Origin of the sequence: Rhizobium sp. 268, from assembly GCF_036571585.1 — a bacterium.
Taxonomy (GTDB): Bacteria; Pseudomonadota; Alphaproteobacteria; order Rhizobiales; family Rhizobiaceae; genus Rhizobium; species Rhizobium redzepovicii.
In genome coordinates, this window is record NZ_JAPPSO010000013.1 from 108,828 (window position 1) to 162,760 (window position 53,933).

Here is a 53,933-nt window from a genome sequence, read left to right on the forward strand (position 1 = left end):
GTTGAAAGTCTGAAGATGCAGATCACGTATCCGGAAACAATGGACGGTATCGGGTATTCCGAAGGCGGTTTCTCCAATCATCCAGCCGACCCCGGTAAGGCCACGATGAAGGGCATCACCCAGGCGGTGTTCGACGAATACCTCGCTGCCGAAGGTCTGGCACCGCGATCGGTCAGGCTGATCACAGACGCTGAGGTCGCTGCCATCTATCGCACCAGGTATGCCAACAAGATCCGGTACGACGATCTGCCGGCCGGGGTCGACTACTCGACCATGGATGCGGCCGTAAACAGCGGTGTCAGCCGCGGGGCAAATTGGTTGCAGCAGGCACTGGGTGTCACTTCCGACGGTGTGGTCGGGAAACAGACCATTGAGGCGGCCGCAAAGGCCGACGCCGTGACAACGATCAAGCGGCTGTGCTCAAAGAGAACATCATTCCTGCATGGGCTGAAGACCTTCGCCGTGTTTGGCAAGGGGTGGTCGTCCCGCGTTGCACGGGTCGAGGCTGCGTCCGTGTCCATGGCGAAGCGCTACGGTGGAGCCACGGTTACCCAGGTAGCCGAATTCGCTCAGCTCGAATCCTCTTCCGCGAAGAAGTCGGCGAAGGCGTCGTCCGGAGCGGCTGGCGGCACGGGCGTCGGAAGCGGCACCGCGGCGACACAACTCGACTGGGCGCACCTGACGACCTTCGAGATCGGCCTTCTCGCCGCCGGAGCCATCGGCATCGCCGTCCTCGTCATTTTCCTCATCCACCGTTCTCGAATCCAGTCATCCCGCGCGGCCGCCTACGCAGCCGTCGCCGCCGAAGGAGCCTCCGCATGAACATGTCCTTGATCGCCCCCTTGATCCCATTGATCGCCGCCTTGCTGCGCGCCGTTTTGATGGCTGGCCCCGGCACCGCGGCGTACCTCGACCCCGACCAGATGTCCGATCTCACCATGCAGACGGCCGGCCTTCTGGTGACCGTGGCCGGGATCGTCTGGCAGCTCCACAGCGACCACCGCGCTGGCAAGTTCCGGCGTCCTTCGAAAGAAGACCGCCCATGCTGACGGCCATCCTTGCGTGGCTGTCGTCGAGGTTCGGCAGAACCGTAGCCACCTGGGCGGCCGCCGTGGCTACGGCGATGGCGATCTACTGGCGCATCTACGAATCCGGCAGATCGGCAGAGAGAGCCGCCGAGGCGCAGCGCGACGCCGAGACCATCACCAAAAGGACGACGATCGATGAAGCGGTTGACCGCATGCCTAATGCTGACGTTCGCAATCAGCTCCGCAAGTGGGTGCGCAACGACGGCTAGCTGGTGCGCGGCCAACCGGCCGATCAGGCCGACGGCCAGCGACGTCGAGACGATGTCCTCCGGAACCGCAAGAGCGATCCTCAGCCATAACGAAATGGGCGCCCAGCAGTGTGGCTGGGCGCCCTAGGCACTCTTATCGAGTGAAGTGAGCGTGGTACTGGTCGAACGAGATGAAGTTGCTCTTGTCGGCATCCTTCACCGCGTCCTTCAGCTCACGAGCCGCGTGATTCCAGAACGCCACCTCGACCTTGAAGCCTTCGCTTTTCAGGTCGGTCACGACCGGGACATAGTCAGAGTCCCCGGCGACGAGAATGATCTCGTCTTTAGCCTTGTCGATGAGGGTGTAGGCGTCCTTCGTCATGCGGTGAGCTATCGCGACGTCGACTTTCTTCTCCTTGTTGGAAAAGTTCTTCTCGTAGACAGTCGGGTTGAAGCCCTTCTTCTCCAGCATGTTCCAGAAGCTGTCGCCCGGAGGCGGAGACCCCCAGAGCCTTGCCACGGCATCCTGACCGCATAGGAAGGTATAAAGTTTCCCGTAGTCGACCTGCCATGTGTGATCGACGACGAACATGTTCATCGCCTCGTAGATGTCCTTCGCGAGGGCTTTCTTGACGGCCGAGATCCGGCAACCTTCGATGAAGAGATTGGAATTATCCACGTATACAAAAGATGTCATTTAATACTCCATTAATCAAAACGGATCTCAGATGGGCGTGCCAATCCGAGTATTCAAGAGGTCTTTTCAAGCAACTTCGAAATTTCTTTCTTGGCATCGAAAACACGAAGGCCGGGCATCGTCCCGGCCTCACGTTGGAAGGATTGCCCGCCGTCCTCAGGCGGCAAGCAGTTCGAAGATGTCGCGCTGCCCTTTGTCTTCAGCTCCGTCCGGATGGGCACCCCGAGCCCGTGGCTCCATTCTCACCGCACCCACCGTTTCGCCTTCGCCATCACGCTGTTTCCGTCGAATAGGCCGCCTCTTCGAGAGCATCGAGCGCGGCGGGCTTGATGCCGACTCTCCACTGCTCATACTCCGCCGCAATCTGACCGATCGAATGCGGCCCGTACCCGTGTGCGAGCGCTATCTCCGTCACGACATGCTCCCGGCCGGCCACGCGAAGCCGGTACCGCGCTCGACGCCAGCGGGATCTTAGCTCGAATTTCGGTGAGCCAACCCGTGCCATGGCTTCTTCCGTCGGGAACCTCTCGTTGTTCCGGTGATGGACGTAGCCGCCGTTGTTCTCCGCCAGCTCGATGACCCTGGGCAGGAAGGAATGGGCGCCTTTTGAGAGGCCATCCCGGCCAAACGGGGTGTACCGCTCCGGCCGGATGTCTTTCGCGACGCCGTAACCCTCGAGCGAGAACCACCTCGAGATGGGTCTGTCGACGAGTTCCCAGTGCAACTTCGTGGCTTCGTCGCGCAGCACCTGGAGGTCTTCGGCTGGAATCAGCCGGTGCTGCGCAGAAGTATGTGCCGTAGCGTATTGCTTGAGCGTCTGCGAAGACTTGTGAGTGAGCGCTGATCGGGTCTTCGGACCGCAGCCCAAATTCGTCAGCGTGGTGACGACGTCGCGAACGTGCGTGACGATCTGTTCAGCAGTGAGATTGATTTGCAGCATTCTCGTCTCCTCACGCAGCCAGTCGTGAGCCGGGACGCGGCACGACCTGAATCCAAGTGGCCAGCTCCGCGCGGTCGTGGAAGTCGGCGGCATCGGTAGCGGGCGAATCCATGACCCATACCTCGAAGACGCCGTCCTGGCCGAAATCGCGGTCGCTCGTCTCGACGAACGTCATGTCAACGTGCTCCTCGTTTGCTGCCTTCTGGGCGGCCTTGAAAACGGCGCGCGCAGCGGACGGCGCTTCGGCCTCCGCGACGACGTCGCCGTGCATGTTCAACGCATAAGCGTACATCTGTCCTCCTCGTTGGGTTGATGGTTCCTGGTTGGGTGGGGTGGGCCACCGCGACCTCCCGCACGGGAGGTTTCGCCGCTTGCCCAAAGCGGCATCGTCAGGCGGCTGTAGGAGAAAAGTCGAACGTCGCGGCAACCGTGGATTCCCGGTGCGTCACGACCTTCTGCGGCTTCGGTACTTTGAAACCTGCATCCTCCATGGCGTCAAAAAGGGCCTCGCTGTCGTTGCTCACGACCCAGTATCGGCACCTCTCCAGCGGCACGACTTCGCCAAGTTCGCTCACGAGATACATCGTCATATTCGTTCTCCTCTTCGGGCATCCCCTGGCGCCCGCCCACTGATGATCGTTGTCTACCTTGATGTAGACAAGACGCCGGACAGCAGTCCGCTCAGTCCTGTAAAAATGCTCTGAGCGATCGCTCGCGGCGTCAACATACTTTTTTGAATCCTTGCCCGGTCGACGTCGATTTCCGCCGGCGGAAGGACACGTTGCCGTTCGCGCCGCCGGCAACGAAGCTCGAATCCTCAACAGGAGGAGGACGAGATGAAGGATTCATGGAAACGGTGGCTTAACCCGTTTTGTTGGGTGGGAGCGCTATGGAGCGCGTTCGGAAGCGTGCTTGGAGGCATTCTTCGATTCCTGGGACTGCCGGTCCCGCAGCCGATGGTGCAGCACGAGAATCTGACGACCGAGGACGTCGACGACGCGTACCGCGACGCTTCTGCAGCGGAAAACGTCCGGGACTTCTCGCCGGAGGTCGATCAGCGAGTGCGTGGATTTCTCCGTTACATCGAGAGCGGCCCGGCGGAGAGAGCGGCGTTCGACCTTTCCGTATTCGACGAGCGCCTGCAGGACTTCGTTCTCGGCTTGACTGAAGACGACATTGAGGAACTGCGGCGCCGCGGCCCGGTCGGTCAACTGCAAGCCGCGCTCATCGGGCGGATCCCGCCGGGGCTGGAAATGCAAATGGCTCCGGAGATTCGTCCGGAGCCATCGAAGGCGGAGCTGGTGCGCGAGCGCTTCTTACGCGCGGTTCGCGGGCTTCCTCAAGACGACGCCGACACGTACGGGCTGGACTACGCGCCCGGCCGGTAGAGACATCCGGACACCAGGGAACATTTGAGGCCGCTCCTTCACCGGGGCGGCCTTCGTCGTCTTTGCCAGGTCGTGCTCGTAAATGGCTTCGGCGAGACCGTCGTATTCCGAGAGCAGGTGGCCGAACCGTTCGTGGAGATCGGCGAGCGCGGCGCGTGGGATCGTGATCATGCGCCGGCCTTCTGACGTGCGTTGAGACGGTCGATGTAACCCTGGCGCTGCTCAAGAGCGGCCTTAAGGCGGCTGACCTCCGCTTCGAGGCTAGCGACATGGCGCACGGCGCGGATGGCTACACGACCCAACTCGTCGGCGCGTCCGCGGGCGGCGTTGAGCTCGTCCGCGTACTGGGCGGCAGCGCGGCGCTCGCGGCCGCGGCGGACGCCCTCCATGCCGCTCTGGTGGCAGTCGTTCAACAGGTTGGCGACGATGGCCGTGCCTAAGAAAAGCTGGCCCGCTGCCATGCCGGCTGGATCGCGTGTTGTGAAGAGATTGGACATACGCTGCACTCCTTTTGTCAATAATTGGAGGCAATCGATCGCACCCGGAATCACTTGTCAACATTATTTTTCAAGCACTTAGGATCTTATAAATGCCGGACGCCGAACGTTAACCAGTTGTCGAAGGCCGACCACAAGACATCGATCGACGCCGAGGCTCGGACGCCGTATTGCGATCGCAATCAGACTTTAGGAGGCGCTCATGAAGCTAAAGGAAATCATTGAGGAAGCGCGGAGGTGGGCTGCGGTCGACTGGTCGCCTAGGGAGCCGGACTACAGGAGCAAGACCGGCTGGAGGCGCGTCATGTGGAGAATCGCGCATAGTATGGAGAACTGGTACCGACTCTAGTCATCGCTTCAATTTACCCAGCCTCAGCGTGTTGCCTTCCCGATTCTGACACCCAGTGCATCTCAAGAGCGGGGCAAGGCTTGACACATATACCCCTCGGCCGCGCTTTCGCTGCTCTTCCCACCGGTCAATCCACCCTTTGTGGCCGCACTTAGCGCACCGGCCTCCAAGGACATACCACTGCTCGAGAGTTCCGAGGGTGACAGTCTCTCGACTGTAGTTCGATGCGGCCGCCGACGTCACCGAGGCGGCCGCGCTGGCTCCGGGAGTGATGGATCCGGCGCTCGTTCACAGGACATCCGGTGACGCCCGTTCAAATGGATGACGATCTTTCCCGGCCGCGCTCGGATAGATGCCCTGTGCGCGGCGCAGCTCACGGAGAAGTCCGTTGCGCGGGAAATCGTTTCCAGCAGCTCGCCACCGGCTTCCGGCTCTTCGCTCCAGACCTCCACGCGGTAGCCCGCTTCCGCCGACGGCGGCGTCGTGCGCGCGGAGCCTTCCCCGACGGTGTAGCCGGTGTCCGACCTGATAAGGTCGATGCCGCGCCTGTGCTTCATCCCACGCGCTCGTATCGTGGCTTCCATCCGCGTCCGATCCCTCGGCTCAGCAAGCAGGACGCCGTGTAAAGCTCTCCGCGCAGGAAGTCGGCATCCGCGAGAAGTTCGCGCACCGCCGCGCGAGGATCCCCGCCGCATGCCTGGATAACCGACTCGACGAGGTCAACTTCCTTCGTGGCCTCGGGCGAGCATTCCACGGCGGCAATCGGAAGGGCGAGCTGCTCAGGCATAACGGACATCTCCGTGAAAAAAGGCAGGAAGGCTTTCCGATGTCAACGGAATTTGTTCCTATTTTGTTCTCTTTCCATTGGGAGTCAAGATCCCTCGATTTCCTTTCGCCTGTACTCCTGAATGATGGGGCCCGGCTCGGCGCCGGAAGGGCCCCATCAACGCTCCGACGTTTCTGACATTCCGCCGGCCGACTGACGATTCCTCTGACCACCAGAGGAGGATGTCATGTACAAGTACCCATCGATCGACCAATTCCGTAACGCTATCGGCATGGTGCAACGCCTCGCGCACCGTAACGGAGCCAGACGCGACGCCGAAGGCGAGATCATCGAAGGACAGCAGCGTACTTGGAAGTTCCCGCCTGTCCGGTTTCGGGGGACCGTAAAGCTTCACGGAACGAATGCTGCTGTCGTCGTCGAAGGCGGCAAGGTGAGCTACCAATCTCGCAATCGCGTCCTGACGGTCGAGGACGACAACGCGGGCTTCGCAGCCTGGGCCGCGCAGCACGAGATCCTATGGGCCGGCGTCGCCGCTCCCTTTGGCGACATCATCCTGTTCGGCGAGTGGTGTGGCCGTGGAATTCAAAAGGGCGTTGCTCTCTCTGAGCTGGCTCCGATGTTCGTAGTCTTCGAGGTACTGACCATCGACAACAGGCAGATCGACGTCGAGGACATCGACTGGCTGCCCGAGGGCGCCTACAAGATCACCGACTTTCCGACCTGGGAAGTTGAGATCGACTTCGAGAACCCGCAGCTCGTCCAGAACCGTCTCGTAGAGATTACGAACTCGGTCGAGGCCGAGTGTCCCGTCGGAAAGGCATTCGGTGTGTCCGGTGTCGGTGAAGGTGTCGTCTGGTCAGCCGACGTCTTCGGCGAGCGGGTCAGATTCAAAGTGAAGGGCGAGAAGCACTCCAGCTATCGTGTCCGGACGCTTGCCATGATCACCACCGAGAGCCCAGAAACTGTCACCCAGTTCATCGATAATGCTCTGACAGATGGGCGTATGCATCAGGGCGTTGAGTTCCTGCGGGAGCACGGCCTGCCCATCGCCCTGCAGTCGACAGGAGACTTCGTGCGCTGGATCGTCGCCGACGTCGTCAAGGAAGAGGCTGACACCATGGCGGCCGCAGGTCTCGATATCGAGGCGGTGAAGAAGCGTCTCGGTTCCACGGCTGCCGTCCGGTACAAGATGGGGCTCGCTCAAGCCGCGTGAGGTCCTTGCACCTAGTTCCGCCGGCGGACATCATCTGGGGGTGGAGTTCATCGCCACCCCAATGAGATTGGCATCTGCTGGCCGCACCTCATTGGCAACATGTGTCCCCCCGCTCACGGCAGACGACAGCCTTCGTTACAGGCACGATGAACGTTGAACCCTGTTTCGCAAGAGGCAGGGTTTCTTCGTTTCAGTCGACTCGAATGTTGCAGACGGCTGGCGCAGTTTAGTTGAGTGATGCAGCTCGTTGGAGGAAGCGAACCCTGGCAATTACCGCCGATGCGGGAGGCGCATCGGTTTAATTCCGATCGTCACGGTTCTCGTGTTCTGCAGCTAGCAGGGCATAGTTTCAGGAGGTGGACGTCGCCCGTCGAACGGTTATCCACAATTCTGTTGACCGAGAACGGAAAAGGAACGGGAAAACAGATACTTACCCTGCGTGATCTAATGGTGATCTAGCAGGGTGGTCGTGTTCCGTCTGCTGACCGAGAACATCAGCGCAACCTATTGATATCATGAGATAAAAGTGGTGGGTGATGTAGGGCTCGAACCTACGACCCGCTGATTAAGAGTCAGCTGCTCTACCAACTGAGCTAATCACCCGTTCGCGCTTGGCTGCGCGGTGTGACGGGGCGTATAAACAGGATCGGCAGGCTTGTCCAGCGCATAGGCGAAAATTCTTTGGTTAATCGCGAAGATTTTTCGGCATAGGTGAAATGCGGGGCATAATCCCGGAAACTGGGATCGATTTTCGGACAGGATTAGACGCAGATTCAAAGCGATAAGGCAGCGCGCGCGCCTTCGGACGCGCGGCACGCCATAAAATTAAAGGTCGAGCGTGCCGCTCGCCAGCCGCACTGCCTGCCCGCCGATCCGCGCGTTGGAGATCGCGCCGCCGTCGACATCGATATGCAAATGGATGAAGGATGGCCGGCCCATCTCGACGCCTTGCTCAATCATGATCGGGTGATGCCCGTCCGTCAGCCGGTCGAAATGGTGGATCGCGCCGGAGAGTGCCGCCGCCGCCGAACCGGTGGCCGGGTCTTCGACGATGCCCATGCCGCTTGCGAACATGCGCGCATGGAACTTTGCCACGTGGTTGACCCCGCCGCGGCAATAGACATAGGCCGAGGCAAGCGCACCCTCGACGAAGGGCACGATCTTTTCCCAGAGCTGCGGATCGAATTCGACCCGCTGCGCGGCTCCGACATCGTGCACCGGAATGAGCAGGAAAGGAACGCCGGCGCTCCAGACCGAGGGCACATGATTTTCAAAGCCGATTTCGGTCACCTTCAGCGACAGCGCATCAGCCATGCCGAGCTTGTCGAGCGGCATGACGGCCGGTTGCGATTTCCGCGGCAGGTCGAATTCGGCAAAGCTCGCCTCGCCCTCCCTCAGCCGCACCGCGCAGCGCACTGGCCCGACGTTTTCCTCAAGCACCGTCACGAGATCGAGCGTCGCCGCGCTATGCGCCCGTTCGGCCAGCGCCACCGCCGTGCCGACTGTGGGATGACCGGCAAACGGCAGCTCACGCCCCGGCGTGAAGATCCTGAGCTTCGCCGCATAGGCGGGATTGCTCGAAGGCTGCACGAACACTGTCTCGGAGAGATTGATCTCCCGGGTGATCGCCTGCATCGCCTCGTCGCTGAGATCGTCTCCGTCGAAGATCACCGCCAGCGGGTTGCCCGCCAGCTTTCGATCGGTGAACACGTCATAGACGCTGTAGCTTCGCGCCACATCGGCCTCCTTGAATCGGTCATCGCGCCGCCAACCTGCCCGACCAAACGGCCGAGTGCAAGGCGCTAAGTCAGATGGATGCAAGGAGCCAAGCCGGAGCGTGTGCTTCGAGGCTTCGGCCTTTGGCCTCTTATGCGCTCGCCTTGCCGAAATACCAGCTAATCACCGGCAGCATGGAGATGTTATAAGGATAGGCCTTGGGATCGGCCGAGCGGATCGCCACTGCACCGGCGATCTCCTTGTCCTCGGCGACCAGCATGTGAGCCTCGATCCGCTTCACCATCTCATCCGCCGTCATGTCGAAGCGGAAGAGCCGCATAAGCGTGACCGTGCGTCTGGAATAGCTGGCGTAGAGTCCCTGCCCTGCCACGGAATCGGAAAGGTCGAGGCCGGTCTCCTCATGGACCTCGCGGCGCATATTGGCCTCGATGTCGCAGCGCCCGTCGACGATATCCTCCTGTTCCAGCGAACCGGCGGCGAAATAGACCTGGCCGGGATTGGCGGTATGCGCGCCCATGCGGATCGCCACCAGCGCGCCGTCTGAGCTTTCCAGCACCGGATAAGCAAAGATATGCAGGCCGCCCTGGCGCTGCGGCTGCCGGCGCCACCACATGAAAGCGGAAAAGGGAGTGACGTAGCCCTCGCCCGCAATCCCGTCTTCACTGAACGACAGCCGCTGCTGGAACACCAGGCGTCCGTCGAACAGCGCCGGGTTGGCGGCGGTTTCCTTGGCCCAGTTCTCGCGGATCGCTGCTTCCTCGGCAAGCACGAAGGGATGGCTGCCGGGCAGGACGCGCAGATCGACGCCGGCGATCGGGAAGACCGTAGCCTCCGGCGGCCAGCCGGCGAAATCATCGGAAAAATCGCTGTTTGCAAAATTCATGTTCAAATTGGTTTTCATGTTCGCTTTCAGGGGAGATCCAGTGTCATGACGACGGGGCAGTGATCGGACGCCTTCGGCCGGTCCCAGCCTGTGCGCGGATAACGCTCCACCTCCTGCCCCGGCGGGAAGATGGTGCGATAGGGCTGACCGCTGCGGATGATGTCAGGCAGGCGGCCGGCATTATGGGCGGCAAGTGCTGGCGAAAGCCAGAGATAGTCGAGCTGGCAGAGCCACTGCTCCTGCGGCCCGCGGGAGTGATAGAGCGTCCAGCGGTCGAGGGCGGCACGGCGGCGCACGACGTTTTCGGCAAAGCCGTCATGGCTGAAAACGTCAAGGGCGCTTTCGGCCTCGTCCTGATGCTCGAAACGATAGCCGGCCCCGCGGCGGCCGATGACATCGACGCGCTCCTGGTAATCGTTCATGTCGCCGCAGATGGCGAAACTCTTCTTGGCCGTGTGCCCGGCGCCGAAACTATCCTCGATGATGCGACGCACGGCGCGCGCCTCGGCGCGACGGATCGGCATCGTCGATTTCCGCCCGTCGAGCTCGTCGCGCGGATTGCCCATCGATTTGAAATGCACGACATAGAGCGAGAATGGCCGACCGCCGATCAGGAGATCGAGCTCCAGGCAGTCGCGTTTGAAGATCTTGTCATCGATGCGGTTGGTGAGCGCCAGCTCCTCGTCGAAGAGATCGAGATCGCGATAGGTCGTCATCGCATGACTGCGGACTTCCTTAAGTTCGATCTTCTGGCCGTCGCGCGTTTCCTCGCGCATCAGCACGGCGACATCGATGCCGCGGCTGTCATTGCCCTCGACCAGATACTTCTGCCGGTAACCGTTTCCGACCATGCGGAAGAGATAGCCGTATTCGAAGGCCTGGAGAGCGGCCATATTGTCGATTTCCTGCAGGCAGAGGATATCGGCATCCGCATCGGCGATCGCCAGCGCCGTCATCTGTCTCGTGTCGTCGGTCGCGGCGATCACCCGCGCCTGCTCCAGTTGCTGATAGACGCCCTCGCTCGACACTTGGAAAAGCTTGATGACGCGATCCTGGCGCAACTGGTTGCGAAAACCGGTGAAATCGAAACGGGTCAGGAGATTTTCGACATTGAAGGTGGCTAGGCGAAGCGACATGGCAAAGGTCCGGTTGCGGGCAGTACCTTATCCGGCAATCGCACGGGGAAAAGATGGCGGGGCCAAGAAATATGCGGACAACCGCCCCTTTTTGAAGCCCCGGATGCAATTGCCTGCCTCCATCAAAGCCGCCAGCCGGCGCGGATGACGACGCGCACCCTTTCACCGGGCACGACAGCCACACGGCTAAAGCCGCGCAACGTCTGGCTGTTGCCGAGCGTGAGCTTGACGGCATAACGCTCGCCCTCGAAAAGCACGGCTTCGACGGTTGCGGGAGCCCCCTCGCCGCCGATCGTCACATCTTCCGGCCGCACCAGAATATCGGCGCCGTCGGTGTTGGCCGCGTGGAGCGCATCCTGCAGGTCGTCCCACTCCAGATGGCGTTCGCTGCCCATCACCGGCAGCGTCAGGATTGCCCCTCGCCCGATCAGCCCCCCGACGACACGTCCCTCCGGCCGGGCATAGATCTCGGCCGGCGGCGCCACCTGCAGCAAGCGCCCTTCCGACATGACGGCAACGTCGGTTGCAAGCACCATCGCCTCGCTCTGATCATGGGTGACGTAGATCATCGTGGCACCCGAGCGCTGGTGGAACTCGCGGAAGGTTTCCTCCATCTCCTGTTTCAGGTGCCGGTCGAGATTGGCGAGCGGCTCATCCAGCAGCACGACGTCGGGCGAGGTCACCAGGCAGCGGGCGAGCGCCACGCGCTGGCGCTGGCCGCCTGAAAGGTCGGCAGGACGCCGCCCGGCATAATCAGCAAGCCGGACGGAAGACAGCGCCTCGCCGACCTTCGCGCGGTAAGCCTCGCCGGAAATGCCGCGCACCTTCAAGGGGTATCCGACATTGTCGGCAACACTCATATGCGGCCAGAGCGCATAGGACTGAAACACCATCGCCATGTTGCGCTTCTCAGGCGGCAGCGCCTGGGCAGCATCGGCAATGACCCGCTCACCGAGATGGATCGAGCCGTCGGAGGGCGTCTCGAAACCGGCGATCATCCTGAGCACCGTCGTCTTGCCGCAGCCGGAAGGCCCGAGCAGCGCCAGGAAGCCGCCCTCCCGCACATCGAGCGAGAAATCGCTGACGGCCGGCCGCCCGGTGCCGAAATCCTTGGCCAGCCGGTTGAGGATCAGCTTCGCCATGGGACTACCCCTTTCGGCAGGCGTTTTGCCAGGAATTCGAGCAGCAGCATCATGACGACCACCATGAGGACGACGAGCACCGAGAGCGCCGAGGCGAGGTCGGAACTGCCGCTGTCGTCGAGATTGTAGGTGGCGACGCCGAGCGTCTGGGTGCCGGCCGACCAGAGAAGCGCGGAGATCGTCAGCTCGTTGCAGGCAATCAGGAAGACGAGGATGACGGAAGCGCCGGCGGCCGGCGCGATCAGCGGCACGATGATATCGAAAAGCCGGCGGAAGAAGCCGGCGCCGGAAAGCCGTGCCGCTTCCTCCAACGCTGGGTCAAGCTGGTGGAAAGCGCTGACGACGGGTTTCAGGCTGACGGCGAAGAAGGAGGAGAGGTAAGCGATCAGGATGATCCAGATCGTGCCGTAGAGCGAAATGTGCAGGAACGGGATGGGTGCCGCGAACACCAGGATGAAGGAGACCGCCATGACGATGCCGGGCAGCGAATAGGGTATCTCGATCAGGCTGGACGCGATGCGGGAAGCAGCATCTCTTCGCCGCGTCAGCGCATAGGCCGCAAGCACGGTCACCGTGAGGAGACAAATAGCGGTAGCGGCGGCGAGCGACAGCGAATTGACAAAGGCGGTGCGCGTCACCGCCTGCCGGAACAGGATTTCCTCGAAGGCATGCAGCGACATGGTCTTGAAGGTGAGCGGCACGCCGTAGGCCGGCACCAGCGCGCCGGCGACGAGCGCGGAGAAGGGTGCTGCCAGCATGAAGAACAGGATCGCCCAGAGAAGCGGCGTGAAGGCGAACCGCCAGGCGCCGAGCTCGAAGGCGGCACTCGCCCCCGACAGGCCGATGATGCGATAATCGCGGCCGCGCAGCGCCCGATCCTGGATCATCAGCCCAGCGACCGAGATCATCGCGATGATCCCCGAGAGCACGGCGACATCGCCGAAGGTGCGGCTGGTGAAAGCGGAAAACTTGGTGAAGATGAGTGTGGGCAGCGTGAAGATCGAGGCCGGAATGCCGAGAATGGCGGGAATGCCGAAATTGCCGGTGCAGGAGACGAAGGAGATCGCCGCCCCGGCGATGATGCCGGGCAGCGACAGCGGCAGGATGATGTCGCGGAACACCCGCAGGCTGGAGGCGCCGGAAAGCCGTGCCGCCTCGACCCCGTCGCGCGGCAGCGTCATCAACCCGGCCCGGAGCGCGAGATAGACCAGCGGCGCATGCTGCACGCCATAAAGCAGCGCGATGCCGCCGACCGAATAGAGCGGCTGCGGCGAGCCAAGCGGTGGGGCGATGGAGAGCGCCTTCAACAGCGGGCTTGATGGCCCCGACATCTGCACCCAGGCCAGCGCCGTCACCTGCGGCGGGATCATCATCGGCAGCACGAAGAAGAAGCTGAGCAGCCCCTTGCCAGTGATATCGGTCAGCGTCAGCAGGAAAGCGAAGAGACAGCCGATGACGAGCGAGATGATCGTGCCGAAAAGCGCCGTGACGATGGTGTAATAGGTCGCCGACCAAACCGACGGGTCGCCGAGCACAGTCAGAACGCCGCCGTTGGCGAAGGCCGCGATCCCGACCATCGCAAGGCGGGCGAGCGGCAGCACGCTGAGGATCAGGACGGTGATGACGACAAAGGGAAACAGCCAGGCGGGCTGGCTGTTTCCGGTTCTGACATAGCCGTGCATGGAAGGATCAGTTCGAGCCGTAGAGACCCGAGAAGGTCTTCAGATCCTGATCGGTATTCTTGAGCGCATCTGCGGCCTTGATCGGCAGGACCTTGATGGTGTCGCGCGACGGAAAACCTTCCGGCAGCTTCATGCCGTTACGGGCCGGGATGTAGCCGAGCTTGAGAAAACCTTCCTGGCCCTTTTCTGAGAGCACGTAATCGACGAACTTCTTGGCGGCATCGGCATTTTTGGTGCTGGCGAGGATGCCGACCGGCTCGGTGACGGCCGAAACGCCTTCCCTCGGGAAGACGAACTCGACCGGAGCGCCCTTGGCCTTCTCGCGGATCGGCAGATAGTCGACGACCATGCCATAGGCCTTTTCGCCCGAAGCGACCGACTTCAAGACGGCGCCGTTGCCGCCGGCGGCAATCGCGCCGTTTTCGGCAAGCGACTTGTAGAAATCCCAGCCGAGGCCGGGAACGGCGGTGAGCGTCTGGGCGTGGATGAGGGCCGCACCCGAAGCGAGCGGGCTCGGCATGGTGACGAGGCCCTTGGCTTCCGGCTTGGTCAGATCCTTCCAACTCGCAGGCTTCATGCCGGCCGAAGTATTGTACATGATGCCGGTCGTGATCAGCTTGGTTGAATAATAATAGCCGTCGGCATCATAGAGCGTGGCGTCGTATTGCCCGGCTTCCGGCGACTTGTAGGCGAGGAGCTTGCCGTCTTCCTTGAGGCGCTCCAGGGTCACCATGTCGGCGATGAGGAGAACGTCGGCAACCGGGTTGCCGGCCTGGATCTCGGCCTGGAGCTTGGCCATGATCTTCGGCGTGCCGTCGCGCACCCAGTCGACGTTGATATCGGGATTGGCAGCCATGAAGCCATCGACCGTCGCCTGCGCGTCTTCGTTCGGCTGGCTGGTGTAGAGAACGAGGTTTGCGGCAAGGGCCGGAACGGCGAGGAAGCTCGCGGCAAGAAGTGCAGCGGCGGAAACGATCGTTTTCATGGGAGGGATCCTCATTGCGGTCACCCCTCCCTTATTGGGGGTCGTTGACAGGGATGTGACAGGCGCCGCCGCTGGACGCCGACAAGCCATCGCTGCAAACCCGGTCGATCGCGGCCTCGCATGCAGGCTCATGCTTGCCAAAAGCCGAGCCACGGCACTTCAGCGCCGTGGCCCTGATCGAATGTTACTTTGCCGCCTCTTCGATGAGGTCTGCCACCTTCTGCGGCTGCGAAACCATCACGACGTGGGAAGCGCCCTCGACCACGACGGTTCGCTTGGACCCGGCCCGTTCGGCCATGAAGGCAAGGGCTGCGGCCGGAATGTTCTTGTCGCCGGTGCCGTAGACGAACCACGACGGCAGCTTCTTCCAGGCAGGCTCGCCCGACTTTTCGTTGAGAGCCGCGTCGGTGACCGGCCGTTGCGCCGCCGCCATCAGGGCAGCCTGTTCAGCCGGCACGTCGCTGGCGAACTGGTCATGGAACTTCGCTTGGTCGATATAAAGATCGACGCCGCCTCCGCTCAGTTTCACCGGCGCCGCAAGCGCAGTACCCAGCGTGCCGCCGGGAAACTTGCCGGCGAGATCGGCAACCGATTCCCCTGCATCAGGTGCGAAGGCCGCGACATAGACCAACGACTTGACATTGTCGTGGCCGTTTGCGGCGCCGAGATCACCTGCCCGCCATAGGAATGGCCGACGAGGACGACCGGGCCGGCGATGCTGGCGACCACATCGGAAACATAGGCGGCGTCATTGGAAACGCTGCGCAGCGGGTTGGCAGCAGCCACGACCGGGAAGCCGTCCTTTCGCAGGATTTCGACGACGCCGTTCCAACTGGAGGAATCGGCAAAGGCGCCATGGACGAGGACGACGGTCGGCTTGACCGTCTCGGCAACGGTAGTACCGGAAAGAAGTGCGCCCGCCAGGGCGACGACAGCAGCAAACTTGAACATTGGCAATTTCCTTTCGTCGGTTGGGTTTGACTAAGATTCGTACCTGGAGGGCAATCACTCGTCTCCGCATCTCCTGACGCGGCAGGCCGCCCATATTCTCGATGATATATAATTTGTAAGCGATTTGTTTGTGCACGATCTATGTAGGCCAGAAAGCTCGAGACGTCAATAGCTTGCAAATAGATCGCGCACAAATTATATTGAGGCCTGAGGAGAAGGTGATGAAAAACGCCACACCAGATGATCTCACCGACGTGCCGAAGGTAGATGAAATGCTCTGCTTTTCAATCTATTCGGCAGGCCATGCCTTTAACCAGCTTTACCGCCCGCTGCTCGATGAGTTGGATCTCACCTATCCTCAGTTCCTGGTGATGACCGCATTATGGGCGCATGACGACCGCACGGTGAAGGATCTGGGCGAGACCCTGTTTCTCGACTCGAGCACCCTCACCCCGCTGTTGAAGCGGCTGGAGAAATCAGGCCTCGTCACCCGCAACCGAAATCCCGCCGATGAGCGCCAGGTCCTCCTGCGCCTGACGAAGGAGGGGCACGCCTTGAAGAGCCGTGCCGCCCCAGTGTTCGACTGCATCGGAAAAGCCGTCGGTCTCGACGCCGCGACCGTCAACACGATTCGGGAAACGATCGCTTCCATCCGCGACGACATTCACAAGAAGAACGAGGAAGAGACCTGACGCGGCGCGTCATCGCTGCGCCCGAACGATTTCCGTCGACAAGCCGATGGCATATTGTACGATCAGTCTGCCGGCGCCCTGCCGCCGGAGACGCGCGTCGACGGCGCCCGGCCCGAAAGATGTAGGCGCTCGAAATCTGGCCTAGCCTCACGCAGGCGTGAATACCCAGCCATTGCCATTCCGCCGCGCTGAGGTACGTCACTCGTGTTTTCGATGAAGGAGGAATTTCAATGGAATATCGTCTGCTCGGCCGTTCAGGCCTCAAAATTTCGACTTTGACCATGGGCACGATGACCTTCGGCGGCATCGGATGGGCCAAGATCGTCGGGGACCTCGGCGTCTCCGAGGCGCGGAAGATGATCGATATCTGCATCGATGCCGGCATCAACCTCATCGACACCGCCAATGCCTATTCCAACGGCGAATGCGAAAACATCATCGGCGACGTGCTCTCTGGCAAGCGGCCGCAAGGCGTGCTGGTTGCCACCAAGGCCCGTTTCGGCATGGGTGACGGCCCGAACGACCAGGGACTGTCGCGCTACCACTTGATCCGGGAATGCGAAGCGAGCCTCAAACGCTTGAAGACCGATGTCATCGACCTGTACCAGGTGCATGAATGGGACGGCCAGACGCCGCTCGAAGAGACGATGGAAGCCCTCGACACGCTGATCAAGCAGGGCAAGGTGCGTTACGTCGGCTGCTCGAACTATTCCGGCTGGCACATCATGAAGGCGCTCGGCATCGCCAACGAGCACCGCTACCAGCGCTTCGTCAGCCAGCAGATCCACTATACGCTGGAAGCCCGCGACGCCGAATACGAGCTGCTGCCGATTTCGATCGACCAGGGCCTCGGCGTGCTGGTCTGGAGCCCGCTTGCCGGCGGCCTGCTCTCCGGCAAACACCGCCGCAACCAGGCCGCTCCTGAAGGCACGCGCCAGTTTGCCGGCTGGACCGAACCGCCGATCCGAGATGAGAACCGCCTCTGGAACATCGTCGAGACCCTGGTCGCGATCGGGCAGGAGCGCGGCGTCTCGGCCGCACAAGTGGCGCTCGCCTGGCTGATCGGCCGCAAGGCGGTCACCTCGGTCATCATCGGCGGCCGCACAGAAGCCCAGTTCCGAGACAACATCGCCGCCGCCGAGCTGAAGCTCACGAACGAGGAGCGCAAGCGCCTCGATGCCGTCAGCCTGCCGCCGGTGATCTATCCCTACTGGCACCAGCTGAACACGGTGAGCGACAGGCTTGGTGAGGCCGATCTCGAGCTTTTCGGCCCGCATCTCCAGCAATAGGCGATGATGAACCCGCCATTGCACGGCGAAAGACAGGCGTCATAAAAGATGCACTTTCGCCGTGTTAGCGTAAGAGCCCGCTACTCCTGCGAGGTTCGGCATGCTAAGGAATTACAAGGTCCTGAAGGGTACGGCCAGCGCACTCGCCCTTGACGACGACAACGATCCGCACATCGAGATCCGCATCGAGGCGAACGGTATCAGCTACCGCATCGCGCTCAACGTCCGCTCGAAGGAATCGCCGCACGACCTGCTCTACGCCAACATCGTCGATTTCAAGCACCCGGCGCTGACGGAAGCGCTCGAAGAGCTGCCGATGGGCCTGACCGACATCCGCAAGGACCGTCCGGGCCCTGCGATCGATTATGTCCGCGGCGGGCTGATCGAACGCGAAGACATGAACGTCGCGCCCTTCCAGCTATCCGGCCCGAAGAACGACCTGCGTGATTTCATCGAGCCGATCGTCCAGGAAGGCATTGCCGATTCCGACGTGCATTTCTACGCCTTCGGCGAGGCCTGGGGGCCTGAAAATAACAAGCCAGACCAATATTTCGATTTCGAGCCGGGCAACGGCATCCACGACATCCACATGAACCAGGGCGATGGCGGCAGCTTCAAGGCCACCAACGGGCCGAACCAGGATGGTGCATTGCTCGTCCATTTCAACGACACCGACGAATGGGCAGCGATCTTTCTCTGCTTCCAGTCGCAGAACTGGAACACCGATGCGGCAACGGGCCATCCCGTCTCCGACGGCCGCGGCGGCCAGGGTCGCGGCGAAGGCACCCGCCGGCCGCAACCGATCGTGGCCTCGTCGCTGCGCATCATCGCCGCGCTGATCAACCCGGTAAACGGCGCAGGCGGCACGGAAGCCGAAACGGTGACGCTGATCAACCGCTCCGACATGGCGGCATCGCTCGACGGCTGGAAGCTGGAGGACGAAAACGACAGGACCCAGACGCTGTCGGGAACGCTTGAGGCCGGCGAACTCCGCACCATAGCGCTCGATGCCGCAAGCGGCCCCCAGCTTGCCAACAGAGGCGGCGACATCATCCTGCGCAATGCCGACGGCGCCGTGGCCGACCGCGTCGGCTACGGCAAGAGCGAAACGGCGAATGAAGGGTGGACGACGATTTTCTGATTGGTGAACGTCCATTGCGAATACGAGAGCAAGCGGTTCTCTCCCTCTTCTCCCCTCGGGGAGAAGGTGGCCCGAAGCGTCGGATGAGGGGGCCGCACCGCACGCCTTTGCTTGCCTTCGCTTGCGCTCAGCGCATTCGCTCCTGACGTCGCGCCCCCTCATCTGCCTGCCGGCATCTTCTCCCCGCTGGGAAGAAGGGACTCGTGGCATCGTCGCACCCACACTCTCTCAATCGACAACAATCAGCCGCCGATCTCGGCCGAGATCAGCGCGCCCAGGCGGCCGATGCCGTCCTCGATCACCTGCTCGTTGGCGCAGGAGAAGCTGACGCGGAAAGTGTTGGCGCCGGAACCGTCGGCGAAGAAGGCCTTGCCGGGTACGAAGGCCACCTTGGCGGTTTCGAGCGATTTCGCCAAGAGCTTGGCGCCGTCCATCCCCTCAGGCAGCGTGATCCAGATGAACATGCCGCCTTCCGGCTTCGTCCAGCTCGAGCCTTCGGGCATGTATTTTTCGAGCGCTGCCAGCATGCAGTCGCGGCGTTGGCTGTAGGCGGTTTTGATCTTGGCGACCTGCGCATCGAAGCCGCGCTCGGCGACATCTGATATCGCCATCTGGTTGATCGTCGAAGAATGCAGGTCGGCCGCCTGCTTCATCAGCACCAGCTTGCGGATAACGGGCGCATTGGCGACGATGAAGCCGACGCGAAGGCCGGGCGCCAGCGTCTTCGAGAAGCTGCCGCAATAGATCGTGCGCGTATCGTTGATATGGCCCTTCTCGGCGATTTCGAGCGCCAGGATCGGCAGGATCGGATCGCCGTCGTAACGCAGCGACTGATAGGCCGCATCCTCGATGACGGCGATGTCGAGATCTTCCGCCAGCGCCAGGACCTTCTTGCGGCCATCAAGATCGACGGTTTCGCCGGTCGGATTGGAGAAGTCGGCGGAGAGATAGGCGAACTTCACTTTGCCGCCGGCAGCGGAAGCGGCCGCGCGGTAGGACTCGGGCGTCCGGTTGCCGTTCGGCGTCAGTTGGTCGTAGGCCGGTTCATAGGCGTTAAAGGCCTGCAGCGCGCCGAGATAGGTCGGCCATGTCACGAGCGCGGTGTCGTTCGGTGACAGGAAGAGCTTGCCGAGATAATCCAGGCCCTGCTGCGAACCGGAGACGATGAAGACATTGTCGAGTTCGCAAGGAATGCCGAGAGCAGCCATCTGCCCGACCAGCCATTCGCGCAGCGGCTTGTAGCCTTCGCTGACCGAATATTGCAGCGCCGAATTGACGGCGGCGCCGTCGAAGATATCGGCATAGGCCTGCTTGAACTCCCGATCCGGAAAGAGCGCCGGATCCGGAATGCCGCCGGCAAAGGAGATGATGTCGGGCCGGTCGAGAAGCTTCAGGAGTTCACGGATTTCGGATGCGCGCATGCGCGACGAGCGCGACGCAAACATGGTGTCCCAGTTCAGCATGGGGTTTCCTCGTATTTTCTATACCGTCGACAAACCATGCGGTGGAAATTATGTCAATAATGCTGACCTATTTTCTTGTTATGGTGACAAGTTGGAAATCTTATATTCCAAAGCTTTGGTGCGAGATTGGCGAACGTCTTTGCGACGGCGCTCGATCCCGAATTTGCTGCTCGACGTCAGCCGCATCAAGTGATTATTCCTCTGGTCAAAGCCGAAACCGGCTGATTCAGACCTTTCCAAGACCAGCTCGGCGGCAGTAGTGTCGCCGCCACTATTCAATTTACTATCAAGGTGCCAGCAATGACCGTGACGTCGGCCTCTCCTGAAATCAAAATCGAACTCCACAAGTCTCCCGTCCCGGAAGCCGATCGCATCCAGGCACTGGAGACGCCCGGCTTCGGCAAGCTCTTCACGGATCACATGGTCCTGGCACGATGGACTGCCGACAAGGGCTGGCACGATGCAAAGGTTACGCCGAGGCGGCCCCTGGAACTCGATCCTGCGAGCGCCGTGCTGCACTACGCTCAGGAGATCTTCGAGGGCATGAAAGCCTACAAGGCGGATGATGGCCGGATTCTGCTCTTTCGGCCTGAGGAGAACGCACGCCGCTTCGCGCAATCGGCAACGCGCATGGCGATGCCTCCCGTGCCCGAAGAACTCTTCCTGAAGGCGGTCGAAGAACTGGTCCGCGTCGACAAGGCCTGGATACCCTCCGGCGACGCCAGCCTCTATCTTCGCCCCTTCATGTTCGCCAACGAGGCGTTTCTCGGCGTTCGTCCGGCGCAGGAATACGTCTTCTGCATCATCGCCTCTCCGGTCGGCGCCTACTTCAAGGGTGGCGCGAAGGCCGTCTCCCTCTGGGTCGAGACCGAATACACCCGTGCGGCCGCCGGCGGCACGGGTGCCGCAAAATGCGGCGGAAACTACGCAGCCAGCCTCGTGGCGCAAGCCGAGGCGACGAAGAAGGGTTGCGATCAGGTCGTCTTCCTTGATGCCGCAGAGCATCGCTGGGTCGAAGAACTCGGCGGCATGAACGTCTTCTTCGTGATGAACGATGGATCGGTGGTGACCCCGCCCCTTGGCGGCACGATCCTGCCGGGCATCACCCGGGGGTCGGTGATCGTGCTCGCCGAAGAAAGGGGCTTGCGCGTCGAGCAGCGCCCCTACTCGTTCGCGGAATGGCAAGACGACGCTGCCAGCGGCAAGCTCGTCGAAGCGTTCGCTTGCGGCACTGCCGCAGTCCTGGCGGGCATCGGCCTGGTTCGACATGCCGGCGGCGAGTTTCTGGTCGGAGACGGACAGACCGGCAAGTTGACCAGCGAACTGCGCCAGCAGCTCGTCAGTCTGCAGAAGGGCGTAACGAACGATGAGCACGGCTGGACGCGCCTCATCCCGACCTGAACGTCGGACATTCCACGCGAACGGCGGCGTCAACACCGACAGGGTGCCGCTCACCGTCGCCCGCAAAGCCGTCGGGTTAGAGATATATTCCGCCCTCGCCGGAGCGAGCATATACCGCGAAATGCATGGTGGCGCCCCTCGACACGAGGCTTGCCCACCATGCCGCGGAGATATCGGCAGCGCTCAACCTTACCACCGCTGATGCCATCACCAGCGCGACGGCCGAGCACCAAGATGCGGATATTCTGACCTGCGACGCCGATTTCAAGGATTTCGAGCGGGTCGTGCATATCGATAAAAAAGACTGACCTTGATGTGACCCAAGTGTTCGACGGCGGCGCATAACGCTTCTATCATAAAGTGGGAAATGGTAATCTGGCATCGGAGACGCCGAAACCGGCATGGACGGACGGCACTGAATTCAATGGCGAAAATGACGATCTCTCTTCCGGATGATCTGGCGGGCTATGTCGCACGCCGTGTTGCAAGCGGTGGATATAGCAGTGCCGGCGCCTATCTGGCGGAACTCGTCCTGAAGGATCAGAACCACCGCAAGCTCGATGACGAAGAAGTGCGCGAGATCCTGAGGCTGGCTGAGGAGAGCGGCATCAGCGACCGACGTATTGCCGACATTCTGATGGAAACCAAGGCGAAGCTGCGTGACCACCTATAGGCTGACACGAACCGCAGACGCCGTTTTGTCGGGCATCGACGAATATGCCAGCCTGCATTTCGGCGAGGCGCAGGCGGATGCCTATCTTCTCGATTGGGATAGGATTTTCGTACTGCTTTCGCGCGTGCCCTCCATGGGAGACGAGTGCGACGAACTCGGCTCCGGCCTCCGCCGCCTCCTCCACATGCGCCACGTCGCCTTCTACCGCGAAATACCGGACGGCATCCTCGTCATCGACATTATCGGCGCCGACCGGCTTCCCGAAAGACATCTTCAATCAAGACGACGCTCCCCAACGGCCGACCCGCATGTCTCGTGACAGCACCTCCGCCTTTTATGAAGAAAACGCCAAGACATACGCCAACCGGGCGCGCAGCTTGCCGAAGCGGCAGCTCGACGTCTTTCTCGCCGGTATCGCACCGGGTGGCGCAATCCTCGAACTCGGCTGCGGCGGCGGCCAGGACAGCGCCTACATGCTGTCGCAGGGTTTCCAAGTGACGGCGACCGATGGCTCGGCCGAGCTTGCCAGACAGGCGGAAGCGCTGATCGGCAGGCCGGTCAAGGTCATGCTGTTTCAGGAACTCGACGCCGACAGCGCCTTCGACGGCGTCTGGGCGCATGCGAGCCTTCTTCATGTCCCCAGGGCTGAACTGCCAGATGTCTTCACCCGCATCCGCCGCGCGCTCAGAACCGGCGGCCTTCTTCACGCCAGCTTCAAGGCGGGAGAAGCGGAAGGCCATGACGGCTTCGGGCGCTACTACAACTACCCCTCACGCGAATGGCTGTCGGCGCTTTTGACCAAAGGCGGCTGGCGCAACCTCGCCATCAAGGAAAGCGACGGCGGCGGCTATGACGGCAAACCGACCCGCTGGCTCGCCGTGAGCGCAGAACGATAGAGGCCAAAGTTTCGCCTCGGCCTTAAGCTGCAGCGGAATTACCTTTCGAAACAATGTCAGCGTGTCCTGGCCGTCAGTTGGCAACAGGCTCCCCGCGATGGGTTTGAGCGGTCATGGGCTGCCGCGCCGCGAGCAAATAGAACGCAACCATATGGGTGATCATCAGCAATGGAACATAGACGATCACGACCACATAGGCTGCGCCTAGTTGCCCAGCCAAGGCAGGCAGGCCGGACTGGGCGCCGTGATAATAGTTGATGACCAGATCACCGGCGCCTACGAGATTGAAGGCTACGACGAATAGCCAGAACAGTGGGCGGATGCGGAACGAAATCAGCGCCAGCATGGCCAGCAGCCCGGCAGCAAGATCGCCATAGGCGGCCGTGACGGCAAAGCCGGACGGCAGATCGGGACCGACGACGCCGGGAAGGATGAAGACGAGGCCGAAAAAGCGGAAGCTATGGAGCGTTGCGACGGCCCGCTGCGCCCCGGCGCGGTCCATCGACTTGAGCCGGGGCAGGCCATAGACGCCGATGCAAAGCAGCCAGGCGACGTAGCCGAGCAGCAGGTGAAGCTGGAAGATGGCGGCGGGGGACATTTTGCCTCCTGTTGGGCTGCGGGTTTCCAGCGCAATATACGGCCGCTTATACCGAGCGACTATTCGGGATAATATGGACAGGGCATGAAGCAGAACTTCACAGTCAGGCAGGGCGCGCTCGACGGGGTGGAGGCGTTCCTCAGCGTTGCGCAGCACCGCAGCTTTCGCCGGGCAGCGGCGGAACTCGGCGTCACTCCCTCCGCGATCAGCCAGGCCGTGCGCACGCTGGAGGCGCGGATCGGCGCAGCCCTGTTCATCCGAACGACGCGTAGCGTAGGGCTGACGGAAGCCGGCGAGCGTTTCTTTTCGCGTGCAAAAACAGCCTTCGAAGAGCTCGTCGCCGCAAGCGCTGACGCGCATGAGCTTGGACAGCGACCGGCCGGACGGCTGCGCCTCTCGGTGCCGCGCGCCGTTGTCCCGGTCTTGATCGAGCCGCTGATTGCGTCCTTTTCCCAAGCTTATCCCGAGATCGAGGTGGAAATCGCCGTCAGCGAGAAGCTGATCGACCTCGCGATCGAAGGCTTTGATGCAGGGATGAGGATGGGCCAGTTCATCGATGCCGACATGATCGCGGTTCGGCTGACGCCGCCATTTCGGTTCATCATCGTCGGGAGCCCGATCTATTTCTACAACCGGGATCTGCCAGCGTGCCCGGACGACCTGCGTCACCATGCATGCCTCAGAATACGCCGCTCCAATGGTGCGCTCGCGCGGTGGTCGCTCGACGACAATGGCCGAGTCATCGAGATCGCCGTCGCGGGGCCGCTTATCACTCACGACTTCCCGACAATGCTCGGCGCAGCCATCGAGGGGATGGGCCTGGCCCAGGTGCCGGAGCCGATCGCCGTCGAAGAGATCAGAACGGGAAAGCTCATCGAGGTGCTTGCATCATTCGCGCCGAAGACGCCCGGCGTATTTCTCTATTATCCCGGCCATCGGCAAATGACACCGAAACTACGCGCCTTCGTCGATCACATGAAGAACCATCCGGATGCGGCTGCCAAGACTCGCATTCGGAACAACGGCGAGTAGATCCTACCTAGGCACCATGTAGCCTTTTGGGAGATGACATGCCTAAAACCAAAAAACCGAGCGCGCCGCACGAACCAATGCTCGTGCGGCGCGCTCGGTAAAACGCTTAGTTCACGCTCTTGTCGACCAGCTTGTTCTTGCCGATCCAGGGCATCATGCCGCGCAGCTTGGCGCCGACTTCTTCGATCTGGTGGCTGTCGTTGTTGCGGCGGATACCCTTGAAGCGGGCTGCACCCGACCGGTATTCCTGCATCCACTCGGAGGTGAATTTGCCGGTCTGGATGTCCTTGAGGACGCGCTTCATCTCGGCCTTGGTCTCGGCGGTGATGATGCGCGGACCGGAGACGTACTCGCCCCACTCGGCCGTGTTGGAGATCGAGTAGTTCATGTTGGCGATGCCGCCTTCATAGATCAGGTCGACGATCAGCTTCACTTCGTGCAGGCATTCGAAATAGGCCATCTCAGGCGCATAACCGGCTTCGGTCAGCGTTTCGAAACCGGCGCGGATGAGCTCGACCAGACCACCGCAGAGAACGACCTGTTCGCCGAAAAGGTCGGTTTCGCACTCTTCGCGGAAGTTGGTTTCGATGATGCCGGAACGGCCGCCGCCGACGCCGCAGGCGTAGGAGAGAGCGAGTTCAAGCGCATTGCCGGAGGCGTTCTGGTGAACGGCCACGAGGCAGGGAACGCCGCCGCCCTTCTGGTATTCGCCGCGAACCGTGTGGCCCGGGCCCTTCGGCGCGATCATGACGACGTCGACCGAAGCCTTCGGCTCGATCAGGCCGAAGTGAACGTTGAGGCCGTGAGCAAAGGCGATGGCAGCGCCGTCGCGGATGTTCGGTGCGATGTCGGCCTTGTAGATGTCGGCCTGCAGCTCGTCCGGGGTTGCCATCATCATCAGATCGGCCCAGCCGGCGGCTTCGGCAACCGTCATGACCTTGAAGCCGTCGGCTTCGGCCTTCTTGACGGTGGGCGAACCGGCCTTGAGAGCGATGACGAGGTTCTGGGCGCCGCTGTCCTTCAGGTTCAGCGCATGGGCGCGGCCCTGCGAGCCGTAGCCGATGACGGCGACCTTCTTGGCCTTGATGAGGTTGAGATCGGCATCACGATCGTAATAGACGCGCATTTGAAGTTCCTTCCCTTGTGCTTGTCTTGTTGACTGTCATTAAAGCGAAATCAGCCGAGAACCGGCATCTCCGCCAGAACCTTGTCCGTGCCATAAAGCCGGAGGAAGGCGGTCACCGCCCTCTCCGCCTGGCGCGCGGTATCCTTGAGGCCCGGTTCGCCGAGCAGCATGCGCACATGCAGGTCGGAAACAACAAGGCCGTAAAGCGTGTGATAAGCCTCATCGGCATCGGAAAAACGCAAGAGCCCTGCCCTCTTTCCCGCATCGATCAGCGCCATGGCGCGGCGGTCGATCTGCCGGCGGCCGCGCTCAAGCAGCAGCTTGCCGAGCTTCGAGCCGTCGCGGTTCGACTGGCCGATGGCGAGCCGGTTCAGCGCCAGCGAGACATCACCGGCCAGCACCTCCAGCAGGTCACGCGCGAAAATGACGACATGGTCATGAAGGCTCGCCGCCGTCAACCGCTCACCATTGCGCTCGAAGGTGCGCACCTTGCTCGCTTGATAGGCAATCATCGCCGACAGCAGACCATCGCGGTCGCCGAACCACTTGTAGAGGCTTTCCTTGGAGCAATTGGCGGCGCGCGCAACCCCCGAGGTCGTCAGCGCCTTCTCGCCGCCATCGACGAGCAACCGCAGCGCCTGCTCCAGAACGGCGTTCTGGCGCGGCGAAAACTCGCTCGGCTCTGCAGTATCGACGGACACGGTCACGGCTCCCATATACGTACCGTACGGTACGGTTCGTGAGCTTTATGCGGCAAACCCATCGGGCCGTCAAGCAGCTCCGGCAGATTTTTATACGGGAAAGACCGGCACGGCACCAGAATTGGATAGGCGGAGACGCCGTGGTGACTGCATAATGCTGCGGAACCCTATTTGCCGGAGCCTCCATGTCGCGCCTTTCTGCTGCCCTTCTCCTGGCCGGAGCGATGCTCCTCGCCGCGACGCCCTTCACCGGTCGCGCCGCCGCGCAGTCGGACAACGAGGTCTATAATCGCATCGAAGAGCTGCATGGCAATGCCCGGGCCTTCGATCAGCCGCTGCGCCAGCTCGTTCTGGCGATGCGCTCCGGCGATGCCGAGACCGTCGCCGGCCTTGCCGAATATCCGCTGACCGTCAAGGCCAATGGTGAGACCTATGATGTCGAGAACGCCGAAGATTTCGTCGAGAATTTCGACGATCTGGTGACGCCGGAGACCCGCCGCGCCGTCGGCCATCAGCAATATCAAGACCTCTTCGTCAACAGCGACGGCGTCATGCTCGCCAACGGCGCCGTCTGGATAGGCGCGGTCTGCGACGACAACGCCTGCGAGGAGAGCCATTGGGCGATCATCGCCATCAATAATTAGCCCCGAAGCGTTTGTCGTGCAGCGATGTCAGGCATCGCTGCGAAGCTTGCGCGCGAGCGTCTGAAGCTCCTTGAAGGCTTCGTAACGCTTGCCGTGGAGATCCGAAATCTCACCCTCAGACGGCTGAAAGCGTGTTTCCACCTTCGTAAGCCTGCTCATCGCTTCGCCGACATCGACAAATAACCGGCCGGCGACGGCGCCGAGGATGGCCGCCCCGAGCAATACCGGCTCCTCGGCCTTCGTGGCGACCACCGGCTTGCCGCTCGCATCGGCAAGCACCTGGCGGACGAAATCGTGCTGGCCGGCGCCGCCGCTGATGACGATGTTTTCGACGGTGACCCCCGCCTCGGCCTGCGTTTCGATGATCTGTCTCAGGCCGTAGCCGATGCCGCAGAGCCCTGCGATGTAGAGAGAGACCAGGCTGTCGACATCCCGCTCCATGCCGAGACCGGCAATGATCGCTCGGGCATGCGGATCGGCAAAGGGCGCACGGTTGCCGAGGAATTCGGGAACGACGTGCAGGCCGGCCGCCAGCGTGACGGCATCGGAAGAACGGCCCGCCTTGCCGGCAGCCATGTCTGCAAGGAGCACCGGCAGCGGAACGCCCGCGCTCTTCGCAAGCTCCCTCGCCTCGCCGGCCGCCGGATGGAAGGAAAGAAGCTGATCAATGGCAGCGCCGGCAGCGCTCTGGCCGCCCTCGTTCAGCCATAAGCCTGGCACCATCGCTGAATAATAGGGTCCCCAGACGCCGGGAACGAAAGACGGTTCTGCCGTCGAGGTCATCGTGCAGGAAGAGGTCCCGAAGACATAGGCAAGATTGGCCTGCGGATCGGCGCCGACAGTCCCGACACCGCCGGCATGAGCGTCGATCAACCCGGCTGCAACGGCCGTTCCGGGCGTCAGGCCAAGCTCCTCTGCCGCAGCAGCAGTCAGTCCCTCGCCGAGCGCTGAACCGGGCTCGACGATAGTTTTGCCGATGCGGACAAAACCTTCGTCTGCCAGCACTCCGAGGCCGATCTGGTGGAAATAACTGTCGTCCCAACGCTTTTCATGGGCGACATAGGTCCACTTGCAGGTGACCGTGCAGGTCGAGCGTGACAGATCGCCGGTCGCCCGCCAGGTCAGAAAATCCGCAAGATCGAAGAATTGCCAGGCGGCATCGAACACCTGACGCCGGTTTTCCCAGAGCCAGAGAAGCTTGGGCGTTTCCATCTCTGGCGAGATGCGGCCGCCGACGTAACGGAGCACGTCATGACCCAACGCATTGATGCGCTCCGCCTGCGGGACGGCGCGGTGGTCCATCCACACGATGATATCCCGGTCCGGATCTTCTGAGGGTCCGACGGCGAGCGGCTTGCCGCCTTCGCCGAGGACGACGAGCGAGCAGGTTGCGTCGAATCCCAGACCGACCACGGAAGCCGGATCGACGCCGGCGGTGGAAACCGCCTCTCGCACGGCCGCGCACACGGCGCGCCAGATTTCGCTGCTCGATTGCTCGACGATGGAACCGGCTTCATGAAACAGGCTGATATTCCGCTTGGCGGAGGCAAGCATGGTGCCGGCCATATCGAACAGGCCGGCCCGGGCGCTGCCGGTGCCGACATCGACGCCGATGACATATTTGGCGCCGGCTTCCGGGGTATGAGATGTGTCGCTCATGGTCTCTCGTTTCAGATCGCCAGGGATCGGGTTGATGGGCAGTTTCAGCCGGATTTCAAACTCTGTGCCTGGAAAGATCGCCTCCAGAGAGGCTGACATTACCCGGTCGCGACGCCATGACAAGGATGCCAACACGCTGGGCAGATGCAGTCACAGCCTTCCTCCGACATTTTCCAGAATGGCAGTGAGCTCCCCTGCCCCTGTCGCGACGGCGGCCGCTCCGGCGGCGTCGAGCACCGCGCGGCGGCCGGGCCTCGGATCGGCCGGATCGACAAATCCGATGGCCGTCATGCCTGCGGCTACGGCTGCCGCCACGCCATGGGCGCTGTCGTCGATCATGACGCATTTGGTCGGACGGGCCCGGAAACGCTCGGCGCAGTGCAGCAGAAGATCCGGCGCCGGCTTCGGCCGGGGGACCAGTTCGGCGCTGAAGACGTCCTCACCGAAGGCGCTCCACAGATCGAGTTTGCCCAGGCTGTTGCGCAGCCGCTGCATCGTGCTGTTCGATGCGACGCATTTCGGCCGGTTGAGGCTGTTGACAACCTCGGCAATGCCGGCAATCGGCGTCAGCGAACGGGCAAATTCGTCGAACAGATGACGATGCCACCTCTCGAACAGCCCGGTGACATCGCTGATCCCGTATTCGCGCCGGCACATCTCGGCAATGATGCTTTCCGAATTGCCGGTGAATTTGACATGAGCCTCCGCCGCGCTGATCGCTATGCCGGCGCCCTGCAGCGTTTCCGCCAAAGTGCGGCTGGCAATCGGCTCGCTGTCGATCAGCACCCCGTCGCAATCGAAGATCACGAGGTCGACGTTATCCATGCGCCCCGGCATACCGGGATAATCGATGCGGCTATCGAGCATGCCTCACCCCCGCGTCTGCAAGGCGAGATCCGGCCGGTCGGTAGTGATCTGCCGGATCGGTTTGGCAAGCCAGTATTCGAGATCGCTCGTTTCGTTCGGAACCCAGACCCCGAGTTGGTCGAGCGGCACAAGTTGGGTAATCTCGTCCCACTTTGCCCGCAGGAGCGATTTCTCGACGGCAATGACATCCGAGTATTGCCTCATCAGGCTGAGGCCGCTTGTCAGACCGAGACGCTCCGCCGATTTGGCGTCGAAGGACGACAGGGTGCGAATCCCGGGAGCGGCCTTGCGAATATCGGCAAGCACATCGGGTTGAAAGCTCGTCAGGATCGAGCGCTCCGCAAGACCAAGCCGCTCGACGGCGGAAAATGCCTTGGCCGCCAGATCCTCGTAAGGCGTCCCATCGGCATGGTTCTTCAGTTCGATATGAAGCTCGAGCGGCGTGTCCTTGAAGACCGCAAGGACCTCTTCCAGCGTCGGGATCGTCTCCCCGTCGCTGTCCTTGAGGCAGATTTCACGATGTTTTCCGGGGCCGAGGTCGGCAACCGGCCCGCGCCCATCCGTGGTGCGCTCCAGCGTCGGGTCATGAATGACGAGCATTTCGCCAGACTGCGTCAGGTGGATGTCGAACTCCACGCCATCGACCGCCATTTGCGCAAGTTTTCGGAAGCCCGAAAGACTGTTTTCAGGCCAGAGATTGCGGCCACCGCGGTGGCCGATGATATGCACCATCGTCTGAATATCCTTGAGATTCGGCGTGTTACTTTCCAGAGTCCACCAGCCCCTTGGTGAACCAGCGTTGCATGAAGAGAATGACGGCGGCAGGCGGAAGCATGACGAGCAGCGCAGCGCTCATCGCGATGTTCCAGGCAGGTGCCGAGTCCGAGACCGGAACGAGTTGCTTCAGCCCGAGGACCGCCGTTCCCATCTCCTTGTCGGTGGTGAACAGCAGCGGCCACAAATACTGGTTCCAGCCATAGAGAAACAGGATGATCGATAACGCCGCTGTATTGGCGCTCGACAGCGGCAGCAGGATATCCTTGAAGAATTTCAGCGGACCGGCGCCATCGAGCTTGGCCGCCTCGCAAAGCTCGTCGGGAACGGAGAGGAAGAACTGCCGGAACAGGAAGGTTGCCGAGGCCGAGGCGATCAGCGGCAGGATCAGGCCGCTATAGCTGTTGACCATGTTCCACTTCAGCGACGCTTCGATGCTGTATCCCGTCAGCCGCTCGACGATACCGGAAAGGCCGATCGTCCCGGCCAGCCAGCGAAGCGGCCCGGCGGCATCGGCGACCGCTTCGTAGGTCGGGATGATGCGGACCTCGACAGGAAGCATCAGCGACACGAAGATCAGCCAGAACGCCGTCATGCGAAATGGGAAGCGGAAATAGGTGACGCCGAATGCGGCGATTAGCGAGATCGCCAGCTTGCCGACGACGATGCCGGCGGTGACGATGATCGAATTCAGGAATAGTCGGGAGAACTCGCCCTGCTGCCAGGCGGCGGCGAGGTTTTCGAGAAATTGCGAGCCCGGCAAGACCGGGAATGGCGCCTGCTGTACCTCCTGCAAGGTGAGCGAGCCGGCGACGAAGGCGAAGTAGAGCGGCAGGCAGACGAAAATCGCGCCGATGAGCAGCACCGCGTGGCAGAAGATCGATAGACCGAGATGGCGTTCGGGCATGGCTACACCTGGTAATTGACCTTGCGCTCGAGGGCGCGGAATTGAACGATGGTGAACAGGATGGCGATCAGCATCAAAAGCACCGACTGGGCGGCCGACGAGCCGAGATCGAGCTGCACGAAACCATCTTGATAGACCTTGTAAACCAGGCTGTTCGTCGCCCCCGCCGGACCGCCGCGGGTGACCGCGTCGATGATGCCGAAGGTTTCAAACAGTCCGTAGACGAAATTCATCACCACGAGGAAGAAGATCGTCGGTGAGATTAGGGGAAGCGAAATGGTGAAGAAGCGCCGCACGGGTCTTGCGCCGTCGAGCTTTGCCGCCTCCAGAAGCGAGACGGGCACAGCCAGCAATGCGGCGACGAGGAAGATGTAGTCGTAGCAGACATTCTTCCAGACCGAGGCGATGGTGACCAGCAACTGCGCATCGAACGGACGCCGGTTCGGATCCCATTCGAGACCGAGCCCATGCAGGAATTGCGCAATAGGCCCAACCGCAGGATTGAACAGGAAGGCCCAGATCACCCCTGAGATCACGGGGGCGATCGCATAAGGCAGCAGGATGATGCTTTTATAGATCCCCCTTCCCTTGATCACGAAATCGGTCGCGAAGGCAAACAGGCCGGCAAGCAGAAGCGTTGCGGCATTCTGCGCGACGGTGAACCACAGCGTGAACAGCGCGCTTCCGCGATATTCCGGACTGGCGAATAGATTGTAGAAATTCTCCAACCCGACGAAAATCTGCGTGCCGCCGAAGGGATCGACCTGAACGAAGGCCAGCGACAGCGCCTTGTAGGATGGGATGAAAAAGAAGAACAGGAGGATCAGCAGTTGCGGCGCGACCAAGCCGAAGGCGAGCCAGGGCTTGTTGAAATGAGCCGACTTCAACCCGGGCTCCGAGGGCTGCGCGCTCCTCCGGCCTGTCGACAGAATATCCGGGATGCGAAGGCGCCTGGCGGCGCCCCCCATCTTTCCGAAGGTTCTACTTTGCTGCATGAAGCTGCTCATACTGGCGAAGGATCAGGTTTCCGCGGGCCGCCGCTGCATCCAGCGCCTGCTGCGGTGTCTTCTGGCCGGTCCACACACCCTGGATCTCTTCCACCAGAAGCGCCATCGACTGGTTATGATTGCCGAAGCGGAAGCCGCGCGAATTGTCGGTCGGCGTGCCCCGGGTGAGCTGGAGAATGGCGATTTCGCGAGTCGGGTGATCCTTGAAATAGCCTTCGGACTTGGCCTGCTCATAGGCGGCGTTGGTGACCGGCACATAGCCGGTCTGCTTGCTCCACCAGACCTGCGTCTTCGGCGAAGCGAGGAAGTTCAAGAAGGCGGCAGCACCCGCATATTCTTCCTCGGACTTGCCTTTCAGGACCCAGAGCGCGCCGCCGCCGATGGTGCTGTTCTTCGGCTCGATGCCTTCTTCATGTGGCAGGAACGTTGCGCTCCAATTGAATTTTGCACCGCTCTCGACGGCGGCATGCGCCGCTGTGGAGGCCACATAGGTCGAGCAGGTTCCAGACGTGAACAACTGGTCGGGCGAGAGGCCCTGGCCGGCGATCTGCAGGATGCCGGCGTCGAGCCACGTCTTCAGGCGCGTCACCTGACCGACGACCAGCGGGCTCTTGTTGAAGATGAACTCGGTATCGAGACCGCCGAAACCATTCGCCTTGGTGCCGTAAGGCTGGTCCTGGATCGCCGCGTAGTTTTCGATCAGGCTCCAGTAGAAATCGTTTGCGAGCGCCATCTGGCATTTTGAGACGCCCTTCTCCTTGATGGCGCCAAGCTGCTTGTCGAGTTCCTGCCAGGTCTCGCCCGGCTTGTCGAAGCCGGCCGCCTTGAAGTGATCGGCATTGTACCAGAAAATCGGCGTCGAGCTGTTGAAGGGCATCGCCGCCGGTTTGCCGTCGACGAGATAGAAGCCGGCCACGGGAGCGAGGAAGTCGTTCCAGTCGATCTTGTAACCTTCCTTCTCCATGAGTTCCGGCACCGGAATGACGGCGCCGGAATTGTACATGGTGAGGAAACCTCGCTCGGCAGCCTGGATCAGAACCGGCTGCTGGTGGACGCGGTAGGCGGCCACCATCGCCGCCATGGTCTCCTCGTAATTGCCTTTGCCGATGCCGACGACCTCGTATTTGTCCTGCGAGGCGTTGAAGTCGGCAATCAGCTTGTTGGTGATCTCGGCGAGCCGACCGCCGGCCGCATTCCACCATTCGATCTTGATGCGATCGGCCGCGCCGGCGTCGCCAGCATTGGCCAATCCGAGCGTCACCAGTGCAGCACCCGCCGCGAACGACCGGATCGTCCGCCCCATGCGGGCGCCTATCGAAGACTTTGCCGTCATTTCGTTTTCCTCTCCATTGCCGTTATTCGCCGACCGGCGCGCTCAGCGCCGATCAACCCCTCCCAGAGTGGCGATAAACAAGGTTGGGGTTACTTGTTACAAATGTCAATAGCGTGTTACAAATGTATGACGACACCTGAGGAGGATGCCATGGCAGCTATCGAACTGATCGATTTGAAGAAGAATTACGGCGCGGTTCCCGCGGTAAAAGGGATCAATCTCAGCGTCGCCGACGGCGAAATGATCGTGCTGGTCGGGCCTTCGGGATGCGGGAAATCGACCCTGCTGCGGATGATTGCCGGCCTTGAGGCCATCAGCTCCGGCCATCTCAGGATCGCAGGCAGCGATGTCGGCCATGTCGATCCGGCCGACCGCAACATCGCCATGGTATTCCAGAACTACGCGCTCTATCCGCACATGACTGTCCGTCAGAATCTCGAATACGGGCTCAAGAACCGCCGCGTGCCGCGTGACGAGATCGACCGGCGGATCGCCAGCGCCGCCGGCATCCTGGAAATCGGCGACTTCCTCGAGCGGCGCCCCCGCCAGCTGTCGGGCGGGCAGCGCCAGCGCGTTGCCATGGGCCGCGCCATCGTCCGCGATCCCGCCGCCTTTCTGTTCGACGAACCTTTGTCCAATCTCGATGCGAAGCTGCGCGTACAAATGCGCGTCGAAATCCGCAGGCTGCAGCGGCAGCTCAAGACCACGAGCCTCTATGTGACGCACGACCAGCTCGAGGCCATGACGCTCGCCGACAGGCTGGTCGTCATGAATGGCGGCCGGATCGAGCAGATCGGGACACCGATCGAGGTCTATCGCCGTCCCGAGACCGTCTTCGTTGCCGGCTTCATCGGTTCTCCGCCGATGAACCTTGTCGATCTCGACGAGCTGGGACCCTGTAACCTGGCACTTCCCAGAGACACGGATCTTTTAGGTATCAGGCCGAGTGCGATCAACCTCGGTGATGGGGCAGCACATGACCTCCGGTTCGACGCCAATGTCGAATTGATCGAAACCGTCGGTGACGAGAACAATGTCCACCTGCGCATCGATGGCAGCGACAAGCGCATCGTGGCGAGCGTTTCCACCGATCGACGCCTGCAGGAAGGCGATCGTACTTCGTGCCATGTAAGAAGGGACGGTTTGCATCCGTTCAACAGGACGACTGGGCGGCGAACCGATTGAGGGGAGTGAAGCAGATGACGATTGCCCCTTGCGATTGACAAGCGTCAGGGATTTGAGATCCATGGCCATCGAATTGGAGGCGCAGATTATTGCATGTCACAGAACAGAGGTGCTTCTTTCCAACCGATGGCGCTCCCCGACGAGCAGATGCAGGTGCGCGTGGTCTGGCTCTATTACATGGAGGGACGCACCCAGGGTGAGATTGCAGAAGCGCTTTCGACCAACCGGCTTCGCGTCAACAAGATCATCGCCGAGGCGCGCCGGTCGGGCCTGGTGACGATCACCCTCAATTCCCGGCTGACCTCCTGTGTCGCCCTGGAACAGCAGCTGGCCATGGAATTCTCTCTCAATCGCGCGATCATTGTACCGACACCTGAAGATGCGGATCTTATCCCTGTTCTGCTCGGCCAGGCGGCAGCCGATTATCTCGTGCAATTGCTGAACGGCGGCAACATCCGCGGCGTCGGCGTCGGTTGGGGAGCGACGCTCCGCGAAATGGTGCGTCATATGCCATCGCTGAGACGCCCTGATATTTGTGTCAATTCGGTCATGGGCGGGCTGACCCACGGCATCGAAATCAATACTTTCGACATTGCGAGCGATCTTGCTCGGCAGCTTAACGCGGAATGTTCCTATCTTGCTGCGCCGATCTATGCCGGCACGCCGGAGTCGCGCACGGCGATTATCAGGCAGGATGTCTTCGAGACGGCCTTTCGGCAGATCGAGGCCAATGACGTCATCGTGCTCAGCATCGGCGACATGACCGAACGCTCGCTGCTAATGCGCTACGGCCTGCCGAGCAGCATCAATATCGAGGAGCTCGTCGCAGCCGGCGCCTGTGGAGATGTGCTCGGCCAGTTCGTCGACAAAACCGGGCGCCCGATCGAACATGCGATAAACAGATGCGCGATCGCTCCCGAGCTCGAAGCCCTGCGCGCCATTCCGAACGTCATCTTCGCGTCTGGCGGCCTGAACAAGGCGCAGGCTATTGCTGCTGTGCTGCTGTCGGGTCTGGGCAACGTGCTGATCTGCGATGAAGAGACGGCCCGGCAAGCACGACAGCTTGCGCTCGATCTCCGGGCGCGCAGCGGTTCATAGAGCCGTGGGGCAACCGGCGGGAACAGAGAGAGGCTCTGCCGGTGCCGCCTTGTCGATTGCGTAGAGCTTGGCGAAGCCGGCATCCTCGATCAGCGTCAGGCCGGCCGGCATCGCGGTGCCGACATACCGGTCGGGCATATCCGCATTGGCGACGAGGATGAAATCGAAACGCCTGCGCCAGTCCGAGAGATAAGGCGCATAGTCTCTATATTCCTGCATCATGTCAGGGCATGAAAGCACGCCGATCGACACGAGATCGCCCTCGGGAACCGCGATCTCCGACCAAGGCGGCAGAACAGTGAGCGGCTGCTTGCCTTTGGCGGTGAACAACGTCGGCACGAAGGCATGCGAGAAGGGTACGGCAAGCGTCGGCAAATGCCGGAAGGTGTCCAGTCCCCAGGCAAAATGCCGGTTGGAATGGGCGATGTCGCCGACCATCTCGGGTTCGTGCCCTAGAGGCAGAACAGCCGCGCCGGCCGGCACCTTTTTCAACACGGTCTCGACGGCATTGACGTCCCTCTGCGCCAGCCACCAGTTCCAACCGATCCAGCCGGTCCGGCCGAAAACCGCGAGATTGACGACAAGCGCCAGCAACAGCGCCTGCCGGCGCGTGAGATTGGCGAAGGGGCACACCATCGCCATGGCGACAAGCGCCGTCATGATCGGAAAGCGCCAGCTGATCCATCCGGTGTTGAGCATGTGGAGCGGTGCGACACAGGAAAGAAGCAGCAACCCGCAGGCCGCGACGGCAAGGCCCGCATGCATACGGATGTCGCCTGCGCGAACGGCGCGCGTGCAGATGAGGATCAGCGGCAGAATCAGCAGGACATCCACCGCCGGGACATAGGTGGTGATGGCGGAAAACAGGTTCATGACGATCAGGATGACGCCATCGTTCCAGACAAGGCCAAGGCCATCGCCGCCGGCGTTCGGCAAAGCGGTCGTGCGAAGATAGAGCGCGAGCGGCGGGAGGACGCAGGCGCCGATCGCCAGCGCCAAACGGCCGGCGAGCCTCATCAGCCCCGCCTTCGATCGCACGATGTCGAAACGCCAGGAAAATTCGAGACCGCAGACGATCGCCATATAGAAGCCGAGTGAGAAGATGTGCATCACAGTCAGCAGCAGCGCGGCGGCAAGTCGCCAGGCAAAAAGCAGAACCGGATTTCGGCGCTGCAGCCGCAGGTCGGCGCAGGCGAAGAACAAGGCCATGCCGAGGCCGATCTGGAAGTTGATGAAGCCGCCGATCATCGTGGCGCACCAGCCAAGCGACAGCATGGCGATCTGCCAGTAGTGCCGGCCGCCGAAAAGCGCCCGGTGCAGGCTGATCGCGCCAAGCGGCGGCAGCACGATCGCCAGGAAAAGCAAAGTCCGCGCCAACCTATCGGCGCCGACCAGCGGTCCTACCGAGATCGCCAGAAGATCGATCCCGACATTGGTGAAGGTGCGGTTCCAATCGATCGCATAGATCTCAGGAAACGGCCGTTCGCCGATCCCACCCGAAAGAAGCCAGATACGGGCGTAGTGATTTGCGTAGTCGAGAACCGGCGGAAAGCGGAACAGTGTCACCAGGACCGCGGTGAGGACCACGAAAGCAATGATCGCGACCGTGGAATCCTGCCGGGCGGTCAAATCCTCAGGCCCGGCAGCCGCATGAACAGGTGCAGCAATCCGGTCCATCATCCGGTCCGGCTGTTCTTTTTCGAGCGCGCTTCGCCTGGTGCAAAGGCCGCATCCAATGCTGCGCGTTTGTCGCCGGCGCCCATCTCGGAAAAAGCGGTCGGCAGCTCGGCATGTTCGTTGCCGCGAAGGATCGTCTCGATCATGAACATCGGCCGCCGCTTGCTCTCCTGCACGAGACGGCCGAGATATTCACCGATGATGCCGATGCAGATCAGCTGGATGGCGCTGAAGGCGCTGACGGCGGCCATGATGGACGACCAGCCGGTGACCGTCTCGCCCTGCAGCCAGCGAATAAAGGTATAGACGAGCAGCGCCATCGCGACGCTGGCGCTGATCATGCCGAGCCATGTGGCGATGCGCAGCGGCGTCGTCGAAAAGCTGGTGATCGCATCGAGCGCGAAATTGATCATCTTGCGCAGCGGATACTTCGTCGTGCCGGCAAAACGGGCGTCGCGCTCATAGGGCAGCGCCACCTGCCTGCCGCCGATCCAGCTGACCATGCCGCGGATGAAACGGTCGCGCTCCGGCATCGCCAGCAGTATATCGACGACGCGCCGGCGCATCAGCCGGAAATCTCCGGTATCGCGCGGGATGGTCACGGAAGCGAGCCTGGAGAGCGTGCGATAGAACAGCGAAGCGGTGGCGAGTTTGAACCAGCTTTCGCCCTCGCGGCGCGTGCGCTGGCCGTAAACGACATCGGCGCCGCGCTCCATGATCGGCATCATCATCAAAAGCAGCTCGGGCGGGTCCTGCAGGTCGGCGTCGATCAAAAGTACGCGCTCGCCCCGCGACGCGGAAAGGCCGGCCGTCGAGGCCAGTTGGTGGCCGTGATTGCGCAGGAGACGAACGCCGAGCACCTGCGGCAGCTTCGCCGCCAGATCCGAGATGATCTCCCAGGTGCCGTCGGACGAGCCGTCATCGACGAGGATGAGCTCAAAGCTGTCGCCGGCAACGCTCTGCGCCGCGGCGGCAGCGCGGCGGCAGAACTCGCGCAGCCCCTCCTCCTCGTTGTGACAAGGCGCGACGATGGAAAGAGACGGTGCTTGCGTCATGCGGACGGCGGTGCCTGCTTGATTGATCGCGCCAGCCTAGCCCGGAAACGTCAAACATCCTTTAATGACCGGATGGCGGCCGCCGAAGGTCCTTGAATACTATTCCGCCGCCATGATCTCGCGCCCGCCATCGACATCGCGGGCGGGCGAGGCTCCATAAAGGCGGCTGTATTCGCGGCTGAACTGCGACGGGCTCTGATAGCCGACGCGGTGGCCGGCGGTGCCGGCGTCGAGCCGCTCGACGAACATCAGCCGGCGTGCTTCATGCAGGCGAAGCTGCTTTTGATACTGCACCGGCGTCATCGCCGTGACCGATTTGAAGTGATGATGGAAGGACGAGACGCTCATGTTGACGCGGTCGGCAAGGTCTTCGATGCGCAGCGGCCGCGCGAAATTCTCCTTCAGCCAGGCGACGGCGCGCGCGATCCTGTTGCTGTGGCTGTCTGACGTGGCGATGTTGATCAGCCGGGCGCCATGCGGCCCGGTCAGCACCCGGTAGAGGATTTCCTGCTCGATCAGTGGCGCCATGGCGGGAATGTCGCCTGGACGATCGAGCAAGCGCAGCAGGCGGACGGCGGCATCCATCAGTTCCGGCGGCGCCACGTTCACCACCATGCCGCGCTGCCCGTCGGTATGGGCGGCCGGACGCGGAATATCGATGCGGCTGAGCAGCTCCAAAAGCTTTTCGGAATCGATTGCCAGCCCCAGGCAGAGATGCGGAACCTCGGGGCTTGCCTCCGTGACCCGCCAGGCGACGGGCAGGTCGAGCGAGGTCAGCAGATAATCCCCCGTCCCGTAGCTGATCTGTTCCGTGCCGAGCTGAAGGCTCTTGGCTCCCTGTAGCACGAAGGCAAAACAGGGCCGGTAGCTGCTGTGCAAGGGATCGCTGGGCTTGGACCGGCGGCTGACATGAAGATTGCCGATTGAAGTGGAGAACTCACCGTCGTGAGGCGCAAAGCGCATCGCGATATCGACGATCTCCTGATAGGGGCTGAAGGGCAAAGTCATGCTGCAACTCTCTCTGTCAGCTGTCTGACTGTCAGCTGTCTGGCGCGGGCGATACCGCCCTTATCTAGAGTGTCTTTGCCATTTCGCAAACAGGCGGGTGCCCGACTTTTGCAGGATCGTGCAAGAAGCTGAGAGGATCGCTCTAACGCCCTCGCTAACATCCGGGCAATAGTCTGCCATCCCGCTCAACCCCTCCCAACCCCAAAAGGAAGCTTCAGATGGCTATCGCAAAAGGCTATGCCGCAACCGACGCGTCGCAACCGCTGACCCCCTTCACCTTCGAGCGCCGCGAACCCAATGATGGCGACGTCGTTATCGCAGTTCAATATTGCGGCGTCTGCCACTCCGACATTCACCAGGCCCGCAACGAGTGGGGCAATTCCATCTTCCCGATGGTACCGGGCCACGAGGTCGCCGGCGTCGTTTCCGCCGTCGGCTCCAAGGTCACGAAATTCAAGGTCGGCGACCGCGTCGGCGTCGGCTGCTTCGTCGATTCCTGCGTGGGCTGCGCCACGCGTGACCTGGATTACGAGCACTACATGCCGGGCCTCGTCCCGACCTATAACGGCTATGAAGCCGACGGCGCGACCCCGACCTTCGGCGGCTACTCCGACACGATCGTCGTCAAGGAAGGTTATGTGCTGCGCTTCCCCGACAATATTCCGCTCGATACCGGCGCCCCGCTGCTTTGCGCCGGTATCACGCTTTATTCGCCGCTCGCGCATTGGAAAGCCGGTCCCGGCAAGAAGATCGCGATCGTCGGCATGGGCGGTCTCGGCCATATGGGTGTGAAGATCGGTGCTGCCATGGGCGCCGACATCACCGTGCTCTCCCAATCTCTGTCGAAGAAGGAAGACGGCCTCAAGCTCGGCGCCAAGGACTATTATGCAACGAGCGACGCAGAGACTTTCACCAAGCTCGCCGGCACCTTCGACCTGATCATCAACACGGTCGGCACCACAATCGACTGGAACGCCTATCTCAACCTGCTGAAGTCTGACGGCACGATGGTTCTGGTCGGCGTTCCCGAACACCCGGTACCGGTGCACGCCTTCTCGGTCATCGGCGGGCGCAAGAGCCTGGCGGGCTCGATGATCGGCTCGATCAAAGAAACCCAGGAAATGCTCGACTTCTGCGGCAAGCACAACATCGTCTCCGAGATCGAGAAGATCGACATCCAGAATATCAACGAAGCCTATGAGCGGGTCGTCAAGAGCGACGTCCGCTACCGCTTCGTCATCGATATTGCCTCGCTGTCGGCTTGAGGAATGAAAGGCGGCTCCTTCGGGGGCCGCCTTTTTATTGATGGGCCGGCATCCTCCTAGCCGCCATATCGGAGTGACCGCCCCGTGCTTCCAGGCTCCGGCCTTCGGCCTGCGCATCTCAGCAGGAGGCTCTCGCGGACTGCAGCTGCAGCAGATATTCGACCGGGTTGAACGGATCGGGCCCCGAACGCCGGCGCAGGCGCGGTGGCCCGGCCATCGGGGCGTAGTGATCGAAAGCGGTTTCCATCGTCCCTGCCCCGCTCGTCAGGCCCGGCAATTGCTGCTGGACGCTTTGAACCATCTGAGACGCGAGAATGCCTTCGAGCCGCGCCACGCCATCGGCGATCACGGAATGCGACGTCGCCGCAGCGGACTTCGCCAGCAGAGTCAGCACGCTGCTCAAGCTCTCGACAGGCGCTTCCAGGTGAAAGCGGTCGAAAGGCTCGCAGACGGCCGTTTGCGCAGCCGAGAGCGCCGTTGCCAGCACCCAGGGCGTCAATTGCCGGAAATCGGCGGCAGTGCTTGCGGGCGAACTGTGCCGGGCCGCCGTCATCGCCACATGGCAATCGATGACCTGCCAGCCGAAAATGCCCTGCTTCAGCGTCTCGAACACGGTTTCCTCGACCGCCCGGTAAAAGGCGACGGGCATCTGGCCGACCTCCACCTCGAGCGCGAAGCTGTTGCCTGCGCCGGCAGGACGCGGCTCGACGCGCAGGCCGATGGTGGCGAGAAACGGATTTGGCTCCTTGAAGAGTATCTGCAGGCCGACCCCGCTGCCGACGGGTCTTTCGACCAGGATGACCGTGCTTTCCTCGAAACCCGCCTCGAGGCCGAAATCCGTCAGCAGCGTCGATTGGATCACTTCCTTCTGCACCTCGCCATAAAGCGACACGAAGACTTCATTCGTCTCCTCGGCCCTGCGCAAATTGATCAGCGGATCCTGCTCGGCCATCTGGTTCAGCGCCAGCCAAATCGCCGCGCTGTCCGAGGGCCGCCGGGCAAGCACGCGCGTTTCGAGCGTCGGCGGGGCAAAGTAAGCCCGCCCGCCCGAGGCCGGATTGCGGCCCACCGCATCACCGATCTGGGCACCGGCAAGGCCGCTGACGCGGGCGATCTGGCCGGCGCAGAAGCTCGCGGCGCCATGGCTGCGGCCGGCCTCGAACACATGGATTGCAGTCACCCGTTCCTCTCCCCCCGGCAGATCCAGATATTGCCGCAGCCGCAGGGTCCCCGAAGTCAGGTAGAGATAGGCGAGCTTTTCGCCGCCCCAGCCGCGCTCGATCTTGAAGATCTTGCCAGCGACCGGCCCGTCCGGATCAAGCCGCCGCTCGGGCAACAGCGTCGCGATGGCCGAGCTTAGCGCCGGCACGCCGGCGCCGGTCATGGCCGCTCCTGCGAAAACGGGATGCACCAAGCCCATTGCCACCTGATCGGCCAGACTGCGCCCGAGCCTTTCCGTGGTCAGTCGTTCTGGGACGAGCACATAGTCGTCGAGCAGCGCCTGGTCGTTCTCACCGAGCGCCTCGCAGAGCGCTGAAAAAAGCGGCTCGTCTCCCGGCGCCAGAGCCTCCACCCGGGCAAGCTTGCTGCCGGCATCGATGACGGAGGACATGGCGATGGGACGCACCGCCAGTTGCGCGGCAAGGGCCTCCGTCACATCCCCGTACCGCGCGCCGAGACGATCGACCTTGTTGATGAAGAAGACGAAGGGAACGCCGAGCCGCCGCAGCGCCCGCACCAGCACACGCGTCTGCGCCTGTACGCCTTCGACCGCCGAAACGACGACGACCGCCGCATCCAGCAATCCAAGCACCCGCTCGACCTCGGCGATGAAATCGGGGTGGCCGGGCGTGTCGATCAGATTGACGACCCTGTCGCCGATCGCAAACGACACCACCGCGGCCCTGATCGTGATGCCGCGCTGTCGCTCGAGTTCGAGGGTATCAGTCTGTGTATTACCGGTATCGACGCTGCCAAGCTTGTCGATGACGCCGGCGTCAAAAAGCAGTCTTTCGGTAAGACTAGTCTTGCCTGCATCCACATGGGCGAGGATGCCCAGATTCAAAGTGCGCATGAACCACCAACTTCTCAGAAATTCGGACGTGATTTTCGTGAGAAGTGACTCGGCGCATTGGAACCTCTATCCGTTGATACGGCTGGATGCGACACCCCAGGTGGTGGTTGGGGGACGCGGGCGGGATGCTAAGGCGGTGTGGGGAGATGAGTCAAGCGTGGGAGTATTGCCTCAGCCACCGTTCGGTAGAAATCCGGTGCGGGCCTTCGCCACCCACCCTTTCCTGTGACGAGCACAGGAATGACGGAGGAGAGGGTTTACCGTGTGGCACCCCCTTGCTGTCCACCGGCTCGACTCGAAGCTAGAGGCTACCCCTCCTCCCGCATCGTCTCCCGCTGGGTGATCAGCCGGGCGCTGTGCTGGCCGCTGAGATAGATCCACAGCCAACTCCAGGCGACGGAGAAGCGCGAGCGGGTGCCGATCAGGAAGTAGATGTGGGCAAGGCCCCAGATCCACCAGGCGATCCATCCCTTCAGCTTGATACGGCCGAAATCGATAATCGCCGCACTCTGGCCGATCGTCGCAAGGCTGCCCTGATGCCGGTAGCGAAAAGGCGCTGGCGCCGATTTTCCCGACAGGCGGGCGCGGATGACCTTGGCGACATAGCCGCCCTGCTGCTTGGCCGCCGGCGCGATGCCCGGCACCGGTTTGCCGTCCCCGCGCATGACGGAAGCGGTGTCGCCGATGACGAAGACATCGGGCAGGCCAGGCGCGCTCAGATCCTTCTCGACGACGACGCGCCCCGCCCGGTCGGCCGGCACACCGAGCCAGCGGGCCGCCGGCGAGGCGGTGACGCCAGCCGCCCAGACGATCGTCCGGCTGGCGACGAAGGTCTCGCCGATCTTCACGCCGTCGGCGTTGCAGTCGGTCACCGGCCTACCGAGATGAATCTCGACGCCGAGTTTTTCCAGCGCCGTCTGAGCATAAGCCGAAAGCTCCTCGGCGAAGGTCGGCAGCACCCGCGGGCCCGCCTCGACCAGCACGACGCGGGTCTTGCGCGTATCGATGTTGCGGAATTCCTTCGGCAGCGTGAAATGCGCGAGCTCGGCGATAATGCCGGCAAGCTCGACGCCGGTCGGCCCGGCACCGACGATGGTGAAGGTAAGAAGCGCGTCGCGCGCGGCGGGATCGCGCTCCATCTCCGCCTTCTCAAAGGCAAGCAGCACGCGCCGGCGGATCGTCGTCGCATCCTCCAGCGTCTTCAGGCCGGGCGCCACCGGTTCCCATTCGTCACGACCGAAATAGGCATGCGTCGCCCCGGTCGCCAGCACCAGCGTATCGTAACCCAGAGTTATGCCGTTGCGCAGCGACACCGTCCTGGCGCCGCTGTCGACGCCGGTGACCTCGCCGAGGAGCACAGTCACATCGGGCCGGTCGGCATAGAGGCGGCGGATCGGCCAGGCGATCTCCGAGGTGGAAAGGATGGTGGTCGCCACCTGATAGAGCAGCGGCTGGAAAAGATGATGATTGCGCCGGTCAACGAGCGTGACCTTCACACCCGCCCCCTTCAACCCGTTGACGAGTTGCAGCCCGCCGAAACCGCCGCCGACAACGACGACATGATGATCGCTCATGACCTGCCCCTTTTGCGCCATTTCGCTCGAAACCAATGTGGCTTTTGCCGCGAATGTTGCAACTGCCGTTTCGGCATGCCTGCCCTGCGCCGCCGGCAGTGGAGAGGGTTCGATGATTATCGGCTTTTCCTGTGGGAAAGCTCATGGGAGCCGAACTCGGGCCGAGTCGTAACCACCCAGCCCGAGCGTCAGCCGCGGTTCAACACAGGCATGCCGTGTCGCCGGGTCGCAATACGGGGGTCGCCTCGAAGCAGTTCACGGCGCAGATGCGTAACGCGCCGATCAATAGGGACCGACGCACTGGCGACGGGGTCCGTGATAGGGCTGGAACGTATTGTCGAACGCCCTGTACGAACGATAGCGCGAATAGCACCAAGCCTCGTGGCTTCCGCCTCCTCCATAATAGGCAGAAGATGCATAGGCGCGGTACGGCCGGCCATAATAGCGGTAAGGCGAGCCATAGTAGCGATAGGGCGAACCATAATAGCGGTAAGGCGTACCGTAATAGCCGCCGTAGGGTGAGCCATAATACGAGCCGTAATAGGGCTGGGACAATGCGCCGCCTATGATCGTACCGACGGCCAGACCGCCCAAGGCCCAGCCCCAACCCGATCCATGACTGTGATGGTAACCACCGTGATGGCCGCCACCCCCGTGGCCATGGCCGCCATGCCATTGCACATACTCTGTCGGCTGCTGAGGTTCGATCCTGGGTGCGGTGATAGCCGGAAACGCCTGCGCCGGTACGCCGGGCATACCTATGATCAAGCATAACGCTGAAATGGTTAGCTTTCTCATGACTGTTCTCCTCTACTCCTCCAAGAGGAGGCATAGCTTCCCCTCCTCCTGAACCAAAGGTGAACGCAATATGTCGAAAAACGTTCCGTATCGAGGCAGATTAATCGCCATCGATGGCGCGGAGAACTATCGGCTTTTCATGCAATCGAGCCGTGCTTTTTCCAGAAGATTAAAAACTTGCCGCACGCTGTCGATTCCCAGAAGCTGAGGGTCTCTTGACAGGCTGGGCGTCCAGACGCCTGCCGTTTTGTATCGCTGAAAAGAAGACGTGCCGAATGTGATCGTCCCCCTACCGAAACTGCCCTCTTCGAGATTGATCGACGGCAGCAGGTCGAGTTGGGTGGCAGAGAAATTCGGAAGGAGACCGCTTCTGCGAATGATGACGCGCCGGTCGGTCAGGGCGTATTCGGTACGCGCCCGCACGGCCGCATCGACGACAAAGCGTGCCGCGATCAGGTAAAGGCCTATCAGAACGAACGGGATACCCCATAGGCGCATGAAAACCGGCGTTCCCGGCGTGGTCAATACGCTGGTCTCCCAAAAGAGAGCGAAGCCGCCCCAAAAAAGAGAGAAGGGAACGAGGGCGAAATCCCACATTGTCAGACGAAATCCCTGTGCTGGACGCCCCGACCAAAGAAGTTTTTCGCCTGGCAGAAAATAGCTATGAATATCGCTGTTGCTCATATTATCGCAGCCTCTCAAAATGCCGTTTTATCGGGCATAGCCCACGGGTATCGCCATTCCCTGTTTCAACTCCTCCATCGAGATCGACGCCGAGACGTCGAAGAGTTCCAGCTTGCGCACGATCTGCTTATAAATGACATCGTAATGCTCGACGCGCGGCAGCACGATCTTCAGGATGTAATCGTGGTTGCCGGTCAGCCGGTGCGCTTCGACGATCTCGGGGATGTCGCTGATGATCCTGCGGAAGGTTTCCGTCCATTCGTCGGAATGGTGTGCCGTCTTGACGAGCGCGAAGACCGTCGTCGGCACGCCCATCCTTTCCCGGTCGAGCACGATGATGCGCCGAAGGATATGGCCGCTTTCCTCCAGCCGCTGAATGCGGCGCGAGCAGGCCGAGACCGATAGCGCCACGTATTCGGCCAGATCGGTCACGGATATGCCTGCATCTTTCTGCAGCGTGTCGAGAATGCGTCTGTCACGATCATCAAGCATGTGCCTTAAGGAAATCCTCCGCCCGATTTTTGCACGGTTTTTAAAAACTGCGCAAAACCATAGCAGATATTTGATATGGAAGACAAACAACGCAAACACACCGCGCGAGCATTGCGGCATCATTTTCAAAACTCGCAGCATGGGAGCATGAAGAGATGAAAACGATCGGCCTGATCGGCGGCATGAGTTTCGAAAGTTCGGCGGTCTATTATCGGCTCGTCAACGAGATGGTGCGCGCCCGCAAAGGCGGCCTTGCCTCGGCCGAGCTCATTCTGCATTCGGTCAATTTCGAGGAGATCGTCGCACTCCAGAAGGCAGGCGACTGGGCTGGCGCAGCTCGCCGCCTCGGCGAGGTGGCAGCGCGTCTTGAGGCCGCGGGCGCCGGCTGTATCCTCATCTGCACCAACACCATGCACCTGATTGCCGATGAGGTCGCCGGCAAGATCTCCGCGCCGCTGATCCACATCATCGACGAGACGGCGAAATCGCTGCATGCGGCCGGCCGTAAGCGTCCGCTGCTGCTTGCCACCCGCTACACGATGGAGCACGGATTCTATACCGACCGGATGAAGAGCCTCGGTCTCGATATCATGGTGCCCGACGCCGCCGACCGCACCACTGTGCACGACATCATTTTCAACGAGCTTTGCGCCGGCAGGGTGCACGACAGTTCGCGCGAAAAACTGATCGATATCATCGACCGCGCCGCAGAGCACGGCGCCGACAGCATCATCCTCGGCTGCACCGAGATCTGCCTGATCCTTGATCCCACCCGCCTGCCGCTCCCGGGCTTCGACACCACGTCGATCCATGCCCATGCGGCGGTGGATTTCGCTCTCGGCGACGACGAAGCGGAAACGGAAGAAGCTGCGTGAGTACGCTACAGTTTAGTTGACTCAGTCCACTAAATATATAACGAATGTCTTCGTTTGAAGGCCTCGGTCTCATCGACGAGCCTAGCTTACTTACGCGCCGTCATCCTCGACCTTGTGCAGAGGATCTGCTACCCATCGACCGGAAGCAGATGCTTGGAACAAGCCCGAGCATGACGAATGGTGAGTGGCCGGCCTTGTCGGCAAGTCCGAGGTCTCCATTGGGAGGCCTTTGCCATGTCCGATACCGCTCTCATCGAAACCGCCCGCGATTTCAACCGCTTCTACACGAACTTCCTCGGCCTCTTGAACAAGGCCTATCTCGACTCCCCCTTCACGCTGACGGATGCCCGCATTCTCTTCGAGATCGGATCGCATGACGGCATCAGCGCCGCAGCCCTTGTCCGCGACCTGCATCTCGACCCTGCCTATCTCAGCCGCATTCTCAAGCGCTTTCGCGCCGAAGGGCTAATCGAGGCCAGTCCAGATCCGGCCGACCTGCGCAGCCAGATCATCGATGTCACCGATCGGGGACGCGCGCAGTTCGAGGAACTCGGCCGGCGCGCCAATGCCCAGATCGCCGCCCGATTCGACAATCTGGCGATCGGCGAACCGCAAGCCATCGTCTCGGCCATGGACACGATCCGCGCCCTGCTCGACCCGGCAGCCAAGCCCGCCCCCGCTGTCATCCGCGCCCACCGCGCCGGCGATATCGGTTGGATCGTTCAGAGCCAGAGCCGCTTCTACGCCGAGGAATATGGCTGGGACCTACGCTTCGAGGCGCTGGTCGCCGAGGTCGCCGGCAAATTCCTCGCCAATTTCGATCCCGCCAACGAATATTGCTGGATTGCCGAACGCGGCGGCGTCAATGTCGGCTCGGTCCTCGTCACCAATGGCGGCGATGGCATCGCCAAGCTGCGGCTGCTCTATGTCGACAAGTCGGCCCGCGGCCTCGGGCTCGGCAAGCTGCTGGTCGACGAATGCATCCGCTTTTGCAGGCAGAAAGGCTACCGCGAACTTCAGCTCTGGACCAATGACATGCTGGAGACCGCCCGCGCCATCTACGTCAAATCAGGCTTCCGCCTTGTCTCCGAAGAGAGACATCGCATGTTCGGCCCCGAAGCGAATGGCCAAAACTGGGTTCTCACCCTCTGAATCACTGCGTCGCAAAATTTCGCTTGATTTGGAAACGTTCATTTCCTAATTAGGCGTACATGAATGCAACGACACTCCAACTGAAAACCCGCAGTCGCGGCCGTCCGCGGGAATTCGACGCCGAGGCGGCACTCGACGCGGCGCTGCGTGTCTTTTCCGAGCGCGGCTACCATGCCGCCTCGATCAGCGAACTGACCGAAGCCATGGGGCTTGCCGCCGGCAGTGTCTACAAGGCCTTCGGCGATAAGCGCGGCATCTTCCTCGCCGCCTTCGACCGCTACCGTGCCGTGCGTCGCGGCCTGCTCGATGCCAAGCTGGCACGTGCAGAGACCGGCCGCGACAAGCTCCATGCGCTCATCACCTTCTTTGCCGGCTCTTCCCACGGTGAAATCGGCAGGCAGGGCTGCCTCGTCGTCGGCAGCGCCGGCGATCTCGCCCTCTTCGACGAAGAGGCGGCTGAGCGCGTCGCCACCGCCTTCATCACCGACGAAACGCTTCTCGCCGACCTCATTCGCCTCGGCCAGTCCGACGGCTCGATTTCGGCGGATATCGATGTATCGGCTGTGGCACTTGCGCTTCTCTGCCTCACCAAGGGCATGCGCGTCATCGGCAAGACGGAACGCAGTGGCGAAGAAATGGCCGCGGCTGCCGAAGCCGCGATGAAGCTGGTGACCTGACTTCCGCCCAGGGGAATGCCTGCATTCCCCTGCGCGCCCGGAAACGGGTGGCCGCCGGCAGACCGATTTGCGATTAATCCATTCAATCATACCGGAGTTTCTGATGAGCATTTCAGCCACCGCGCCGGATAAGGCCATTCCACGGGCGCTATCCCCCTGGCTCACCTTTCTTTTTGCCGCCGCCTGCGGTCTGGTGGCCGCCAATCTCTACTACGGCCAGCCGCTTGCCGGTCCGATCAGCGCCGAGCTCGGTTTCACGCCTGCCGCAACCGGCCTGATCGTCACGCTGACGCAGATCGGCTACGGCCTCGGCCTGCTGCTGATCGTGCCACTCGGTGACCTCACGGAGAACCGCCGGCTTGTGCTGCTGCTGGTTGCCGTCTCCGCTGTTGCGCTGATCGGTGCGGCCCTGGCTTCGACACCCACAGCCTTCCTCGTCGCCTCGCTCTGCATCGGCCTTTCATCGGTCGCCGTTCAGGTCCTGGTTCCCTTTGCCGCCAACATGGCGCCCGACGCGACACGCGGACAGGTCGTCGGCAACGTCATGAGTGGCCTGCTCTGCGGCATCATGCTGGCCCGCCCCTTCGCAAGCTTCGTCGCCGAGGCCTCGTCCTGGCATGTGGTCTATTATGTCACCGCAGCGCTGATGATCGTGCTCGCAGTCATCCTGCGCGCCAACCTGCCGGTGCGCGTGCCGAAGACGAAGCTGCGCTACGGCGAGTTGCTGGCTTCCATGGGCCACTTGGCGCTGACCTCACGCGTGCTGCAGCGCCGGGCGCTTTATCAGGCCGGCATGTTCGGCGCCTTCAGCCTGTTCTGGACGACGACACCGCTGCTGCTCGCAAGCCCGGCCTTCGGCCTGACGCAAAACGGCATCGCCCTCTTTGCGCTTGCCGGCGCTGCCGGCGCCGTTGCCTCGCCGATTGCCGGCCGGCTTGCCGATCGCGGCATGACGAAAATTGCCTCGACGCTTGCCATGCTGCTCGGCATGGCTTCCTTCCTGATCAGCCATTTCGCCGCGGACGGCTCGCTGACCGCCCTGATCCTACTGACTGTGGCGGCGATCATGCTCGATTTCGGGGTGACGACCAATCTCGTCTGCGGCCAGCGTGCCATCTATGGCTTGAACCCGGAACATCGCAGCCGGCTGAACGGCCTGTTCATGGCCACCTTCTTCGCCGGCGGCGCGCTCGGCTCGGCGCTCGGCGGCTGGGCCTATGCGACCGGCGGCTGGACGATGACCGCCTGGATCGGCTTCGCCTTCCCGGCGCTTGCTTTCCTGCTGTTCCTCACGGAACGGCGCGACAGGTAAGCTGACCTGACGCATAATCCCGAAAATCGGAGTCGATCTCAGGATGATACGTGAGTTAAAGTACGAGGACGACAGGGTTTTCTCGTTCTTACAGGGATGCTTCCGGCATGCAAATGGATGAAGAAAAGATCGACGATGCCGTTCTCGCTTTGCTCTGGCTGACGCTGCATGACGGCGATCGGGCCTGGAAAGGGTTCGACTGGGACGCGATGGATCGTTTGTACAAGAAGGGTCTGATTGCCAATCCCGCGGGCAAGGCCAAATCAGTTGTTCTGAGCGACGAAGGGTTGCAGCGGTCGGAGGAATTGTTCCGCGCTCTGTTTACGCGATCGACGTAAAGAGGTCCTCACCCCTTAACCATCGGCGGAATCGAAATGTGAGCGGGCGGCTCGCACCGCATCATGGTTGGCTTCCGCCCAGTTCAACAGCTGCGACAGCGGCTGGTAGAGCGAGCGGCCCAGTTCGGTCATCGAATATTCGACGCTCGGCGGTTTGGTCGGGAAGACCTCACGAGCGATATAACCGTCCCTTTGCAGATCACGCAGCGTCTGTGTCAGCATGCGCTGCGAAATATCGGGCAGCATCCGCCGCAACTCACCGAACCGACGGGGCTCCGCCGCCAGCACTTCGAGCAGCAGCGTCGACCATTTTCCGCCGATCTGCTGCATCATGTCCCTGACCGGGCAGTTGGAAAAATCAAGGCCGGCAAGATCGATCTTGCGCCGCGCCCCCGGCATCCTGTTTTTCAGACTGACGACCGCGCCGCTCATGAGCTGGTTCCCTTTTGGTAACGTAGAGCCGAAAAACTGCCTCCTTTACACCGCCAAGTCAATTCCTATTCTAGTGCTGCTCTCTTTTTGAGACTACCTATCGAGCACAGAAGGAACCGACTTATGAGCGAAACCATCCTGGTCACCGGCGCCGCCGGACAGCTCGGCCAGCGCGTCATCCATCACCTCATCGAGACCTATAAGGTCGCCCCCGGCCAGATCATCGCGGCGACGCGCAACCCGGAAAAGCTCGCCGAACTCGCAAACAGGGGCGTTATCACCCGCAAGGCCGATTTCGATGACGCGGCAGGCCTCGAGAAGGCGTTCGCCGGCGTCGACCGCCTGCTGATCATCAGCACCGATGCGCTGGATACCCCCGGCAAACGCCTCGCCCAGCACAAGGCGGCCGTTGCCGCTGCCGCCAAGGCCGGCGTCAAGCACATCGCCTATACCTCGATGCCGGCGCCGGACGATTCGCTCGTCACCTTCGCGCCTGATCATCTCGGCAGCGAAAACGCCATCAAGGCGAGCGGCCTCGCCTACACGATCATCCGCGACGCCTGGTATCACGACAATTACCTGCACAGCATGCCGCACAACCTGCAGGGCGGCAAATGGTACAGCGCCACGGGCGACGGCAAGGTCTCGACGATCTCGCGTGACGACTGCGCCCTGGCGATCGCCGCCGTCCTTGCCTCCGGCACATCGGACAGCGCCACCTACACGCTGACCGGTGCGGTGTCTCTCGACAACCGCCAGATCGCCGGCATCGCCGCCGAAGCCGCCGGCAAGCCACTCGAAGTGGTCGACGTCAATGACGAACAGCTCGGTCAGGGCATGCGCGGTGCCGGCCTCCCCGGCTTCGTCGCCGACATGCTGGTGTCGGCCGACGCCAACATCCGCGCCGGCAAGTTCGACATCGTCACCGAGGATTTCACCAAGCTGACGGGCAAACAGCCGCAATCGCTGAAGGATTTCTTCGTGGCGCATAAGGCTGCTTTGACGGCTTGAGACCGAGGCTTGCCCCCTTCCTCGGATTTCACCTGAGGAAGGGGGCACGGCATGCTTGATCCTTTAGTGGAAGAAGCTCCTCATTGCAGAGGAGTCATTCACGGCGGGACGCGCCGTGGCTGGATTCCTGTGACAAGCACAGGAATCCAGCGCGCCCAAGTCCTTGGGCGCAGGGCACTCTTTCCTCGCGGCAAATTGAGTGAGTCGCGATCAAACCTTCTGCCCACACGCCCTGCAGAACCGCCTGACCGTCTCGGCCATGCCATATTCCAACGCATCGGCGGTCAGCCCATGGCCGATCGACACCTCGGCAAGCGCCGGAATGCGCTTCACCAGATCGGGCAGGTTTGCGACCGTCAGGTCGTGGCCGGCATTAACGGCAAGGCCGATCGCCAGCGCCGCATCCGCCGTCCGTCCGAGCGCTTCGAGAATCGGGGCCGCCCGTTCCGGCGCATCGTAACAGCCGCCATAGGGACCGGTATAAAGTTCGATCCGGTCGGCGGCGACGGCCTTGGCGATCTCGACGGCTTCAGCATCCCCGTCTCCGTCGGCAAACAGCGACACCCGGCATCCCATCGTCTTCAGCCGTGCGACGGCATCGGTCAGAAATGCCCGGTGCTTGCGGAAATCCCAGCCGTGATCCGAGGTCGCCTGCGCGGGATCGTCAGGCACCAGCGTCACCTGCTCGGGCGCGGCTCCGGCGCAGAGGTCAAAAAATTCCTGCGTGGGATAACCTTCGATGTTGAACTCGGCGTTCGGGAATTCGTCATCGATCAGATTGCGGATCACGGGCAGGTCGGAAAAGCGAATGTGGCGCTGGTCGGGGCGCGGATGCACCGTCAGGCCGCTCGCTCCTGACGCAAGGGCGATTCGCCCCAGCGCTTCGACGCTCGGCCAGGGCAGGTCGCGCCGGTTGCGCAGCATGGCGACGGCGTTGAGGTTCACGGAGAGCTTGGCGGGCATGGCTGGCATCCATCGGTCACGGAAACGGGATGCCCTGCTTTAAGCCAAGTGCTCTGCAATGGCCAACGAGATTCGCAGATGGATGCGATGCCGGACGTTGATGAAACCCAAGCATTTCAATCGAACATCGACGGCAAGCGTAGCGCAAACAGTAATTCCCGCTACCTTCCGAAGATGGCCGGATCATGCGGCAGTGCAGCACATGTTTTGCTGCAGCACAGAAGGCGTGCCGGCAAAATATGCCCTTACGTTGCTATCCCATTTAAAAGAGATTATTTTTAGCACTTATAAAAGAGATCGTTCACGCATAACGTGGACATTGTATCGCGTAAACGTAGGCCGCGTACTGCTTCTTTCCCAATGACAAGAACGCCAGAGGAAAACCCCACTCGCCGCG

General features: G+C 61.8%; 58 protein-coding genes, 1 tRNA gene and 1 pseudogene (1 of these 60 only partly in view). 26 read left to right on the forward strand and 34 right to left on the reverse strand.

The window, feature by feature from the left end; all coding sequences use genetic code 11:
- The 4 genes in view from OS035_RS24535 to OS035_RS24550 are tightly spaced (at most 2 nt apart) and all read left to right on the forward strand, a layout consistent with a single transcriptional unit that may run on beyond the window.
- Positions 1-13, forward strand: the 3' portion of a protein-coding gene (locus OS035_RS24535) for a hypothetical protein (RefSeq protein ID WP_331814179.1). It extends 233 nt beyond the left edge of the window; 13 of the gene's 246 nt are visible here — the last part of the coding sequence; its start codon lies beyond the left edge, outside the window; the stop codon is at positions 11-13.
- Between the two features lie 2 nt (positions 14-15).
- Positions 16-822 (forward strand): glycoside hydrolase family 108 protein, encoded by an 807-nt coding sequence (locus OS035_RS24540; RefSeq protein WP_331814180.1) that lies wholly within the window; start codon positions 16-18, stop codon positions 820-822.
- Entirely contained in the window at positions 819-1,049 is a 231-nt protein-coding gene (locus OS035_RS24545; protein ID WP_331814181.1) for a hypothetical protein, read from the forward strand. The genes OS035_RS24540 and OS035_RS24545 overlap by 4 nt, the downstream gene beginning before the upstream one ends.
- Positions 1,043-1,297 (forward strand): hypothetical protein, encoded by a 255-nt coding sequence (locus tag OS035_RS24550; protein ID WP_331814182.1) that lies wholly within the window; start codon positions 1,043-1,045, stop codon positions 1,295-1,297. Before OS035_RS24545 ends, OS035_RS24550 begins: the two co-directional genes overlap by 7 nt.
- Positions 1,298-1,430: 133 nt before the next feature.
- On the opposite strand, the gene OS035_RS24555 is transcribed toward OS035_RS24550, so the two are convergent.
- The 4 genes from OS035_RS24555 to OS035_RS24570 form a co-directional block, all read right to left on the reverse strand.
- Positions 1,431-1,973, reverse strand: a complete 543-nt coding sequence (locus OS035_RS24555; protein WP_331814183.1) for an NYN domain-containing protein — start codon at positions 1,971-1,973, stop codon at positions 1,431-1,433.
- A 271-nt stretch (positions 1,974-2,244) separates the two neighbouring features.
- Positions 2,245-2,913 carry a hypothetical protein gene (locus OS035_RS24560; protein ID WP_331814184.1) on the reverse strand — a complete coding sequence of 223 codons (669 nt, stop codon included), beginning with the start codon at positions 2,911-2,913 and terminating at the stop codon, positions 2,245-2,247.
- 10 nt (positions 2,914-2,923) lie between these two features.
- Positions 2,924-3,205: a hypothetical protein gene (locus tag OS035_RS24565; protein WP_331814185.1), complete on the reverse strand. Its 282-nt coding sequence runs from the start codon at positions 3,203-3,205 to the stop codon at positions 2,924-2,926.
- Between the two features lie 97 nt (positions 3,206-3,302).
- Positions 3,303-3,503, reverse strand: coding sequence for a hypothetical protein (locus OS035_RS24570; RefSeq protein ID WP_331814186.1), 201 nt, complete (start codon positions 3,501-3,503; stop codon positions 3,303-3,305).
- 246 nt (positions 3,504-3,749) lie between these two features.
- On the opposite strand from OS035_RS24570, the gene OS035_RS24575 reads away from it, so the two are divergent.
- Positions 3,750-4,301, forward strand: a complete 552-nt coding sequence (locus OS035_RS24575) for a hypothetical protein (protein ID WP_331814187.1) — start codon at positions 3,750-3,752, stop codon at positions 4,299-4,301.
- 167 nt (positions 4,302-4,468) lie between these two features.
- On the opposite strand, the gene OS035_RS24580 is transcribed toward OS035_RS24575, so the two are convergent.
- On the reverse strand, positions 4,469-4,798 hold the full coding sequence (locus tag OS035_RS24580) for a hypothetical protein (RefSeq protein WP_331814188.1): 330 nt from the start codon (positions 4,796-4,798) through the stop codon (positions 4,469-4,471).
- A gap of 902 nt (positions 4,799-5,700) precedes the next feature.
- Positions 5,701-5,934 (reverse strand): hypothetical protein, encoded by a 234-nt coding sequence (locus OS035_RS24585; protein ID WP_331814189.1) that lies wholly within the window; start codon positions 5,932-5,934, stop codon positions 5,701-5,703.
- Positions 5,935-6,160: 226 nt separating this feature from the next.
- On the opposite strand from OS035_RS24585, the gene OS035_RS24590 reads away from it, so the two are divergent.
- Positions 6,161-7,147 (forward strand): RNA ligase family protein, encoded by a 987-nt coding sequence (locus OS035_RS24590; RefSeq protein WP_331814190.1) that lies wholly within the window; start codon positions 6,161-6,163, stop codon positions 7,145-7,147.
- 527 nt (positions 7,148-7,674) lie between these two features.
- Here the strand turns inward: OS035_RS24590 and OS035_RS24595 are convergent.
- The 8 genes and pseudogenes from OS035_RS24595 to OS035_RS24630 form a co-directional block, all read right to left on the reverse strand.
- Positions 7,675-7,750: transfer RNA gene (locus tag OS035_RS24595), tRNA-Lys, on the reverse strand.
- A 222-nt stretch (positions 7,751-7,972) separates the two neighbouring features.
- Complete coding sequence (locus OS035_RS24600) at positions 7,973-8,884, reverse strand: PhzF family phenazine biosynthesis protein (RefSeq protein ID WP_331814191.1); 912 nt, start codon at positions 8,882-8,884, stop codon at positions 7,973-7,975.
- A gap of 130 nt (positions 8,885-9,014) precedes the next feature.
- Positions 9,015-9,785, reverse strand: coding sequence for a DNA mismatch repair protein MutT (locus OS035_RS24605; protein WP_097629365.1), 771 nt, complete (start codon positions 9,783-9,785; stop codon positions 9,015-9,017).
- 8 nt (positions 9,786-9,793) lie between these two features.
- Entirely contained in the window at positions 9,794-10,903 is a 1,110-nt protein-coding gene (locus OS035_RS24610) for an endonuclease/exonuclease/phosphatase family protein (RefSeq protein ID WP_097629364.1), read from the reverse strand.
- Positions 10,904-11,025: 122 nt separating this feature from the next.
- Positions 11,026-12,045, reverse strand: coding sequence for an ABC transporter ATP-binding protein (locus tag OS035_RS24615; protein WP_183779597.1), 1,020 nt, complete (start codon positions 12,043-12,045; stop codon positions 11,026-11,028).
- On the reverse strand, positions 12,033-13,727 hold the full coding sequence (locus OS035_RS24620) for an ABC transporter permease (protein WP_097629362.1): 1,695 nt from the start codon (positions 13,725-13,727) through the stop codon (positions 12,033-12,035). The genes OS035_RS24615 and OS035_RS24620 overlap by 13 nt, the downstream gene beginning before the upstream one ends.
- A gap of 7 nt (positions 13,728-13,734) precedes the next feature.
- On the reverse strand, positions 13,735-14,712 hold the full coding sequence (locus OS035_RS24625; RefSeq protein WP_097629361.1) for an ABC transporter substrate-binding protein: 978 nt from the start codon (positions 14,710-14,712) through the stop codon (positions 13,735-13,737).
- Positions 14,713-14,896: 184 nt separating this feature from the next.
- Positions 14,897-15,663: pseudogene (locus tag OS035_RS24630) on the reverse strand (alpha/beta fold hydrolase).
- A 221-nt stretch (positions 15,664-15,884) separates the two neighbouring features.
- On the opposite strand from OS035_RS24630, the gene OS035_RS24635 reads away from it, so the two are divergent.
- From OS035_RS24635 to OS035_RS24645, 3 genes are all read left to right on the forward strand, one after another.
- Entirely contained in the window at positions 15,885-16,355 is a 471-nt protein-coding gene (locus OS035_RS24635; protein ID WP_097629359.1) for a MarR family winged helix-turn-helix transcriptional regulator, read from the forward strand.
- 230 nt (positions 16,356-16,585) lie between these two features.
- Positions 16,586-17,644, forward strand: coding sequence for an aldo/keto reductase (locus OS035_RS24640; protein WP_097629358.1), 1,059 nt, complete (start codon positions 16,586-16,588; stop codon positions 17,642-17,644).
- Positions 17,645-17,744: 100 nt separating this feature from the next.
- On the forward strand, positions 17,745-18,785 hold the full coding sequence (locus tag OS035_RS24645; protein ID WP_097629357.1) for a DUF2278 family protein: 1,041 nt from the start codon (positions 17,745-17,747) through the stop codon (positions 18,783-18,785).
- Between the two features lie 242 nt (positions 18,786-19,027).
- On the opposite strand, the gene OS035_RS24650 is transcribed toward OS035_RS24645, so the two are convergent.
- A complete protein-coding gene (locus tag OS035_RS24650) occupies positions 19,028-20,248 on the reverse strand; it encodes an aminotransferase-like domain-containing protein (RefSeq protein WP_097629356.1) in 1,221 nt (406 codons plus the stop codon).
- 300 nt (positions 20,249-20,548) lie between these two features.
- Between OS035_RS24650 and OS035_RS24655 the strand changes: the two genes are divergently transcribed.
- From OS035_RS24655 to OS035_RS24675, 5 genes are all read left to right on the forward strand, one after another.
- Positions 20,549-21,649, forward strand: coding sequence for a branched-chain amino acid aminotransferase (locus OS035_RS24655; protein ID WP_097629355.1), 1,101 nt, complete (start codon positions 20,549-20,551; stop codon positions 21,647-21,649).
- Positions 21,650-21,774: 125 nt separating this feature from the next.
- Positions 21,775-21,957: a PIN domain-containing protein gene (locus tag OS035_RS24660; RefSeq protein ID WP_097629354.1), complete on the forward strand. Its 183-nt coding sequence runs from the start codon at positions 21,775-21,777 to the stop codon at positions 21,955-21,957.
- Positions 21,958-22,073: 116 nt separating this feature from the next.
- On the forward strand, positions 22,074-22,322 hold the full coding sequence (locus OS035_RS24665; RefSeq protein ID WP_097629353.1) for a ribbon-helix-helix domain-containing protein: 249 nt from the start codon (positions 22,074-22,076) through the stop codon (positions 22,320-22,322).
- Positions 22,309-22,641 (forward strand): type II toxin-antitoxin system RelE/ParE family toxin, encoded by a 333-nt coding sequence (locus OS035_RS24670; protein ID WP_097629352.1) that lies wholly within the window; start codon positions 22,309-22,311, stop codon positions 22,639-22,641. Before OS035_RS24665 ends, OS035_RS24670 begins: the two co-directional genes overlap by 14 nt.
- Positions 22,631-23,218 carry a class I SAM-dependent methyltransferase gene (locus tag OS035_RS24675; RefSeq protein WP_097629351.1) on the forward strand — a complete coding sequence of 196 codons (588 nt, stop codon included), beginning with the start codon at positions 22,631-22,633 and terminating at the stop codon, positions 23,216-23,218. Before OS035_RS24670 ends, OS035_RS24675 begins: the two co-directional genes overlap by 11 nt.
- 73 nt (positions 23,219-23,291) lie before the next feature.
- Here the strand turns inward: OS035_RS24675 and OS035_RS24680 are convergent, their stop codons facing one another.
- Entirely contained in the window at positions 23,292-23,816 is a 525-nt protein-coding gene (locus OS035_RS24680) for a hypothetical protein (RefSeq protein WP_097629350.1), read from the reverse strand.
- Between the two features lie 84 nt (positions 23,817-23,900).
- On the opposite strand from OS035_RS24680, the gene OS035_RS24685 reads away from it, so the two are divergent.
- Positions 23,901-24,848: a LysR substrate-binding domain-containing protein gene (locus tag OS035_RS24685; RefSeq protein WP_097629349.1), complete on the forward strand. Its 948-nt coding sequence runs from the start codon at positions 23,901-23,903 to the stop codon at positions 24,846-24,848.
- A 106-nt stretch (positions 24,849-24,954) separates the two neighbouring features.
- Here OS035_RS24685 and ilvC read toward each other — a convergent pair whose 3' ends face one another.
- Together ilvC and OS035_RS24695 are read right to left on the reverse strand one after the other, a co-directional pair.
- A complete protein-coding gene (ilvC, locus tag OS035_RS24690; protein WP_003593524.1) occupies positions 24,955-25,974 on the reverse strand; it encodes a ketol-acid reductoisomerase in 1,020 nt (339 codons plus the stop codon).
- 50 nt (positions 25,975-26,024) lie between these two features.
- Positions 26,025-26,690 (reverse strand): TetR/AcrR family transcriptional regulator, encoded by a 666-nt coding sequence (locus OS035_RS24695; protein WP_012558289.1) that lies wholly within the window; start codon positions 26,688-26,690, stop codon positions 26,025-26,027.
- Positions 26,691-26,860: 170 nt separating this feature from the next.
- Between OS035_RS24695 and OS035_RS24700 the strand changes: the two genes are divergently transcribed.
- Positions 26,861-27,319, forward strand: a complete 459-nt coding sequence (locus OS035_RS24700) for a hypothetical protein (RefSeq protein ID WP_097629348.1) — start codon at positions 26,861-26,863, stop codon at positions 27,317-27,319.
- A 27-nt stretch (positions 27,320-27,346) separates the two neighbouring features.
- Here OS035_RS24700 and OS035_RS24705 read toward each other — a convergent pair whose 3' ends face one another.
- The 6 genes from OS035_RS24705 to OS035_RS24730 all read right to left on the reverse strand — a co-directional run bounded on the left by OS035_RS24705 (position 27,347) and on the right by OS035_RS24730 (position 33,866).
- Positions 27,347-28,978 (reverse strand): FGGY-family carbohydrate kinase, encoded by a 1,632-nt coding sequence (locus tag OS035_RS24705; RefSeq protein WP_097629387.1) that lies wholly within the window; start codon positions 28,976-28,978, stop codon positions 27,347-27,349.
- A gap of 150 nt (positions 28,979-29,128) precedes the next feature.
- Entirely contained in the window at positions 29,129-29,845 is a 717-nt protein-coding gene (locus OS035_RS24710) for an HAD-IA family hydrolase (protein ID WP_097629347.1), read from the reverse strand.
- A gap of 3 nt (positions 29,846-29,848) precedes the next feature.
- On the reverse strand, positions 29,849-30,577 hold the full coding sequence (locus OS035_RS24715) for a glycerophosphodiester phosphodiesterase family protein (protein WP_097629346.1): 729 nt from the start codon (positions 30,575-30,577) through the stop codon (positions 29,849-29,851).
- A 28-nt stretch (positions 30,578-30,605) separates the two neighbouring features.
- A complete protein-coding gene (locus OS035_RS24720; protein WP_331814192.1) occupies positions 30,606-31,526 on the reverse strand; it encodes an ABC transporter permease subunit in 921 nt (306 codons plus the stop codon).
- A 2-nt stretch (positions 31,527-31,528) separates the two neighbouring features.
- Entirely contained in the window at positions 31,529-32,494 is a 966-nt protein-coding gene (locus OS035_RS24725; RefSeq protein WP_183779641.1) for an ABC transporter permease subunit, read from the reverse strand.
- A gap of 13 nt (positions 32,495-32,507) precedes the next feature.
- The gene (locus tag OS035_RS24730) at positions 32,508-33,866 is read right to left on the reverse strand and encodes an extracellular solute-binding protein (RefSeq protein ID WP_097629344.1); all 1,359 of its coding nucleotides are present in this window, start codon (positions 33,864-33,866) and stop codon (positions 32,508-32,510) included.
- A 150-nt stretch (positions 33,867-34,016) separates the two neighbouring features.
- Here OS035_RS24730 and OS035_RS24735 point away from each other — a divergent pair, with 150 nt between their 5' ends.
- Both OS035_RS24735 and OS035_RS24740 read left to right on the forward strand, forming a co-directional pair.
- Positions 34,017-35,051: a sn-glycerol-3-phosphate import ATP-binding protein UgpC gene (locus tag OS035_RS24735; protein ID WP_097629343.1), complete on the forward strand. Its 1,035-nt coding sequence runs from the start codon at positions 34,017-34,019 to the stop codon at positions 35,049-35,051.
- Between the two features lie 93 nt (positions 35,052-35,144).
- Positions 35,145-36,149: a sugar-binding transcriptional regulator gene (locus OS035_RS24740; protein ID WP_097629342.1), complete on the forward strand. Its 1,005-nt coding sequence runs from the start codon at positions 35,145-35,147 to the stop codon at positions 36,147-36,149.
- Here OS035_RS24740 and OS035_RS24745 read toward each other — a convergent pair.
- The 3 genes from OS035_RS24745 to OS035_RS24755 all read right to left on the reverse strand — a co-directional run bounded on the left by OS035_RS24745 (position 36,144) and on the right by OS035_RS24755 (position 39,889).
- Positions 36,144-37,826 (reverse strand): hypothetical protein, encoded by a 1,683-nt coding sequence (locus OS035_RS24745; RefSeq protein ID WP_097629341.1) that lies wholly within the window; start codon positions 37,824-37,826, stop codon positions 36,144-36,146. The two genes, OS035_RS24740 and OS035_RS24745, sit on opposite strands and share 6 nt — an antisense overlap.
- Positions 37,826-38,881 carry a glycosyltransferase family 2 protein gene (locus OS035_RS24750; RefSeq protein ID WP_097629340.1) on the reverse strand — a complete coding sequence of 352 codons (1,056 nt, stop codon included), beginning with the start codon at positions 38,879-38,881 and terminating at the stop codon, positions 37,826-37,828. The genes OS035_RS24745 and OS035_RS24750 overlap by 1 nt, the downstream gene beginning before the upstream one ends.
- Positions 38,882-38,980: 99 nt before the next feature.
- Positions 38,981-39,889, reverse strand: coding sequence for an AraC family transcriptional regulator (locus OS035_RS24755; protein ID WP_097629339.1), 909 nt, complete (start codon positions 39,887-39,889; stop codon positions 38,981-38,983).
- Positions 39,890-40,107: 218 nt separating this feature from the next.
- Between OS035_RS24755 and OS035_RS24760 the strand changes: the two genes are divergently transcribed.
- Positions 40,108-41,154, forward strand: coding sequence for an NAD(P)-dependent alcohol dehydrogenase (locus OS035_RS24760; RefSeq protein ID WP_097629338.1), 1,047 nt, complete (start codon positions 40,108-40,110; stop codon positions 41,152-41,154).
- Between the two features lie 118 nt (positions 41,155-41,272).
- On the opposite strand, the gene OS035_RS24765 is transcribed toward OS035_RS24760, so the two are convergent.
- The 5 genes from OS035_RS24765 to OS035_RS24785 form a co-directional block, all read right to left on the reverse strand.
- Positions 41,273-43,228: a GTP-binding protein gene (locus OS035_RS24765; RefSeq protein WP_183779602.1), complete on the reverse strand. Its 1,956-nt coding sequence runs from the start codon at positions 43,226-43,228 to the stop codon at positions 41,273-41,275.
- Between the two features lie 308 nt (positions 43,229-43,536).
- Positions 43,537-44,802, reverse strand: a complete 1,266-nt coding sequence (locus OS035_RS24770; RefSeq protein ID WP_097629385.1) for an NAD(P)/FAD-dependent oxidoreductase — start codon at positions 44,800-44,802, stop codon at positions 43,537-43,539.
- Positions 44,803-45,084: 282 nt separating this feature from the next.
- Positions 45,085-45,600, reverse strand: coding sequence for a BA14K family protein (locus OS035_RS24775; protein WP_183779605.1), 516 nt, complete (start codon positions 45,598-45,600; stop codon positions 45,085-45,087).
- Positions 45,601-45,726: 126 nt separating this feature from the next.
- Complete coding sequence (locus OS035_RS24780) at positions 45,727-46,284, reverse strand: hypothetical protein (protein WP_097629335.1); 558 nt, start codon at positions 46,282-46,284, stop codon at positions 45,727-45,729.
- Positions 46,285-46,311: 27 nt separating this feature from the next.
- The gene (locus OS035_RS24785; protein WP_097629334.1) at positions 46,312-46,776 is read right to left on the reverse strand and encodes an Lrp/AsnC family transcriptional regulator; all 465 of its coding nucleotides are present in this window, start codon (positions 46,774-46,776) and stop codon (positions 46,312-46,314) included.
- Positions 46,777-46,931: 155 nt separating this feature from the next.
- Between OS035_RS24785 and OS035_RS24790 the strand changes: the two genes are divergently transcribed.
- From OS035_RS24790 to OS035_RS24810, 5 genes are all read left to right on the forward strand, one after another.
- Positions 46,932-47,651 carry an aspartate/glutamate racemase family protein gene (locus tag OS035_RS24790; RefSeq protein ID WP_097629333.1) on the forward strand — a complete coding sequence of 240 codons (720 nt, stop codon included), beginning with the start codon at positions 46,932-46,934 and terminating at the stop codon, positions 47,649-47,651.
- 234 nt (positions 47,652-47,885) lie between these two features.
- Positions 47,886-48,803, forward strand: a complete 918-nt coding sequence (locus OS035_RS24795; protein ID WP_331814193.1) for a bifunctional helix-turn-helix transcriptional regulator/GNAT family N-acetyltransferase — start codon at positions 47,886-47,888, stop codon at positions 48,801-48,803.
- 59 nt (positions 48,804-48,862) lie between these two features.
- Complete coding sequence (locus OS035_RS24800) at positions 48,863-49,480, forward strand: TetR/AcrR family transcriptional regulator (RefSeq protein WP_097629331.1); 618 nt, start codon at positions 48,863-48,865, stop codon at positions 49,478-49,480.
- Positions 49,481-49,583: 103 nt separating this feature from the next.
- Positions 49,584-50,792, forward strand: coding sequence for an MFS transporter (locus tag OS035_RS24805; protein ID WP_097629330.1), 1,209 nt, complete (start codon positions 49,584-49,586; stop codon positions 50,790-50,792).
- A 107-nt stretch (positions 50,793-50,899) separates the two neighbouring features.
- The gene (locus OS035_RS24810; RefSeq protein ID WP_097629329.1) at positions 50,900-51,130 is read left to right on the forward strand and encodes a DUF6429 family protein; all 231 of its coding nucleotides are present in this window, start codon (positions 50,900-50,902) and stop codon (positions 51,128-51,130) included.
- Between the two features lie 15 nt (positions 51,131-51,145).
- Here OS035_RS24810 and OS035_RS24815 read toward each other — a convergent pair whose 3' ends face one another.
- Positions 51,146-51,562 (reverse strand): winged helix-turn-helix transcriptional regulator, encoded by a 417-nt coding sequence (locus OS035_RS24815; RefSeq protein WP_183779609.1) that lies wholly within the window; start codon positions 51,560-51,562, stop codon positions 51,146-51,148.
- Positions 51,563-51,685: 123 nt separating this feature from the next.
- Between OS035_RS24815 and OS035_RS24820 the strand changes: the two genes are divergently transcribed.
- Complete coding sequence (locus OS035_RS24820; protein ID WP_183779611.1) at positions 51,686-52,573, forward strand: SDR family oxidoreductase; 888 nt, start codon at positions 51,686-51,688, stop codon at positions 52,571-52,573.
- A gap of 210 nt (positions 52,574-52,783) precedes the next feature.
- Here the strand turns inward: OS035_RS24820 and OS035_RS24825 are convergent, their stop codons facing one another.
- Positions 52,784-53,536: a pyridoxine 5'-phosphate synthase gene (locus tag OS035_RS24825; protein ID WP_183779613.1), complete on the reverse strand. Its 753-nt coding sequence runs from the start codon at positions 53,534-53,536 to the stop codon at positions 52,784-52,786.
- 78 nt (positions 53,537-53,614) lie between these two features.
- Here OS035_RS24825 and OS035_RS24830 point away from each other — a divergent pair, with 78 nt between their 5' ends.
- Complete coding sequence (locus OS035_RS24830) at positions 53,615-53,818, forward strand: hypothetical protein (RefSeq protein ID WP_131711353.1); 204 nt, start codon at positions 53,615-53,617, stop codon at positions 53,816-53,818.
- Positions 53,819-53,933: the final 115 nt, after the last annotated feature.

What these genes read in the sequence shown, in the direction of transcription:
- OS035_RS24770 (WP_097629385.1), bottom strand. Translation starts at nt 44,802, where the DNA reads ATGAGCGATCATCATGTCGTCGTTGTCGGCGGCGGTTTCGGCGGGCTG.
- OS035_RS24660 (WP_097629354.1), top strand. Translation starts at nt 21,775, where the DNA reads ATGGTGGCGCCCCTCGACACGAGGCTTGCCCACCATGCCGCGGAGATA.
- OS035_RS24590 (WP_331814190.1), top strand. Translation starts at nt 6,161, where the DNA reads ATGTACAAGTACCCATCGATCGACCAATTCCGTAACGCTATCGGCATG.
- OS035_RS24550 (WP_331814182.1), top strand. Translation starts at nt 1,043, where the DNA reads ATGCTGACGGCCATCCTTGCGTGGCTGTCGTCGAGGTTCGGCAGAACC.
- OS035_RS24680 (WP_097629350.1), bottom strand. Translation starts at nt 23,816, where the DNA reads ATGTCCCCCGCCGCCATCTTCCAGCTTCACCTGCTGCTCGGCTACGTC.
- OS035_RS24745 (WP_097629341.1), bottom strand. Translation starts at nt 37,826, where the DNA reads ATGGACCGGATTGCTGCACCTGTTCATGCGGCTGCCGGGCCTGAGGAT.
- OS035_RS24750 (WP_097629340.1), bottom strand. Translation starts at nt 38,881, where the DNA reads ATGACGCAAGCACCGTCTCTTTCCATCGTCGCGCCTTGTCACAACGAG.
- OS035_RS24810 (WP_097629329.1), top strand. Translation starts at nt 50,900, where the DNA reads ATGCAAATGGATGAAGAAAAGATCGACGATGCCGTTCTCGCTTTGCTC.
- OS035_RS24775 (WP_183779605.1), bottom strand. Translation starts at nt 45,600, where the DNA reads ATGAGAAAGCTAACCATTTCAGCGTTATGCTTGATCATAGGTATGCCC.
- OS035_RS24780 (WP_097629335.1), bottom strand. Translation starts at nt 46,284, where the DNA reads ATGAGCAACAGCGATATTCATAGCTATTTTCTGCCAGGCGAAAAACTT.
- OS035_RS24555 (WP_331814183.1), bottom strand. Translation starts at nt 1,973, where the DNA reads ATGACATCTTTTGTATACGTGGATAATTCCAATCTCTTCATCGAAGGT.
- OS035_RS24605 (WP_097629365.1), bottom strand. Translation starts at nt 9,785, where the DNA reads ATGAAAACCAATTTGAACATGAATTTTGCAAACAGCGATTTTTCCGAT.
- OS035_RS24740 (WP_097629342.1), top strand. Translation starts at nt 35,145, where the DNA reads ATGTCACAGAACAGAGGTGCTTCTTTCCAACCGATGGCGCTCCCCGAC.
- OS035_RS24560 (WP_331814184.1), bottom strand. Translation starts at nt 2,913, where the DNA reads ATGCTGCAAATCAATCTCACTGCTGAACAGATCGTCACGCACGTTCGC.
- OS035_RS24620 (WP_097629362.1), bottom strand. Translation starts at nt 13,727, where the DNA reads ATGCACGGCTATGTCAGAACCGGAAACAGCCAGCCCGCCTGGCTGTTT.
- OS035_RS24830 (WP_131711353.1), top strand. Translation starts at nt 53,615, where the DNA reads ATGGATGCGATGCCGGACGTTGATGAAACCCAAGCATTTCAATCGAAC.
- OS035_RS24825 (WP_183779613.1), bottom strand. Translation starts at nt 53,536, where the DNA reads ATGCCCGCCAAGCTCTCCGTGAACCTCAACGCCGTCGCCATGCTGCGC.
- OS035_RS24650 (WP_097629356.1), bottom strand. Translation starts at nt 20,248, where the DNA reads ATGCTGAACTGGGACACCATGTTTGCGTCGCGCTCGTCGCGCATGCGC.
- OS035_RS24730 (WP_097629344.1), bottom strand. Translation starts at nt 33,866, where the DNA reads ATGACGGCAAAGTCTTCGATAGGCGCCCGCATGGGGCGGACGATCCGG.
- OS035_RS24705 (WP_097629387.1), bottom strand. Translation starts at nt 28,978, where the DNA reads ATGAGCGACACATCTCATACCCCGGAAGCCGGCGCCAAATATGTCATC.
- OS035_RS24760 (WP_097629338.1), top strand. Translation starts at nt 40,108, where the DNA reads ATGGCTATCGCAAAAGGCTATGCCGCAACCGACGCGTCGCAACCGCTG.
- OS035_RS24725 (WP_183779641.1), bottom strand. Translation starts at nt 32,494, where the DNA reads ATGGGGGGCGCCGCCAGGCGCCTTCGCATCCCGGATATTCTGTCGACA.
- OS035_RS24700 (WP_097629348.1), top strand. Translation starts at nt 26,861, where the DNA reads ATGTCGCGCCTTTCTGCTGCCCTTCTCCTGGCCGGAGCGATGCTCCTC.
- OS035_RS24710 (WP_097629347.1), bottom strand. Translation starts at nt 29,845, where the DNA reads ATGCTCGATAGCCGCATCGATTATCCCGGTATGCCGGGGCGCATGGAT.
- OS035_RS24625 (WP_097629361.1), bottom strand. Translation starts at nt 14,712, where the DNA reads ATGAAAACGATCGTTTCCGCCGCTGCACTTCTTGCCGCGAGCTTCCTC.
- OS035_RS24655 (WP_097629355.1), top strand. Translation starts at nt 20,549, where the DNA reads ATGACCGTGACGTCGGCCTCTCCTGAAATCAAAATCGAACTCCACAAG.
- OS035_RS24790 (WP_097629333.1), top strand. Translation starts at nt 46,932, where the DNA reads ATGAAAACGATCGGCCTGATCGGCGGCATGAGTTTCGAAAGTTCGGCG.
- OS035_RS24820 (WP_183779611.1), top strand. Translation starts at nt 51,686, where the DNA reads ATGAGCGAAACCATCCTGGTCACCGGCGCCGCCGGACAGCTCGGCCAG.
- OS035_RS24545 (WP_331814181.1), top strand. Translation starts at nt 819, where the DNA reads ATGAACATGTCCTTGATCGCCCCCTTGATCCCATTGATCGCCGCCTTG.
- OS035_RS24640 (WP_097629358.1), top strand. Translation starts at nt 16,586, where the DNA reads ATGGAATATCGTCTGCTCGGCCGTTCAGGCCTCAAAATTTCGACTTTG.
- ilvC (WP_003593524.1), bottom strand. Translation starts at nt 25,974, where the DNA reads ATGCGCGTCTATTACGATCGTGATGCCGATCTCAACCTCATCAAGGCC.
- OS035_RS24645 (WP_097629357.1), top strand. Translation starts at nt 17,745, where the DNA reads ATGCTAAGGAATTACAAGGTCCTGAAGGGTACGGCCAGCGCACTCGCC.
- OS035_RS24805 (WP_097629330.1), top strand. Translation starts at nt 49,584, where the DNA reads ATGAGCATTTCAGCCACCGCGCCGGATAAGGCCATTCCACGGGCGCTA.
- OS035_RS24765 (WP_183779602.1), bottom strand. Translation starts at nt 43,228, where the DNA reads ATGCGCACTTTGAATCTGGGCATCCTCGCCCATGTGGATGCAGGCAAG.
- OS035_RS24665 (WP_097629353.1), top strand. Translation starts at nt 22,074, where the DNA reads ATGGCGAAAATGACGATCTCTCTTCCGGATGATCTGGCGGGCTATGTC.
- OS035_RS24575 (WP_331814187.1), top strand. Translation starts at nt 3,750, where the DNA reads ATGAAGGATTCATGGAAACGGTGGCTTAACCCGTTTTGTTGGGTGGGA.
- OS035_RS24785 (WP_097629334.1), bottom strand. Translation starts at nt 46,776, where the DNA reads ATGCTTGATGATCGTGACAGACGCATTCTCGACACGCTGCAGAAAGAT.
- OS035_RS24735 (WP_097629343.1), top strand. Translation starts at nt 34,017, where the DNA reads ATGGCAGCTATCGAACTGATCGATTTGAAGAAGAATTACGGCGCGGTT.
- OS035_RS24540 (WP_331814180.1), top strand. Translation starts at nt 16, where the DNA reads ATGCAGATCACGTATCCGGAAACAATGGACGGTATCGGGTATTCCGAA.
- OS035_RS24675 (WP_097629351.1), top strand. Translation starts at nt 22,631, where the DNA reads ATGTCTCGTGACAGCACCTCCGCCTTTTATGAAGAAAACGCCAAGACA.
- OS035_RS24685 (WP_097629349.1), top strand. Translation starts at nt 23,901, where the DNA reads ATGAAGCAGAACTTCACAGTCAGGCAGGGCGCGCTCGACGGGGTGGAG.
- OS035_RS24610 (WP_097629364.1), bottom strand. Translation starts at nt 10,903, where the DNA reads ATGTCGCTTCGCCTAGCCACCTTCAATGTCGAAAATCTCCTGACCCGT.
- OS035_RS24635 (WP_097629359.1), top strand. Translation starts at nt 15,885, where the DNA reads ATGAAAAACGCCACACCAGATGATCTCACCGACGTGCCGAAGGTAGAT.
- OS035_RS24755 (WP_097629339.1), bottom strand. Translation starts at nt 39,889, where the DNA reads ATGACTTTGCCCTTCAGCCCCTATCAGGAGATCGTCGATATCGCGATG.
- OS035_RS24570 (WP_331814186.1), bottom strand. Translation starts at nt 3,503, where the DNA reads ATGACGATGTATCTCGTGAGCGAACTTGGCGAAGTCGTGCCGCTGGAG.
- OS035_RS24815 (WP_183779609.1), bottom strand. Translation starts at nt 51,562, where the DNA reads ATGAGCGGCGCGGTCGTCAGTCTGAAAAACAGGATGCCGGGGGCGCGG.
- OS035_RS24800 (WP_097629331.1), top strand. Translation starts at nt 48,863, where the DNA reads ATGAATGCAACGACACTCCAACTGAAAACCCGCAGTCGCGGCCGTCCG.
- OS035_RS24580 (WP_331814188.1), bottom strand. Translation starts at nt 4,798, where the DNA reads ATGTCCAATCTCTTCACAACACGCGATCCAGCCGGCATGGCAGCGGGC.
- OS035_RS24715 (WP_097629346.1), bottom strand. Translation starts at nt 30,577, where the DNA reads ATGGTGCATATCATCGGCCACCGCGGTGGCCGCAATCTCTGGCCTGAA.
- OS035_RS24795 (WP_331814193.1), top strand. Translation starts at nt 47,886, where the DNA reads ATGTCCGATACCGCTCTCATCGAAACCGCCCGCGATTTCAACCGCTTC.
- OS035_RS24615 (WP_183779597.1), bottom strand. Translation starts at nt 12,045, where the DNA reads ATGGCGAAGCTGATCCTCAACCGGCTGGCCAAGGATTTCGGCACCGGG.
- OS035_RS24565 (WP_331814185.1), bottom strand. Translation starts at nt 3,205, where the DNA reads ATGTACGCTTATGCGTTGAACATGCACGGCGACGTCGTCGCGGAGGCC.
- OS035_RS24695 (WP_012558289.1), bottom strand. Translation starts at nt 26,690, where the DNA reads ATGGGAGCCGTGACCGTGTCCGTCGATACTGCAGAGCCGAGCGAGTTT.
- OS035_RS24720 (WP_331814192.1), bottom strand. Translation starts at nt 31,526, where the DNA reads ATGCCCGAACGCCATCTCGGTCTATCGATCTTCTGCCACGCGGTGCTG.
- OS035_RS24585 (WP_331814189.1), bottom strand. Translation starts at nt 5,934, where the DNA reads ATGCCTGAGCAGCTCGCCCTTCCGATTGCCGCCGTGGAATGCTCGCCC.